53 protein-coding genes, 1 tRNA gene and 2 pseudogenes are annotated in these 55655 nt (G+C 62.7%); 35 read left to right on the forward strand and 21 right to left on the reverse strand.

Annotation, left to right across the window (positions count from 1 at the left end):
* Window positions 1-162: 162 nt before the first annotated feature.
* Window positions 163-630, reverse strand: a complete 468-nt coding sequence (locus AC0L30_RS01935) for a winged helix-turn-helix transcriptional regulator (RefSeq protein WP_473403699.1) — start codon at window positions 628-630, stop codon at window positions 163-165.
* Between the two features lie 121 nt (window positions 631-751).
* Here AC0L30_RS01935 and AC0L30_RS01940 point away from each other — a divergent pair, with 121 nt between their 5' ends.
* Both AC0L30_RS01940 and AC0L30_RS01945 read left to right on the forward strand, forming a co-directional pair.
* Window positions 752-1525 (forward strand): SDR family oxidoreductase, encoded by a 774-nt coding sequence (locus AC0L30_RS01940; protein ID WP_219684745.1) that lies wholly within the window; start codon window positions 752-754, stop codon window positions 1523-1525.
* 178 nt (window positions 1526-1703) lie between these two features.
* Complete coding sequence (locus tag AC0L30_RS01945) at window positions 1704-1886, forward strand: hypothetical protein (protein ID WP_007603307.1); 183 nt, start codon at window positions 1704-1706, stop codon at window positions 1884-1886.
* A gap of 72 nt (window positions 1887-1958) precedes the next feature.
* Here AC0L30_RS01945 and AC0L30_RS01950 read toward each other — a convergent pair whose 3' ends face one another.
* A complete protein-coding gene (locus AC0L30_RS01950; protein ID WP_473403700.1) occupies window positions 1959-2567 on the reverse strand; it encodes an FMN-dependent NADH-azoreductase in 609 nt (202 codons plus the stop codon).
* 83 nt (window positions 2568-2650) lie between these two features.
* Between AC0L30_RS01950 and AC0L30_RS01955 the strand changes: the two genes are divergently transcribed.
* A complete protein-coding gene (locus AC0L30_RS01955) occupies window positions 2651-3061 on the forward strand; it encodes a winged helix-turn-helix transcriptional regulator (RefSeq protein WP_007603309.1) in 411 nt (136 codons plus the stop codon).
* Here the strand turns inward: AC0L30_RS01955 and dprA are convergent.
* Window positions 3058-4200, reverse strand: coding sequence for a DNA-processing protein DprA (gene dprA / locus AC0L30_RS01960; protein ID WP_473403701.1), 1143 nt, complete (start codon window positions 4198-4200; stop codon window positions 3058-3060). The two genes, AC0L30_RS01955 and dprA, sit on opposite strands and share 4 nt — an antisense overlap.
* 89 nt (window positions 4201-4289) lie before the next feature.
* Here dprA and AC0L30_RS01965 point away from each other — a divergent pair, with 89 nt between their 5' ends.
* The gene (locus AC0L30_RS01965; protein ID WP_219684742.1) at window positions 4290-5534 is read left to right on the forward strand and encodes an amidase; all 1245 of its coding nucleotides are present in this window, start codon (window positions 4290-4292) and stop codon (window positions 5532-5534) included.
* Here the strand turns inward: AC0L30_RS01965 and AC0L30_RS01970 are convergent.
* From AC0L30_RS01970 to AC0L30_RS01985, 4 genes are all read right to left on the reverse strand, one after another.
* On the reverse strand, window positions 5531-6739 hold the full coding sequence (locus AC0L30_RS01970; RefSeq protein ID WP_473403702.1) for a patatin-like phospholipase family protein: 1209 nt from the start codon (window positions 6737-6739) through the stop codon (window positions 5531-5533). The two genes, AC0L30_RS01965 and AC0L30_RS01970, sit on opposite strands and share 4 nt — an antisense overlap.
* Before the next feature lie 146 nt (window positions 6740-6885).
* Complete coding sequence (gene plsY / locus AC0L30_RS01975) at window positions 6886-7482, reverse strand: glycerol-3-phosphate 1-O-acyltransferase PlsY (protein ID WP_219684748.1); 597 nt, start codon at window positions 7480-7482, stop codon at window positions 6886-6888.
* A gap of 47 nt (window positions 7483-7529) precedes the next feature.
* Entirely contained in the window at window positions 7530-8831 is a 1302-nt protein-coding gene (locus AC0L30_RS01980) for a dihydroorotase (RefSeq protein WP_473403765.1), read from the reverse strand.
* A gap of 5 nt (window positions 8832-8836) precedes the next feature.
* Window positions 8837-9784, reverse strand: coding sequence for an aspartate carbamoyltransferase catalytic subunit (locus AC0L30_RS01985; RefSeq protein ID WP_007603315.1), 948 nt, complete (start codon window positions 9782-9784; stop codon window positions 8837-8839).
* Between the two features lie 504 nt (window positions 9785-10288).
* On the opposite strand from AC0L30_RS01985, the gene AC0L30_RS01990 reads away from it, so the two are divergent.
* From AC0L30_RS01990 to AC0L30_RS02005, 4 genes are all read left to right on the forward strand, one after another.
* On the forward strand, window positions 10289-10534 hold the full coding sequence (locus AC0L30_RS01990; RefSeq protein ID WP_473403703.1) for a hypothetical protein: 246 nt from the start codon (window positions 10289-10291) through the stop codon (window positions 10532-10534).
* A gap of 143 nt (window positions 10535-10677) precedes the next feature.
* Entirely contained in the window at window positions 10678-11430 is a 753-nt protein-coding gene (locus AC0L30_RS01995; protein WP_473403704.1) for a M15 family metallopeptidase, read from the forward strand.
* A 20-nt stretch (window positions 11431-11450) separates the two neighbouring features.
* A complete protein-coding gene (locus AC0L30_RS02000) occupies window positions 11451-13094 on the forward strand; it encodes an acyl-CoA dehydrogenase family protein (protein WP_473403705.1) in 1644 nt (547 codons plus the stop codon).
* A 23-nt stretch (window positions 13095-13117) separates the two neighbouring features.
* Entirely contained in the window at window positions 13118-13879 is a 762-nt protein-coding gene (locus AC0L30_RS02005) for a lysostaphin resistance A-like protein (RefSeq protein WP_473403706.1), read from the forward strand.
* Here the strand turns inward: AC0L30_RS02005 and AC0L30_RS02010 are convergent.
* The 4 genes from AC0L30_RS02010 to AC0L30_RS02025 all read right to left on the reverse strand — a co-directional run bounded on the left by AC0L30_RS02010 (window position 13876) and on the right by AC0L30_RS02025 (window position 17287).
* Entirely contained in the window at window positions 13876-14799 is a 924-nt protein-coding gene (locus AC0L30_RS02010) for an AEC family transporter (protein WP_007603326.1), read from the reverse strand. The genes AC0L30_RS02005 and AC0L30_RS02010 overlap by 4 nt on opposite strands.
* 3 nt (window positions 14800-14802) lie before the next feature.
* Window positions 14803-15294 (reverse strand): Holliday junction resolvase RuvX, encoded by a 492-nt coding sequence (gene ruvX / locus AC0L30_RS02015; RefSeq protein ID WP_007603328.1) that lies wholly within the window; start codon window positions 15292-15294, stop codon window positions 14803-14805.
* A gap of 66 nt (window positions 15295-15360) precedes the next feature.
* The gene (locus AC0L30_RS02020) at window positions 15361-16167 is read right to left on the reverse strand and encodes a methyltransferase domain-containing protein (RefSeq protein ID WP_007603330.1); all 807 of its coding nucleotides are present in this window, start codon (window positions 16165-16167) and stop codon (window positions 15361-15363) included.
* A 229-nt stretch (window positions 16168-16396) separates the two neighbouring features.
* Window positions 16397-17287: a LysR family transcriptional regulator gene (locus tag AC0L30_RS02025; RefSeq protein ID WP_007603331.1), complete on the reverse strand. Its 891-nt coding sequence runs from the start codon at window positions 17285-17287 to the stop codon at window positions 16397-16399.
* Between the two features lie 95 nt (window positions 17288-17382).
* Between AC0L30_RS02025 and AC0L30_RS02030 the strand changes: the two genes are divergently transcribed.
* The 9 genes from AC0L30_RS02030 to AC0L30_RS02070 all read left to right on the forward strand — a co-directional run bounded on the left by AC0L30_RS02030 (window position 17383) and on the right by AC0L30_RS02070 (window position 26225).
* Complete coding sequence (locus tag AC0L30_RS02030; RefSeq protein ID WP_007603332.1) at window positions 17383-18357, forward strand: NAD(P)H-dependent flavin oxidoreductase; 975 nt, start codon at window positions 17383-17385, stop codon at window positions 18355-18357.
* A gap of 17 nt (window positions 18358-18374) precedes the next feature.
* Window positions 18375-19451, forward strand: coding sequence for an NAD(P)H-dependent flavin oxidoreductase (locus AC0L30_RS02035; RefSeq protein ID WP_473403707.1), 1077 nt, complete (start codon window positions 18375-18377; stop codon window positions 19449-19451).
* Window positions 19452-19528: 77 nt separating this feature from the next.
* Window positions 19529-19816 carry an Asp-tRNA(Asn)/Glu-tRNA(Gln) amidotransferase subunit GatC gene (gene gatC, locus AC0L30_RS02040; RefSeq protein WP_473255245.1) on the forward strand — a complete coding sequence of 96 codons (288 nt, stop codon included), beginning with the start codon at window positions 19529-19531 and terminating at the stop codon, window positions 19814-19816.
* Between the two features lie 83 nt (window positions 19817-19899).
* A complete protein-coding gene (locus AC0L30_RS02045) occupies window positions 19900-20112 on the forward strand; it encodes a hypothetical protein (RefSeq protein ID WP_007603337.1) in 213 nt (70 codons plus the stop codon).
* Window positions 20109-21584, forward strand: a complete 1476-nt coding sequence (gatA, locus tag AC0L30_RS02050; RefSeq protein ID WP_473255244.1) for an Asp-tRNA(Asn)/Glu-tRNA(Gln) amidotransferase subunit GatA — start codon at window positions 20109-20111, stop codon at window positions 21582-21584. Before AC0L30_RS02045 ends, gatA begins: the two co-directional genes overlap by 4 nt.
* Window positions 21575-21880 carry a hypothetical protein gene (locus AC0L30_RS02055; protein WP_473255243.1) on the forward strand — a complete coding sequence of 102 codons (306 nt, stop codon included), beginning with the start codon at window positions 21575-21577 and terminating at the stop codon, window positions 21878-21880. Before gatA ends, AC0L30_RS02055 begins: the two co-directional genes overlap by 10 nt.
* Window positions 21877-22773, forward strand: coding sequence for a class I SAM-dependent methyltransferase (locus AC0L30_RS02060; RefSeq protein ID WP_473255242.1), 897 nt, complete (start codon window positions 21877-21879; stop codon window positions 22771-22773). Before AC0L30_RS02055 ends, AC0L30_RS02060 begins: the two co-directional genes overlap by 4 nt.
* On the forward strand, window positions 22770-24254 hold the full coding sequence (gene gatB / locus AC0L30_RS02065) for an Asp-tRNA(Asn)/Glu-tRNA(Gln) amidotransferase subunit GatB (RefSeq protein WP_007603352.1): 1485 nt from the start codon (window positions 22770-22772) through the stop codon (window positions 24252-24254). Before AC0L30_RS02060 ends, gatB begins: the two co-directional genes overlap by 4 nt.
* A 1704-nt stretch (window positions 24255-25958) precedes the next feature.
* On the forward strand, window positions 25959-26225 hold the full coding sequence (locus AC0L30_RS02070; RefSeq protein WP_219684721.1) for a hypothetical protein: 267 nt from the start codon (window positions 25959-25961) through the stop codon (window positions 26223-26225).
* A gap of 154 nt (window positions 26226-26379) precedes the next feature.
* Here AC0L30_RS02070 and AC0L30_RS02075 read toward each other — a convergent pair.
* Window positions 26380-26472, reverse strand: a tRNA-Ser gene (locus tag AC0L30_RS02075).
* A 465-nt stretch (window positions 26473-26937) separates the two neighbouring features.
* On the opposite strand from AC0L30_RS02075, the gene AC0L30_RS02080 reads away from it, so the two are divergent.
* The 4 genes from AC0L30_RS02080 to AC0L30_RS02095 all read left to right on the forward strand — a co-directional run bounded on the left by AC0L30_RS02080 (window position 26938) and on the right by AC0L30_RS02095 (window position 31591).
* The gene (locus tag AC0L30_RS02080) at window positions 26938-27864 is read left to right on the forward strand and encodes a tetratricopeptide repeat protein (RefSeq protein ID WP_473403708.1); all 927 of its coding nucleotides are present in this window, start codon (window positions 26938-26940) and stop codon (window positions 27862-27864) included.
* On the forward strand, window positions 27818-29014 hold the full coding sequence (locus AC0L30_RS02085; RefSeq protein ID WP_473403709.1) for an O-linked N-acetylglucosamine transferase, SPINDLY family protein: 1197 nt from the start codon (window positions 27818-27820) through the stop codon (window positions 29012-29014). Before AC0L30_RS02080 ends, AC0L30_RS02085 begins: the two co-directional genes overlap by 47 nt.
* A complete protein-coding gene (locus AC0L30_RS02090; protein WP_473403766.1) occupies window positions 28945-29550 on the forward strand; it encodes an O-linked N-acetylglucosamine transferase family protein in 606 nt (201 codons plus the stop codon). Before AC0L30_RS02085 ends, AC0L30_RS02090 begins: the two co-directional genes overlap by 70 nt.
* A 475-nt stretch (window positions 29551-30025) precedes the next feature.
* The gene (locus tag AC0L30_RS02095) at window positions 30026-31591 is read left to right on the forward strand and encodes a porin (protein ID WP_473403710.1); all 1566 of its coding nucleotides are present in this window, start codon (window positions 30026-30028) and stop codon (window positions 31589-31591) included.
* A gap of 553 nt (window positions 31592-32144) precedes the next feature.
* On the opposite strand, the gene AC0L30_RS02100 is transcribed toward AC0L30_RS02095, so the two are convergent.
* The 3 genes from AC0L30_RS02100 to AC0L30_RS02110 are packed head-to-tail and all read right to left on the reverse strand — an operon-like array spanning window position 32145 to window position 34588.
* Window positions 32145-32936 (reverse strand): hypothetical protein, encoded by a 792-nt coding sequence (locus tag AC0L30_RS02100; RefSeq protein ID WP_473403711.1) that lies wholly within the window; start codon window positions 32934-32936, stop codon window positions 32145-32147.
* 9 nt (window positions 32937-32945) lie between these two features.
* The gene (locus AC0L30_RS02105) at window positions 32946-33719 is read right to left on the reverse strand and encodes a hypothetical protein (protein WP_473403712.1); all 774 of its coding nucleotides are present in this window, start codon (window positions 33717-33719) and stop codon (window positions 32946-32948) included.
* A gap of 50 nt (window positions 33720-33769) precedes the next feature.
* A complete protein-coding gene (locus AC0L30_RS02110; RefSeq protein WP_473403713.1) occupies window positions 33770-34588 on the reverse strand; it encodes a helix-turn-helix transcriptional regulator in 819 nt (272 codons plus the stop codon).
* A 140-nt stretch (window positions 34589-34728) separates the two neighbouring features.
* On the opposite strand from AC0L30_RS02110, the gene AC0L30_RS02115 reads away from it, so the two are divergent.
* Window positions 34729-35454 (forward strand): recombinase family protein, encoded by a 726-nt coding sequence (locus AC0L30_RS02115; RefSeq protein ID WP_473403714.1) that lies wholly within the window; start codon window positions 34729-34731, stop codon window positions 35452-35454.
* The gene (locus tag AC0L30_RS02120) at window positions 35451-35573 is read left to right on the forward strand and encodes a hypothetical protein (protein ID WP_473403715.1); all 123 of its coding nucleotides are present in this window, start codon (window positions 35451-35453) and stop codon (window positions 35571-35573) included. Before AC0L30_RS02115 ends, AC0L30_RS02120 begins: the two co-directional genes overlap by 4 nt.
* 481 nt (window positions 35574-36054) lie before the next feature.
* Here AC0L30_RS02120 and AC0L30_RS02125 read toward each other — a convergent pair whose 3' ends face one another.
* On the reverse strand, window positions 36055-36627 hold the full coding sequence (locus AC0L30_RS02125) for a transposase (RefSeq protein WP_473403716.1): 573 nt from the start codon (window positions 36625-36627) through the stop codon (window positions 36055-36057).
* Between the two features lie 872 nt (window positions 36628-37499).
* Between AC0L30_RS02125 and AC0L30_RS02130 the strand changes: the two genes are divergently transcribed.
* Window positions 37500-39449, forward strand: a complete 1950-nt coding sequence (locus AC0L30_RS02130; RefSeq protein WP_473403717.1) for a DEAD/DEAH box helicase family protein — start codon at window positions 37500-37502, stop codon at window positions 39447-39449.
* Between the two features lie 90 nt (window positions 39450-39539).
* Here the strand turns inward: AC0L30_RS02130 and AC0L30_RS02135 are convergent, their stop codons facing one another.
* On the reverse strand, window positions 39540-40796 hold the full coding sequence (locus tag AC0L30_RS02135; RefSeq protein ID WP_473403718.1) for a tyrosine-type recombinase/integrase: 1257 nt from the start codon (window positions 40794-40796) through the stop codon (window positions 39540-39542).
* Window positions 40797-41007: 211 nt separating this feature from the next.
* Between AC0L30_RS02135 and AC0L30_RS02140 the strand changes: the two are divergent.
* From AC0L30_RS02140 to AC0L30_RS02170, 7 genes and pseudogenes are all read left to right on the forward strand, one after another.
* Window positions 41008-41538: pseudogene (locus AC0L30_RS02140) on the forward strand (porin); the annotation flags it as partial.
* 415 nt (window positions 41539-41953) lie between these two features.
* Window positions 41954-42097: a hypothetical protein gene (locus tag AC0L30_RS02145; RefSeq protein ID WP_219684718.1), complete on the forward strand. Its 144-nt coding sequence runs from the start codon at window positions 41954-41956 to the stop codon at window positions 42095-42097.
* Between the two features lie 128 nt (window positions 42098-42225).
* Window positions 42226-42615, forward strand: a pseudogene (locus AC0L30_RS02150) (porin); the annotation flags it as partial.
* 264 nt (window positions 42616-42879) lie between these two features.
* Window positions 42880-43992, forward strand: coding sequence for a SphA family protein (locus AC0L30_RS02155; RefSeq protein ID WP_376707528.1), 1113 nt, complete (start codon window positions 42880-42882; stop codon window positions 43990-43992).
* 352 nt (window positions 43993-44344) lie between these two features.
* Window positions 44345-45373 carry an HAD family hydrolase gene (locus tag AC0L30_RS02160; protein WP_473403719.1) on the forward strand — a complete coding sequence of 343 codons (1029 nt, stop codon included), beginning with the start codon at window positions 44345-44347 and terminating at the stop codon, window positions 45371-45373.
* A gap of 60 nt (window positions 45374-45433) precedes the next feature.
* On the forward strand, window positions 45434-46420 hold the full coding sequence (locus tag AC0L30_RS02165; protein WP_219684716.1) for a formylglycine-generating enzyme family protein: 987 nt from the start codon (window positions 45434-45436) through the stop codon (window positions 46418-46420).
* 56 nt (window positions 46421-46476) lie between these two features.
* Window positions 46477-48132 carry an arylsulfatase gene (locus AC0L30_RS02170; protein ID WP_354164302.1) on the forward strand — a complete coding sequence of 552 codons (1656 nt, stop codon included), beginning with the start codon at window positions 46477-46479 and terminating at the stop codon, window positions 48130-48132.
* A gap of 138 nt (window positions 48133-48270) precedes the next feature.
* Here the strand turns inward: AC0L30_RS02170 and AC0L30_RS02175 are convergent, their stop codons facing one another.
* Both AC0L30_RS02175 and AC0L30_RS02180 read right to left on the reverse strand, forming a co-directional pair.
* A complete protein-coding gene (locus AC0L30_RS02175) occupies window positions 48271-49080 on the reverse strand; it encodes a YkgJ family cysteine cluster protein (protein ID WP_473403720.1) in 810 nt (269 codons plus the stop codon).
* Window positions 49081-49159: 79 nt separating this feature from the next.
* On the reverse strand, window positions 49160-51553 hold the full coding sequence (locus tag AC0L30_RS02180; RefSeq protein ID WP_473403767.1) for a lytic transglycosylase domain-containing protein: 2394 nt from the start codon (window positions 51551-51553) through the stop codon (window positions 49160-49162).
* A gap of 293 nt (window positions 51554-51846) precedes the next feature.
* Here AC0L30_RS02180 and dapA point away from each other — a divergent pair, with 293 nt between their 5' ends.
* Genes dapA through AC0L30_RS02200 form a run of 4 tightly spaced genes read left to right on the forward strand, consistent with a single transcriptional unit; the run spans window position 51847 to window position 54337 of the window.
* Complete coding sequence (dapA, locus tag AC0L30_RS02185) at window positions 51847-52737, forward strand: 4-hydroxy-tetrahydrodipicolinate synthase (RefSeq protein WP_007603384.1); 891 nt, start codon at window positions 51847-51849, stop codon at window positions 52735-52737.
* Window positions 52738-52762: 25 nt separating this feature from the next.
* Window positions 52763-53206 (forward strand): large conductance mechanosensitive channel protein MscL, encoded by a 444-nt coding sequence (gene mscL / locus AC0L30_RS02190; RefSeq protein WP_219684713.1) that lies wholly within the window; start codon window positions 52763-52765, stop codon window positions 53204-53206.
* 59 nt (window positions 53207-53265) lie between these two features.
* Complete coding sequence (gene smpB, locus AC0L30_RS02195; RefSeq protein ID WP_027567292.1) at window positions 53266-53739, forward strand: SsrA-binding protein SmpB; 474 nt, start codon at window positions 53266-53268, stop codon at window positions 53737-53739.
* 4 nt (window positions 53740-53743) lie between these two features.
* Window positions 53744-54337 (forward strand): peroxiredoxin, encoded by a 594-nt coding sequence (locus tag AC0L30_RS02200; protein WP_007603388.1) that lies wholly within the window; start codon window positions 53744-53746, stop codon window positions 54335-54337.
* Here the strand turns inward: AC0L30_RS02200 and AC0L30_RS02205 are convergent.
* Both AC0L30_RS02205 and AC0L30_RS02210 read right to left on the reverse strand, forming a co-directional pair.
* On the reverse strand, window positions 54334-55008 hold the full coding sequence (locus AC0L30_RS02205) for a uracil-DNA glycosylase (protein ID WP_007603389.1): 675 nt from the start codon (window positions 55006-55008) through the stop codon (window positions 54334-54336). The two genes, AC0L30_RS02200 and AC0L30_RS02205, sit on opposite strands and share 4 nt — an antisense overlap.
* Window positions 54989-55636 (reverse strand): LabA-like NYN domain-containing protein, encoded by a 648-nt coding sequence (locus AC0L30_RS02210; protein ID WP_007603390.1) that lies wholly within the window; start codon window positions 55634-55636, stop codon window positions 54989-54991. Before AC0L30_RS02210 ends, AC0L30_RS02205 begins: the two co-directional genes overlap by 20 nt.
* Window positions 55637-55655 lie beyond the last annotated feature (19 nt).

Here is a 55655-nt window from a genome sequence, read left to right on the forward strand (position 1 = left end):
GGTGTGCGGGGGCCCTAATCTTCCGCTGCCCGAAATCGGGCGCACTCGTCCCACATCCTCCGTCGTTGCGAGCGCAGCTAAGCAATCCAGAGTCTTTCCGCGGTGGCAGTCTGGATTGCTTCGCTGCGCTCGCAATGACGGGCTGGTGGCAGTTCGACGTTACTAGGCCGACCGCCGTCGCGGCGCGGGCCGCGGCTTCAGCGTGGTATCGGCTTGCCTAAGCAGCCGCCCGTCCTCGGCGCGCAACTCGAGCTTCTTCACCGGGCGGCCTCTCTCGCGATCGACCAGGATGGTCGCGATCTCCGACGGGCGATCGTCGAATTCCTCGCTCCATTGGCGCAGCGCTACCAACACCGGGAAGACGCCGCGGCCCTTCGGCGTCAGCACATATTCCTGATAGGCGCTGCCGTCGGACGCCGGGGCGGTTGCTAAAATGCCGTGGTCCACGAGTGAGCCCAGCCGGGCCGACAAGATGTTCTTGGCCATGCCTAGCTTACTCAGAAACTCGCCGAAGCGGCGCAGGCCGAACAGCGCCTCGCGGATGATCAGCAGGGACCACCGGTCGCCGATCGCTTCCAGCGAGCGTGCGATCGGGCAGGCGTCGCCCTCGAAGCTCGTTCGTTTCACCATGGTCGGGTCCTTTCGCGATCGCACGGTCCAGTCGCCGTTCACGCGCTCGTGTGGTTGCATATTAAAACCAGATAGCCTAGATGGCAATCATAGTTTTATGATGCAACCACTGGAGGCGAACGTGAGACTGAAGAACAAGACGGCCCTGATCACCGGCGGCAATAGCGGCATTGGACTGGCAACGGCAAAGCTGTTCGTGGCCGAGGGCGCCAAAGTGGTGATCACCGGGCGCAACAAGGAGACGCTCGAGGCGGCCGCGAACGAGCTCGGGCCGAACGCGCTCGCGCTGACCGCCGACGCCACCGACATTGCCGCGACCGAAGCTGCGATCAAGAAGGGCGCCGGAAAGTTCGGCAAGTTCGACGTCGTGTTCGCCAATGCGGGCATCGCCGGCGGTACGCCGCTGGGGTCGGCCACGCTGGAGGTCTTCGAGAAGGTCATCAGCACCAATCTGACCGGCGTGTTCTTCACCGTGCAGTCCGCGCTGCCTTATCTCAACGACAACGCTTCGATCATCCTCAGCGGGTCGGTGATCTCCGTGCTCGGCATTCCCGGCTATTCGGCGTATGGCGCCGCCAAGGCCGGCGTGCGGGCGATGGCGCGGATCATGGCATCAGAACTGTCGCCGCGCGGCATTCGCGTCAACGTGGTCGCGCCGGGTGCGATCCGCACACCGATCTGGGGACCTGCGACCGCAACACCGGAAGCCGAGAAGGCGTTCGAGAAGCGGATCGCGCTGACGACGCCGCTGGGGCGCATTGGTGAAACAGATCACGTCGCGAAGACCGTGCTGTTCCTCGCCTCCGACGATTCCGCCCATGTGCAGGGCGAGGAAATCTTCGTCGACGGCGGCGCGGTTGCCTCGCCGAGCGGCGCGCCGATCTATCGCGGCTGATCAATCTTGGTGCAAATTGAATCGGTCGGCGCAGCGGCGAGTGGTTGCGCCGGCCGGTTCCCACGTCTCGCGAGCTGTATTTTCTGAACCTTGCGTGAGGCGTTGAACCTTCGCTTGCGCTGCCAAGACACTTTTACGGGCAGGGGGTCACGAAGACTCATTTTCAAGGGAGCCCGATATGCCAAAGGCAGCTCGTATTACTTCCCCGATTTCAGCACCGCGTATTTACACCGAAAACTCCACCATTCCCGCCAAGCGTTCCGACACCTCCGAGTTCATCGGGGTCGCTCTTTTCTCAGGCATCGGCCTGTTCGTTTCCCTCGTCGCCGTCATCCTCGGCATTCAGGGCTCCTGGTTTTAGCTTCGCCGATCGCGCACCGGTCGATCAGCCGCCGCAGGCAATGTTGCGGCGGCTGATGATGTGGGCGTTGCCTCAGGCCGCGCGCAGGCTGGTTGCCGCCTCAAGCGCGCTTGCGAGCGACTTCTCGCGATGCTCCGGCCCGACCTGGATGCCGTCGGCGGTGATGAATTCGGGATGATGGATGCCCATGAAACCGAACACGCCGCGCAGATAGCTTTCGAGGTGCTCCAGCGATGCGGCGGGCGTGCCCGCGCCGTAATAGCCCCCGCGCGAGATCGCGAAGATCACGCGCTTGCCGCCGGCAAGGCCCTGTGGGCCATTGGCGCCGTAGCTGAACGTCTTCCCCGCCACCAGGACCCGGTCGATCCAGGCCTTGAGCTGGCTCGGAATGGTGAAATTGTACATGGGCGCGCCGATCACGACGATGTCCGCCGCAAGAAACTCGTCCAGCGCGGCCTTGCTGGCGGCGAGGTCGGGGCCGAGTTCCGCCGGCGCAGGCGCGCCTTGCGCGGCCGCCAGATGCGAGCCGGAGAGATGGGCGAGCGGGCTCTGCGTCAGGTCGCGATACACGAGGTCGAGCGATGACGTCGCCTGCCTGAGACGGTCGACGATGGCGGCGGAGACCTGCCGGGAAACGGAGTGGGGGCCGAGCACGCTGGAGTCGAGATGGAGGAGTTTCATTCGGGATCACCCTGGTATAAGTTTGTAACCAGAGCTACATGAGTGACTATCGAAATCCCCGCAAGAACGCACCTTTTTGAGCCATGGGCACATCTTTGAAACCTGCGCACATCGATTTGCCTGCCACGCCGATGCCGGATCGCGACCACGCCGACTGCCGTGGCGTCGCCTCGATCCTCGCGCGCGTCGGCGACAAATGGAGCGTGTTCGTGATCATGATGCTGAGTGACGGGCCCAAGCGCTTCAACGAGCTCAAGCGCATGATCAACGGCATTTCGCAGCGGATGCTGACCCTGACGCTGCGCGGGCTCGAACGTGACGGCCTGGTCACACGCACGATCTTCCCGACCATTCCGCCGCGGGTGGATTACGAGCTGACCGATCTCGGCCGCGGATTGCAACAGCCGGTGAGGGCACTTGGCGAATGGGCGATCGCGCATCAGCAGCAGATCGCCTCGGCGCGCACGCGCTTCGACGAGCGGAACTCTCCTTAAAGCAGCGAGACCAAGCCACCGCCGTGGCGTTCGAGCCGGCCGGCGAGCTCGAGCTCCAAGAGCACGGTGCGCACGATGGCAGGCGAGGCGCCGGACATCCGCACGAGATCGTCGATCGTGACAGGGGCAGGGCCGAGCAGGCCGGTGATCTGGTCGCGGTCGTGTCCTTGCGGATCGCTTTCGAACGGCTCGCTGTCGGGCTCGTTCGCGGTGCGCATCAGCGGCCGCTCCATGATCGGTGCGACGGCGTTGACGACGTCGGCGGCTTCGGTGACGAGCGTCGCGCCCTGCTTGATCAGATCATTGGTGCCGGCGGCGCGCGGATCGAGCGGCGAGCCGGGCACCGCGAACACTTCGCGGCCCTGTTCGGCGGCCATGCGCGCGGTGATCAGCGAGCCCGAGCGGTGCGCCGCCTCCACCACGACCACGCCGAGCGCGGCGCCCGAGATCAGCCGGTTGCGGCGGGGGAAGTCGCGGGCGCGCGGCTCATGGCCGAGCGGCATCTCGGAGATCGCAGCACCCTTGCGATCGAGGATCGCTGCGAGCAGATCGCCATGCTCGGGCGGATAGATGCAATCATGTCCGCCGGCGAGCACGGCGATGGTGCCGCTCTCGACACTGGCGCGGTGCGCGGCCTGGTCGACGCCGCGGGCAAGGCCGGAGATGACGACAAAGCCGGCCTCGCCGAGCTCGCGGGCGAGCTGACCGGCGAATTTCAAGCCTGCACCAGAGGCGTTGCGCGAGCCGACGATCGCGATCATCGGCCGCATCAGCGTGGCATTGTCGCCGCGCACGGCGAGCAGCGGCGGCGCATCGTCGAGCGTTGCCAGCCGCGCCGGATAGCCGTCCTCGCCGGGCGCGAGCCAGGCAATTCCGAACTTGCGGCTTGCCGCGAGCTCCGCCTTCGCCTCGTCAGCGCTGCAGATGCGCGCCGATTGCCGCGCACCACCGCGGCGTGCCAGATCCGGCAGCCGCTCCAGCGCCGCGCGCGCCGTGCCGAAATGATCGACCAGCGACCGGAAAGTGCGCGGCCCGACATTGTCGGACCGGATCAGCCGCAGGCGGTCGATCCTGTCAGCCTCGGTCAGCTCTACGCTGGGATTGATGGCGTCCACGGCAGCTCCTTGCAGGCGCAGCATGGAACAACCTGAGGGCGTGGGCAACAGCTGCGTACGCTTGCGCGACCTTGCCCCGATGCTAAAAGCGATCCCAATAAGAAGGTATTGCCATGATCTCACTTGCCGATCTCCAGCGCCGCATCGAAGCAGGCGAGCTTTCGCCTGAGGCCGCCATCGCGCAATCGCATGCGGCCATCGAGGCGCGGGAGAAGGACGTTCACGCCTTTGTCCGTCACGACAAATCCGCGAAGGCGCAAAGCGCCGGGCCGCTGCGCGGTATCGCGGTCGGGATCAAGGACATCATCGACACCGCCGATTTTCCGACCGAGATGGGATCATCGATCTATCGCGGCTGGCAGCCGCGCGCGGACGCGCCTGTGGTGATGATGCTGAAGCGGGCAGGCGCCACAATCATCGGCAAGACCACGACCACGGCGTTCGCCTCGCGCGATCCGACCCCGACGCTCAATCCGCACAATCTCGGGCATACGCCGGGCGGCTCGTCCTCGGGCTCGGCCGCGGCCGTCGGTGCCGGCATGATCCCGCTGGCGCTGGGCACCCAGACCGGCGGCTCGGTGATCCGGCCCGCCGCCTATTGCGGCACCGCCGCGATCAAGCCGTCGTTCCGGATGCTGCCGACGGTCGGCGTCAAATGCTATTCGTGGGCGCTCGACACGGTCGGCCTGTTCGGCGCGCGCGCGGAAGATCTCGCGCGCGGACTGCTGGCGATGACCGGCCGCACCGAATTCGCCGGCATCGTCCCGGCGAAGGCGCCGCGCATCGGCGTTATCAGGCAGGAGTTCGCTGGCGACGTGGAGCCGGCCGCCGAGGAGGGGCTGCAAGCCGCGATCAAGGCGGCGACGCGGGCCGGCGCCAGCGTGCAGACTATCGATCTGCCGGAAGCGGTGCAGGAGGCCTGGCGCATCCATCCGATTATTCAGGACTTCGAGGCGCATCGCGCGCTCGCCTGGGAATTTTCCGAACGGCACGACGAGATCGCGCCGATGCTGCGCGCCAGTCTCGATGCGACGGTCGGTCTCACACCCAAGGACTATGACGACGCACGCCGGGTCAGCCGCCGCGGTCGCCGCGAGCTTGGCGAGTTGTTCGAGGGGTTCGACGTGCTGCTGACCTATTCGGCGCCGGGCACGCCGCCGGCCAAGGAGCTCGCGAGCACCGGCGACCCCCGCTACAACCGGCTCTGGACGCTGATGGGCAACCCTTGCGTCAACGTGCCGGTGCTCAAGGCCAATGGCCTGCCGATCGGCGTGCAGGTGATCGCGCGCTTCGGCAACGACGCGCATGCGCTGGCGACGGCGTGGTTCCTGGAGCAGGCGCTGGCGAGATCAGGCTAGGCAGGTTCGAGGGCAACGATGCGCTGGCCGGATGCGGCCGGCGCTGCGCTGTGGTCGGTACCTTGCTTGAGCCAGCGCCCGGCGGCCTCGCGGCCGCTGCGGTGAAGCGCGCGAATGAAACCGCGGCCGAGATCGGTGGACGAGCGCTGCGCCAGGCCGTCGACGAAATCTTCCGCGGCCAGCCTGGAGAGCCGCAGCGACGATGCGGCCTGCGATTGCGCCCATTCGATCGCCGCGATCTCGGCATTGAGGGCGGCGTTGGCCGCGATCTGATCCAGCCTGCGGTCGATCGCCGCGAGCGTGATCGGCACGTAGCTGTCGCGCGCCGGCGTGACCTGGACCAGCAGGATTTCGGCGCTCGTCGTGTCCTGCACGAGCCGCAGCAGGGGCGGATTGCCGCCGAGGCCGCCGTCCCAATAAGCCTCGCCGTCGATCTCCACCGCGCAATGAACCAAGGGTGGGCAGGTCGAGGCCAGCGCGACGTCGGCCGTGATGGCGTCATTGCGGAAGATCTGCTGCTGCCCGTCGCGGATCCGGGTCGCCGCGATCAGAAGCTTAGGGCAGCGGGGGTCGCGCAAGGCGGAAAAGTTGATGTCGCGCGACAGCGCCTGCCGCAGCGGATCCAGATCGAACGGATCGAACTGGCCGGAGCGTAGCGTCGGGCCGAACGCGACCGAGCTTCCCGCCGGCGAGAAACCGCCGATCAGCATCAGCGATCGGAACGAGGCCTCGTGCATCAGCCGGATCCAGAACCGGTTCAGCCGCGCGCGCGCGCCTTCGCGGCCGCCCTCGGCGAAACCGGAAGCGAGCAGCAGCGCGTTGATCGCGCCGGCACTGGCGCCGCTGATGGTGTCGATCGCGATCGATGGCTCTTCCAGCAGCCGCTCCAGCACGCCCCAGGTGAAAGCGGCGAAGGTGCCGCCGCCCTGGAGCGCCAGCGACAATTTTTGCGGCGGCCATGGGTTGGCGCGGGGCCGCGCGGACGCAACTGGCGCCGCGGCGGTCACGGCCTCGACAGTCAGAGGAGCTTGCGCGATGCGAGCAGGCTGCGGCGTCGGTGGCGAAACGGGCACAGGCTTGGGAGCAGGAACCGGCGAGGGCGCACTAGACCAGATATCCGTCGTCGAGAGCAGCCGGCTTGCCGCGGTGCAGGTAGCACCTCGCAAATCGCCATCCTCTTGCGCGCCGGCAATCTTCTCGCTCATTCTGAGCAACCGCGTAGAGCCATGCCCACGATCAGGGCCAAGGCCTGGAACCCGTTCGTCCATACAGCCGTGATTCGGCTGCAAGTTGCGAACACCATTTGCGATATAATGCAGAAGGGGTGCCGCGGTATCCGTGGTTTCCCGGCTTATGCCTTCTCGCCGATCCGGCTTTCCTTGCCCGATTGCAGCCGCTTGATATTCTCGCGATGAGCGTAGAACAGCAGCAGCGTCAGCACCGCCGCCAGTGCGGCGAGTGCGGGCTGGCCGAACCATAACAGGAACAGCGGGGTGATGAACGAGGCCACCAGGGCCGAGAGCGAGGAATAGCGGGCGGTAAAGGCGGTCGCCAACCAGAGCAGGCAGAACACCAGTGCGGCCGGCCAGAACAGCCCGAGCATGATGCCGATATAGACGGCGACACCCTTGCCGCCGCGGAATTTGAGCCAGACCGGGAAGAGATGGCCGAGGAAGGCACCGAGCCCGGCCAGCATCGCGGCATTGGGACCGGCGATGTAGCCGGCGATTACCACCGCCACGGTGCCCTTGAGCGCATCGAACAGCAGGGTCGCGGCGGCAAGGCCCTTGCGCCCCGTGCGCAGCACGTTGGTGGCGCCGATGCTGCCGGAGCCGATCGAGCGGATATCCTGTGTGCCGGCGAGTTTCGTCAGGATCAGCCCGAACGGAATCGAGCCGAGCAGGTAGCCGATGACGAAAGCCACCGGCAGAAACAATTCAAGCGCCATGTCTGCAAATTCCATGTCTGCAAATTCCCTGGCTGCAGCTCCGCACGTCAGACATGTTCGTACACCGTCCGTCCGCCGACAATGGTGCGCACCACGCGGCCTGTAAAGCGGGCCTCGTCGAAAGGCGTGTTCTTGCAGGGCGATTTGAGATCGGCGGGATCGACCACCCAGGGCACATCGGGGTCGATCACGATGACGTCGGCGGGGCTGCCTGTGCGCAGGGTTCCGCCAGGCAATCCCAAAATCTCGGCCGGCCGGGTCGACATCGCCCGGATCAGCGTCTTGAGGTCCAACTCGTCATTGTGCACGAGGCGCAGGCCCGCCGGGAGCATGGTCTCGAGCCCGATGGCGCCGGGGGCTGCTTCCGCGAAGGGCAGGCGCTTGACCTCGACGTCCTGCGGATTGTGGTCGGACATGATGACGTCGACGAGGCCGGAGGCGACGGCGGCGACCAGCGCGCGGCGGTCGTCCTCGGTGCGCAGCGGCGGCGACAGCTTCAGGAACGAACGGTAAGGGCCGATGTCGTTCTCGTTCAGCGCAAGGTGGTTGATCGAGGCCGAGGCGGTCACGGCGAGGCCGGCGTCGCGGGCGCGCCGGAGGATTTCGAGCGACTCGATGCAGGTCAGCGACGCCGCGTGATAGCGGCCGCCTGTGAGCGCGACCAGGCGCATGTCGCGCTCCAGCATCACGGCCTCCGCCGCGTTCGGGATGCCCATCAGGCCGAGCTTCGAGGCGAATTCGCCCTCGTTCATCACGCCTTCGCCGACGAGATCGCGATCCTCGGTGTAGTGCACGATCAGCGCGTCGAAATCGCGCGCGTAGGTCAAGGCGCGGCGCATCACCTGCGCATTGATCACGCTTTTGTCGCAGTCGCTGAAGGCGATCGCGCCGGCTGCCTTGAGGAGGCCGAACTCGGTCATCTCCTCGCCGTGCATGCCTTTGGTGAGCGCCGCCATCGGCTGGATGTTGACGATCGCGGTGTCACGGGCGCGACGCATCACGAAGTCGACGGTCGCCGAGTTGTCGATCACCGGCAAGGTATCGGGCTGGCAGATGATGGTGGTGATGCCGCCGGTCGCAGCCGCCTGGCTCGCGGATGCAAAGGTCTCGCGATGGCTGAAGCCGGGCTCGCCGACGAAGGCGCGCATGTCGATCAGGCCGGGTGCGACGATCTTGCCGGCGCAGTTGACGACGTCGGTGCCCTCGGGGACGCCGGCAGCGCCAATGCCGCGGCGGGTCTCCCGGATGATGCCGTCGGCGATCAGGACATCGCCGGGGCCATCGAAATCCCGGGAGGGATCGACGACGCGGGCGTTGGCAAGCAGGATGGGTCGGCGGTCGGTCAACATGAGCATCACGCGTTCGGCAGGTTGCGGGCGAGCGCTTCCAGCACCGCCATGCGCACGGCCACGCCCATTTCCACCTGTTCGCGGATCAGGGACTGTGCGCCGTCAGCAACCGCAGTGTCGATCTCGACGCCGCGGTTCATGGGGCCGGGATGCATGACGAGGGCGTCTGGCTTGGCGTAGGCGAGCTTCTTCTGGTCCAGCCCGAAATAATGGAAATACTCGGAGGTCGACGGCACGAAGGAGCCGTTCATGCGCTCGCGCTGGAGCCGCAGCATCATGACGATGTCGGCGCCGTTGAGCCCCTCGCGCATGTCGCGCGCGACCTCGACGCCCATCCGCTCGATGCCGGGCGGCAGCAGCGTGGAGGGGCCGACGACGCGGACGCGGGCGCCCATCGCGTTGAGCAGGATGATGTTGGAGCGGGCGACGCGCGAATGCAGCACGTCGCCGCAGATCGCGACCACGAGGCCCTCGAGCCGGCCCTTGTTGCGGCGGATGGTCAGCGCGTCGAGCAGGGCTTGTGTCGGATGCTCATGCGCGCCGTCGCCGGCATTGATCACGGAACCGTCGACCTTGCGGGCCAGCAGTTCCACCGCGCCGGAGGCGTGATGGCGCACCACCAGGATATCCGGGTGCATGGCGTTGAGCGTCATGGCGGTGTCGACCAGCGTCTCGCCCTTTTTGATGGACGAGGAGGACACCGACATGTTCATGACGTCGGCGCCCAGCCGTTTGCCGGCGAGCTCGAACGAGGATTGGGTCCGGGTGGAAGCCTCGAAGAAGAGGTTTACCTGCGTCCGTCCACGCAGGACGGTGCGCTTCTTGTCAACCTGGCGGTTGAGCTCGACATATTCTTCGGACAGGTCGAGGAGGCCGGTGATGTCGGCCGCGGAAAGGCCCTCGATGCCCAGCAAATGCCGGTGACCGAGGACGAAGGTCGATTTCGATGTCATTAAAGCGAGAGCTATAGGCGGGGATGGCCGGGGGGGCAAGGGCCAATGCCGGGGCGGGGAGTTATCCCCCGATCTGTACCTCGTCGTCCGTCCAAGGCGAGGCGAAGCAAGAGCAGCGCAATCGGCAAATCCGGAGTGCCATCGCACGCCGGTGACCTGCCGAGGCAGTTATGGCCCAAGCAGGATGGCCCTGTATTTCGATCCTGAGGCCCTACATCTTTTGGGTTTCTCGGATATGTTCAGCAATCCAAAAGCGAGCTGGATACGCAATCAATGACGTCCGACGATATCCCGCAACGAACACCTCAAGCTCATTGCCAACTGGCTCAATACATTGGCTGCAGCCATCATGACGGCCGGAACCTTCGTGCCCGCGGCTCAGTTCATCTTCAACATTCTGCCGCCAGGCACGGACAACGGTCTATTGATTGGGATCGGTGCGGTTTGCGTCGTGTTCGGTTTCGCCGTACACTTGGCTGGACACGTTTTCCTGGGAGGTCTCCGATGACCACCAACCAAGTGATCGCCTTGCTTTTCCCGGTAGGGGTCACGGTAGGTGCCGTGCTTACGGGATGGCTGGCGAAGAAACTCTGGGTGGATCGCAAGCCGGAGATCGTCGGTTCAACCCACGTTGACGAGGACATTCTCTCGGCCCTGGACGAGGCGGAGCGTGCGATCCAGAAAGCCGAGAAAGGCATGCGGGTAAAGGCTTCAGAACCTCTACCGAGGCATCTCTCGCCGCAGCCGTAGGCCAGATCGAGCGAAACGCAGCGTGGTTCGCCGAATTGGTCAAGTTTCATCGGTTCAATGACGCCAGCGTTCGCGCGATCGAGCCACGTGACTTCGAGTTCGCTCTTGTGCTCGCGTCCGAGACTGGGGGAGTTCGAACGCTTTTGGCCAAATCGATTCTGACTGCGCTTGTTGCAATTCTGTCGACCTCATACGTTCACGCCCAATCGCTCCCGGGCGGTTTCGTCTATTTGCACGACATCGATCCCAGCATCATCCAGGACATCCGCTACGCCACCTCGAACAATTTCGTCGGCCGTCCGCTCGCCGGCTACGGGGCCCGCGAATGCGTGGTGAAGCGGGAGGTTGGCCTGCGGCTGAAGGCGGTGCAGCAGGAACTAGCGGCGCAAAATCTCTCCCTGAAGATGTTCGACTGCTACCGGCCGGCGCGGGCCTCGCTCGACATGGTCAGGTGGTCGCAGAACGGCGACGAGACGGCCACTGAGCGGCGCTACAATCCCAAAATTCCCAAGACCGAGCTGTTCCGCCTCGGCTACATCGCAAGCCGCTCGCAGCATTCGACGGGGGCGGCGCTCGATCTCACGCTGGTCGATCTCAAGGCGGACAATTCAGGCAAATACGACCCGTCAAAGGCCTACGCTGATTGCACGGCGCCGGTCGAGGCGCGACTGCCGGAGGGCAGCGTCGACATGGGCACCGGCTATGACTGCACCGACGTGAAAGGGCACACCGCCGGACCGACGATCAGTCCGGATCAGCGCGCCTGGCGCAAGCGGCTGGTGGCTGCGATGGCGAGGCAAGGCTTTGTGAACTATGCGAAGGAGTGGTGGCACTTTTCACTGCCGGGGGCGGGAGGGGCGGCCTATGATTTCCCGATCCAGCCGCGGCGGAACTGATTCCGCGCCGAGGACACGAGATGACCCAGCCCAGCTTCGCGACCCACGAGGTCTTCAACCAGTCACCGCCGTTCGAGGACGTCGATCTGTTCGCCGCGGACCAGCCGCTGGTCGCGGCGGTCAGGACCAATGGCGGTGCGGCCGCGGAACGGGAGCTCTCGGAGTTCGGCAAGCATTGGGGCTCGGCAGCGATGGCCGATCGGGGGCGCGTCGCGAACGAGAACACGCCGAAGCTGCGCACCTTCGATGCCAAGGGCAATCGGCGCGACCAGGTCGAGTTTCATCCGGCCTATCATGAACTGATGGCCCACAGCGCCCGTGCCGGCGTGCACAATTCGACTTGGACCGCGGATGGAAGACCCGCGGGCGATGCCGCGGAGGTCATCCGCGCGGCAAAATTCTACATGGCCGCGCAGGTCGAGACCGGCCATCTCTGCCCGATCACGATGACGCGCGCCTCCGTGGCGGCGCTGGCGATGCAGCCTGATCTGCTCGCCAGGGTGATGCCGGTGCTGTCGACGAAAAGCTACGATCCCAGCTTTGCGCCGTGGTGGGAAAAGCGCGGTATGACGCTCGGCATGGGCATGACCGAGAAGCAAGGCGGCACCGACGTGCGCGCCAACATGACGCGCGCGGTGCGCGACGGAGGCGCCTACCGCATCACCGGCCACAAATGGTTCATGTCGGCGCCGATGTGCGACGCCTTCCTGGTGCTGGCCCAGGCAGACCAGGGACTGACCTGTTTCTTCATGCCGCGCTTCGCGCCGGATGGGTCGGTGAACGCGATCCAGTTCCAGCGGCTGAAGGACAAGCTCGGCAACCGCTCCAATGCGTCGTCCGAAGTCGAGTTCGTCGGTGCCTATGCGGAAGCCGTCGGCGACGAGGGCAAGGGCATCCGCACCATCATCCAGATGGTGCAACTGACGCGGCAGGATTGCGCGATCGCCTCGGTCGGCTTGATGCGCTCGGGGCTCGCCCACGCGTTGCATCACGCCCGGCACCGCAGCGTGTTCCAGAAACGTCTCGCCGATCAGCCGCTGATGCAAGCGGTACTCTCGGACATGGCGCTGCATGTGGAGGCGAGCACGGCGGTGGTGATGCGGCTCTGTCGCGCCTTCGATCGGACGCCGTACGATCCGGCGGAGGCCGCCTACATGCGGCTGCTGACGCCTGCGATCAAATACTGGACCTGCAAGAGCGCGCCGCCGTTCCTCTACGAAGCCATGGAATGCCTCGGCGGCAACGGCTATGTCGAGGACGGCATTCTGGCGCGCCACTACCGGGAGGCTCCCGTCAACGCCATCTGGGAGGGCTCGGGCAACGTGATGTGCCTCGACGTGCTGCGCGCGCTGTCGCGCGAGCCGGAGGCGGCGATGGCGGTGCTGCAAGCGCTTGCTGCCGAAACGAACGGTCTGCCAGGGGCAGGTGATGCCGTCTCGTTCATCGGCAAGACCTTCCGGCGCGCGGACGGCGAGCGCGTTGCCCGCCTTGCGGTCGAGAAGCTGGCGCTGCTTGCGGCCGCCGCCGCGCTCAACGGCGTGTCACCGCGTCAAGCCGGACTGTTCGCCGCCACGCGCCTCGCCACGAACCACGCCAGCATGTACGGCGCGGTCGAGCTCGAGAGCGGCGATGTGCGCGCGCTGCTGGAGCGGGCGGTGCCGTGAGCCTCTCAAACGAAAGCGCTTTAATGGACTCCCTCAATCCCGATCATCCTCCGCTCACCGAGACGCCGGCGCCGCGGGTCTGGAAATTCTGGGGCACGGCGCTGTGGGGCATCGCTATCTTCGCAGCCATGTTCGTCGGGCAGATCGGGGCCATCGTCTATCTGGTCTGGGTCGCCCGCGACCCTATCGACCTCGCATCACTGCAGCACGTCGGTGGCGAGCCGGCGTCGCTCGCGTTTTCGGTCACGATGGGCCTGCCGGCGACGCTGGCCGCCGTGTGGCTGGCCATCCGCATCAAGAAGGCGTCCTTCGTCGACTATCTCGCGTTGTATTGGCCGTCATGGAAGCAACTCCTGTTCGGCGCCGTCGGGCTGATTCTGATCGTGGTGGCCTGGGAGACGATGTCGCGGAGTCTCGGCCGCGAGGCGACGCCGGGCTTCATGACCGATCTGTTGAAATCCGGCCGTGACAAGGGCGCCGCCGTGATGCTGCTGTTCGCCTTCAGCGTGGCGGCGCCGATGTCCGAAGAGGTTTTGGCGCGCGGCTTCCTCTACCGCGGCTGGTCGGCGAGCTTCCTGCGCGTCCCCGGCGCGATCATCCTGTCGTCGCTGCTGTGGACCGTCGTGCACCTGCAATACGACCTGTACTTCCTCGCCGAGGTCTTCTCCATCGGCCTCTGGTTCGGCTACATGCGCTATCGCAGCAACTCACTGTGGCTCACGATCGTGCTGCATGCGCTGAACAATCTGACGGCGGTGGTGCTGACGATGTGGTTGGGGAGTTAGGCCACCAGCGCGATCGCGATCGGCATCGTGATCGCCGCCAAAATCGTCTGCAGCGTGATGATCTGCGCCAGTAGCGGGGCATCGCCGCCCATCTGGCGGGCCAGCACATAGGCGCTGGTCGAGGTCGGCACTGCGGCGCAGATCGCGACGATCGCGAGACTGTCGCCGGACAGTCCGAACCAGACGGCGAGCCCCAGCGCGATCACGGGCATCAGCACCAGCTTGAACACCACGCCGATAGCGGCGCCCGTGCTGGGGCGGAGCAGGCCTTCAAGATGCAGGCCGGCGCCGGTGACGAGCAGGCCGATGGCGAGCGAGGAGCGGCCAAGTGCATCTGCCACCTCATGCCAGATCTTCGGCAACGGCAGATGGACGACGTTGATGACGAGACCGATCACGCAGGCCCAGATCAGGGGATTGCGGACAACCGTCATGACAACGGTGCGCGCGGATTGCTTCTTCGGCGCTGCGTAGTGGGCGAGCACCGCGACGCTGAGGACGTTGACCAGCGGAATGATCGCCACCATCGCGACGGAGGCGAGCGCCAGCCCGACCTCGCCGAACATATTGGCGGAGACGGACAGCGCCACATAGGTCTGCCAGCGGATCGCGCCCTGGAAGATCGAGGTGAAGGCGGGGCCGTCGATATCGAGCCGCGACAGGGCCGGGCGGAGCGCGAGGCAGAGCAGCGACATCGCGAGCGCCGAGAGCAGCAGCGCGCCGCCGACGCCTGCGACCGGGACCTTGGACAGGTCGGCCTTCACCAGCGTCTGGATCAGCAGCATCGGAAACAGCACGAAATAGGTCAGCCGCTCCAGCCCGTTCCATTGCGTATCGAGCCGCATCAGCGTGCGCTTTAGCACCACGCCGAGCACGATCAGGATAAAGACGGGGAGGAGCGCCGCGATCACGACGGCCATGGATCAGTCAGGCCCCGGGGCTGCGCGCAGATTGGCGAGGCGGTCGAGCGCGCCTTGCAGGATGAAGATCGCGGCGTGCTCGTCGATCACTTCGGCGCGCTTGGCGCGGCTGACGTCCATGCCGATCAATTCGCGCTCGACCGCGGCAGTCGATAGACGCTCATCCCAGAGGCCGATGGGCAGCGCGGTCAGGCCGGCGAGGTTGCGGGCAAACGCCCGGGTCGATTGCGCGCGCGGGCCCTCGCTGCCGTCCATGTTGATGGGCAGGCCGAGCACGAAGCCGACGGCCTTGCGTTCACTGGCAATCGCGAGCAGCCGGGCGGCGTCCTGCTTGAACGCCTTGCGCTGGATCGTCTCGACGCCGGTCGCCAACCGGCGGTCCGGATTGGACACAGCAACGCCAATGGTCTTGGTACCTAGATCAAGGCCGACCAACCCGCCGCGTTCGGGCCAGTGGGTTGCGGCATCGACGAGAGGCAGGATGAGAGCCGGCATGGGACTAGCGCATATCACGCGTCGCGCTGCGGTGCTATAACATGGAAAAGCCGCACGAAAGGCGGCTCAGACGGCGACGATGCGCCCCTTAATTGCGAATAGATCGGGCGGCTCATAGCGCCTGAATTGCTCTGCAACCTCCAAGCCCGGCGGCGGCTCACCAATCACCGAGCTCTCTTCCCGTATCTGGAATCCTGCCTCGCGGAATAGTCGCAAGTAGTCGCTGTGGCGCAGCCGATTGACGTACTGCTTGCCACTGTTGAACGGTCGCCACTGTTCATCCGAATAGCGGAGGAAGTTCAGTCTCGAAACTGACTTGTCCGACCTGGCATAATGGTCGCTATAGTCGATTGAATGCGTCGTGAGGCCATTGGTGACGGCGCGCAATCCCTTGAGAAGGGTTACAAGCTGGTCTGCCGGCACGTGCTCCAGAACCTCGTTCGAGCAGGAGCAATCCACTTTCGTTCCGTCATCGTTCACATAGTAAGGGGCCCGATACTCAATCCCCGACCGCGCAAGGTCATCCCAAGTCTCGAACTTGCCGCCGAGCCTGCTTCCTGCATGCCGGATCAGATCTAGCTTCGCCAGCCGCTCGACGTCGCATGCGATGATCTTCGGCACGCCAAGCGCCCTGAGGGCGATAGGAACGGCCAGATCGCGTCCGGCGCCGATTTCCAAGACCGATCCAGGAAGCGCATCGCTCACGGCACTGTAGTCCGCTACAACGCGCCGGGCGATTCCGGCAAGAGCATCAAGCGTAGCATCTCGGCGAGGCCAGTTCCGCGTGACGTGGCGCTGCAAGAAGTAGTGCGCCTGAGCCCCGCCGGGGAGATCGAGCGCACGGAACGCAAGTGCTTTAAGCCGCCAATCCATGGCCTTGCCCTACTATGGGTCGAACGAATTGTCGAGGAGACCGAGTTGCGGGGGCTGCCGGGATCGCATGTTCGCCGTGACGGCGATGCTGGTCCCTGGAACACCGCAGCCAATGGTTCGTGGTGCTGTTCGCCATGTCCTGCGTGCCCGGTTCGGCTTAAGGCTTCCTGCAAGGGGCCTAGCCGTTCGACGTGGTCGAGGCGATCTGGGCCACTGCGGCGCTGGGGTCTCAGGCCGCGATGAATTCGTCGTCCTGCTTCAGGCAGGCGGAAAACCCGTTCAGCGCGCTGGTTTGATGTCCGGCACGACGCTGGATGAAGAGCGTCTCGACCTGCGCGTGCGAATGGCTCAGCGCGTGCATCGACACGCTGCCATTGATCGCGCTGCGTTCGACCACGGCGCGCGGCAGCAGCGTCACACCCATATCGGCGGCGACACAGCCGATCATGCCGTCGAGCGTGCCGAGCTCGAAGCGTGCGGCTGACGGCCAGCCGAACTCGACAAAGATCTGTTCCAGCCGCTGCCGGTAGGTGCAGCCAGTGCGGAACGTCAGCGCGGTCGGGCCGGATTCCGGCGTGCCGGCACGCAGGTCGGCGAGCGTGGCCCAGCGCCGCGCACTGACCAGCACCAGCTCTTCGCGGAACGCGCTCGTCGCGGTGAGATCGGCATGCGCGATCGGACCTGCGACGAAGGCGCCGTCGAGCGTGCCTTCGAGCACGCAAGCGACGAGGTCGGCGGTGGGCGCGGTGCGCAGGCTCAGCCGGACGGCGGGAAAGCGGCGATGAAAATCGGCCAGCAGCGGCGGCAGCCGCACCGCCGCGGTCGTTTCCATCGATCCAATCGCGAGCGGTCCCTTGGGCTCGCCGTCGTCGCAGGCCGCGAGCACGGCCTCGCGCGCGAGTGCGGACATCCGTTGCGCGTAAGGCAACAGCCTTTTGCCCGCGCCGGTCAGGGTCATGCCGCGGCTATGGCGTTCGAACAGCGGTGTACCGATCTCCGCCTCCAGCGCCTTCACGCGCTGGGTCACGTTCGACTGCACCGTGTTGAGCTCTTCGGCCGCGCGGGTGATGCCGCCGGTGCGGGCGACGGCAGCGAAGGTCTGGATGTCGCTGAGTTCCATAATATCGTTTCTCTTTTGAGATGGTAGCGTTCGTTAGAATTCAATTTTAGAGAATGGTATTCTGGACTAATGTTCGTGTCGAGAGCGGAGGAGCCATGCCGATCATCACGCCGGTGACCCAGCTCCTGGGGATCAAACATCCGATCCTGCTGGCTCCAATGGACACGGTCGCCGGCAGCCGGCTGACGCGGGCGGTCAGCGAGGCCGGCGGCTTCGGGATCCTGGGTGGTGGCTACGGCGATCAGGAGCGGCTCGAGGCCGAGACCAGGCAACTGAGCGGCTTTGCTTCGTTCGGTATCGGCTTCATCACCTGGAGCCTCGCAAAAAAACCAAGACTTCTCGACATCGCACTCGACGCCAATCCGCAAGCGATCATGCTGTCATTCGGCGATCCCGCGCCATTTGCAGCGCGCATCAGGACGTGCGGGGTGCGCTTGATCTGCCAGGTGCAGAGCGAGGACATGGCGAAGCAGGCGCTCGACGCCGGTGCGGACATCCTGATCGCGCAGGGTACCGAGGCCGGCGGCCACGGCGCATCGCGCACCACCGTCGATATCGTACCTGCGATCGTCGATCTCGCGGCCGGGCGGGTGCCGGTGGTTGCCGCCGGCGGAATTGCCGATGGTCGCGGGCTGGCCGCAATGATGATGCTGGGCGCCTCCGGCGTGCTGATCGGCACGCGCTTCTATGCCAGCGTGGAGGCCAATGGCGCGGAGGAAGCCAAGCAGCGCATTCGCGACGCTGATCCCAATGACACGGTGCGCGGCGTCATCGTCGACTGGTCGCGCAGCCTGTTCTGGCCGGCCCCGTTCACCGCGCGAACGCTGGTCAACGATCATATCAGGCGCTGGACGGGCCGCGAGATCGAGCTGATGCAGCGCGCCGCCGAGGTGACCGTCGAATATGCCGCGGCAAAGGCCGCGGGCAATTTCGAGGTCGCCGCGGTCTTTGCCGGCGAGGCTGTCGGCCTGATCCATGATATTCCGTCCGCCGCCGAAATCGTCGAACGGATTGCGACCGAGGCCGAGCAACTGCTAACCGGCCGGCGAAATTCCAGCGTGTCCGCCTAAACTGCGAGAGAACAACCATGTGGCCGAACCGTCGACTGATCGATCTCTTCAAGACCGAATTCCCGATCGTGCTGGCGCCGATGGCTGGCGTGATGGACGCGGAGCTGGTGATCGCCGTTGCGCAAGGCGGGGGGCTCGGCTCGCTACCGAGCGCGATGCTGTCGCCCGAGAAGGCGCGCGAGCAGGTCAACATCATCCGCCAGCGCGTCTCCGCGCCGGTGAACATGAATTTCTTCTGCCACACACCGGTCGAGCTCACGGCCGAGGCCGAGGAGCGCTGGAAGCAGCGCCTCGCGGGCTACTACCGCGAGCAAGGCCTCGATCCCGCCGCACCCATCAATGCCGCAAACCGCGCGCCGTTCGACGCCGGCTTCTGCGAGGTCGTGGAGGAGCTGAAGCCCGAGATCGTCAGCTTCCACTTCGGCCTGCCGGAGGCCGAGCTGCTCAAGCGGGTCAAGGCGGCCGGATGTCTCGTCATCTCCTCGGCGACCACGGTGAGGGAAGCGGTCTGGCTCGAGCAGCACGGCGCTGACGCGGTGATTGCACAAGGCGCGGAGGCCGGCGGTCATCGTGGCATGTTCCTGACCGACAAGATCTCGGAACAGCCCGGCACCTTCGCGCTGGTGCCGCAGGTGGTCGACGCGGTGAAGGTCCCGGTGATTGCGGCCGGCGGCGTTGCGGATGGCCGCGGCATTGCAGCCGCCTTCGCGCTCGGCGCGGCCGGCGTGCAGATCGGGAGTGCCTATCTGCGCTGTCCGGAATCCAAAGTCAGTGCAGCGGCACGCGCGGCGCTCGCCGAGGGGCGGGATGATTCCACCGTTATCACCAATGTCATGACGGGGCGGCCGGCGCGCGGCGTCCAGAACCGCCTGATGCGCGAGGCCGGCCCGATTTCGCCGGACGCGCCGCCATTTCCCCATGCCGCAACGGCGCTGGGACCGCTGAAGGCGGCTGCCGAAAAGCAGGGCAGGGTAGATTTCACCAATCTCTGGGCCGGACAGGCGATCGCCCTCGGCCGCGAGGTCCCGGCAGCCGAATTGACCCGGGATCTCGCCAAAACGGCCCTGGCTCGCCTGAAAGCTCTCGCCGGATAGGTCCCCGCCGCCGGTTGCGGCGCAAAAGCGGCCTCTGCTATACGGCACTTAGGTTTTGCCGTGAGAGGCCTTATATAATGTCCGTCGACGCCGTTACCGTCCGCCGCATCGCGCATCTGGCGCGCATTGCGGTTTCCGAGGGCGAGGTTCCGCATCTGCAGGGCGAGCTCAACGCCATGCTCGCCTTTGTCGAGCAGCTCTCGGAGGTCAATGTCGAGGGTGTGGAGCCCATGACCTCGGTCACCCCGATGCAGATGAAGAAGCGGCAGGATTTGGTCAATGACGGCGAGATCGCCGACGATATCGTTGCCAACGCGCCCGCGACCGAAGGTCACTTCTTTCTGGTGCCGAAGGTCGTCGAGTAACTTGCATAGCGTTTTCGAGCGAAGTGGAAGCCGGTTCGCGTAAAGAAAACGCGTCAAACTAAAGAGTCTTAGGACGTGGTCCGATGTGCATGCTTTGCGACGACGAGAAGGCCTATCAGGCCTATATGAACTATCTCGACAAGATGGAGCGGCAGGGCAAGGCCGCCGACCCCAATGTCGCCGTCAATGCCGTGCTCGACGAGATCGAGGCGGCGGCCAAAGCGTCCGCCAAAAAAGACGACCCGGCCAACGACAAGTCCCTGTCTCCGTTCTTCTGCAGCCCGATCAATAAATGACCGATTTGACATCGCTGACGCTCGCCGAGGCCCGCAAGGGCCTTGCGGCCAAGACTTTCACGTCCCTCGAGCTGACCGACGCGCATCTGAACGCGATCGAAGCCGCGCGTGTGCTCAATGCTTTCGTCATGGAGACGCCGGACCAGGCGCGGACCATGGCGCGCGAGGCGGACGCCAGGATCGGGAAGGGCGACGCGGGGCCGCTCGCCGGCATTCCGCTCGGCATCAAGGACCTGTTCGCGACGAAGGGCGTGCGCACCACGGCGTGCTCGAAAATCCTCGGCAATTTCGTGCCGACTTACGAGTCCACCATCACCTCGCAGCTGTGGCGCGACGGCGCGGTGATGCTGGGCAAGCTCAACAATGACGAGTTCGCGATGGGCTCGTCGAACGAGACCTCGTGCTTCGGCCCGGTCGGCAATCCCTGGCGGCGCGACGGAAGCAACGCGACGCTGGTGCCGGGCGGCTCGTCTGGCGGCTCGGCCTCCGCCGTGGCCGCGTTGCTCTGCATGGGCGCCACCGCGACCGACACCGGCGGTTCGATCCGCCAGCCGGCGGCGTTCACCGCAACGGTCGGCATCAAGCCGACCTATGGCCGCTGCTCGCGCTGGGGCATCGTCGCCTTTGCCTCCTCGCTCGACCAGGCCGGTCCGATCGCGCGCAGCACGCGGGATGCCGCGATGCTGCTGCGCTCGATGGCCGGCCACGATCCGAAGGACACGACCTCGGTCGACATGGCTGTGCCGGACTACGAGGCCGCGATCGGCAAGTCCGTGAAGGGCATGAAGATCGGCATTCCCAAGGAATACCGGCTCGACGGCATGCCGGCCGAGATCGAAAAGCTTTGGGAGGCAGGCGCGGCCTGGCTGAAAGCGGCAGGCGCCGAACTAGTCGAAGTGTCGCTGCCACACACCAAATACGCGTTGCCGGCTTATTACATCGTGGCGCCGGCGGAGGCGTCCTCCAACCTCGCGCGCTACGACGGCGTGCGCTACGGCCTGCGCGAGCAGGGCCGCAACATCAACGAGCTCTACGAGAACACCCGCGCCGAAGGTTTTGGCGCCGAGGTGAAGCGCCGCGTCATGATCGGCACCTATGTGCTCTCGGCCGGCTATTACGACGCTTACTATTTGCGCGCCCAGAAGGTGCGCACGCTGATCAAGAAGGACTTTGAGGATTGCTTCGCCAAGGGCGTCGACGCGATCCTGACGCCGGCGACGCCGTCTGCGGCCTTCGGCATCGGCGAGAAGGGCGGGGCGGACCCCGTCGAGATGTACCTCAACGACATCTTCACGGTGACCGTGAACATGGCGGGCCTGCCGGGCATCGCCGTGCCCGCCGGCAAGGACGCGCAGGGCCTGCCGCTCGGCCTGCAGCTGATCGGCCGTCCCTTCGACGAGGAGACGCTGTTCTCGCTCGGCGAGGTGATCGAGCAGGCCGCCGGCCGCTTCACGCCGGCGAAATGGTGGTGAACATGGCGGCGTATATCGCCAGCCTCGACGGCGTCGCGCCGCCGCCGGATCTCAGCGCGCCGCTCGCCGCACTGTGGTGGGCCGCCAAAGGCGACTGGGACCAGGCGCACAGAATCGTCCAGGACGAGAGCAGCCGCGAGGCCGCCTGGGTGCACGCCTATCTGCACCGGGTCGAGGGCGACCTCGGCAATGCCGGCTATTGGTACCGCCAGGCTGGCCAGCCCGTGGCCACGGATTCGCTTGAAGCAGAATGGCAGCGCATCGCCGATACGCTGGGTGGGAGTGCATCCGCATGAGCGAGCCTGGTTTCACGGGTCCGAAAGCGAAGCCGGAGGATTTATTCGGCCGTTTTCGCGAGATCGTTTCCGATCCGCTCAACCTCCTGATCGAACGCGTCCCGATGGCAGGCCTCGTCGAAGGCGACCAGGTCTATCTGCATAACGGCCTGAAGGTTCCGGGCATCGGGCCCGGAGCCTATTACGGACCTTTCAGCAGTGTGCTCATCATCAATCGCGGCGTCCACGAGCCGCTGGAAGAATATGTCTTCCAGGAATTGCTGAAGCGGCTGGGCGAGGCGCCCTCGATGATCGAGCTCGGCGCCTATTGGGGCCACTATTCGATGTGGCTCAAGAAGGCGCGGCCCAAGGCAGAGGTCATCCTGGTCGAGCCGGATCCCGCTTGCCTGAAGACCGGTCAGGACAATTTCGCGCGCAACGGACTGCGGGCCGAATTCGTCAAGGCCTTCGTTGGCAAGGGTAAATTCGAGGTCGATGCCTTCTTCAGGGACAGGAAGATTAAGCATCTCGACATCTTGCATGCCGATATCCAGGCCTTCGAGGTCGAGATGCTGCAAGGCGCGGAGAGCGTGCTCGCCAAGCGCCGCGTCGATTATCTCTTCATCGCAACCCATTTGCAGGCCCTCCATGACGAGGTCGTCGATCGTCTCAAGGCGCACGGCTACCGCGTTGAGATCTCCAGCGATTTCGAGGAGCAGAGCACGTCGTTCGACGGCTTCGTGTTCGCCTCCTCGCCGGAGGTCGACGCGCTGTTCGGAGAGATTGAGGTGATGGGCCGCCGCGAGATCGCGTTGCGCCAGCCGGTCGATGTGCTTCGGTCGCTCAACGGGCTTCTCGAAGCCGGTGAAGCGCGAGCGGTCAAGGGACCAATAAAGGAACCAGTCAAGCCATGAACGCACCTGCCGCACCCCACAAGCTTCTCAAGGGCTCAACCGGTGACTGGGAGATGGTCATCGGCCTGGAGGTCCACGCTCAGGTGACGTCGAACGCGAAGCTGTTCTCCGGCGCCTCCACCGCGTTCGGCGGCGAACCGAACTCGCATGTGTCGCTGGTCGACGCGGCGATGCCGGGCATGCTGCCCGTCATCAACGAGGAATGCGTCAGACAGGCTGTCCGGACCGGCCTCGGGCTGAACGCGCAGATCAATCTGCGCTCGGTGTTCGACCGCAAGAACTATTTCTATCCGGACTCGCCGCAGGGCTACCAGATCAGCCAGTACAAGTCGCCGATCGTCGGCGAAGGCGAGGTCGTGGTCGAACTGGACGGAGGCAAGACCGCCACGATCGGCATCGAGCGGCTGCATCTGGAGCAGGACGCCGGCAAATTGCTGCACGATCAGTCGCCGACCATGTCCTATGTCGATCTCAACCGCTGCGGCGTGGCGCTGATGGAGATCGTCTCGAAGCCCGACATCCGCGACGCCGAGCAGGCCAAGGCCTATGTGACCAAGCTGCGCTCGATCCTGCGCTATCTCGGCACCTGCGACGGCGACATGGAGAAGGGATCCTTGCGCGCCGACGTCAACGTCTCCGTGCGCAAGCCGGGCGCGCCGCTCGGCACCCGCTGCGAGATCAAGAACATGAACTCGATCACCTTCATCGGCCAGGCGATCGAGTACGAGGCCAGGCGCCAGATCGAAATCCTCGAGGACGGCGGCGCGATCGACCAGGAGACCCGGCTCTACGACCCCAACAAGGGCGAGACGCGGTCGATGCGGTCCAAGGAAGAGGCGCACGACTATCGCTACTTCCCCGATCCCGACCTGCTGCCGCTGGAGTTTTCGCAAAGCTTCGTCGACGAGCTGAAGGCTGAGCTGCCCGAGCTGCCAGACCAGAAGAAGACGCGCTTCGTCGCGGATCTCGGCCTGTCGGCCTACGACGCCAGCGTGCTGGTCGCCGAGCGCGAGAGCGCGGTGTTCTACGAGACCGTGCTGGAGAAGCTCGCCAACCGCGCGCGCGATGGCAAGGTCGCCGCGAACTGGGTGATCAACGAGCTGTTCGGTCGTCTCAACAAGGAAGGCCGGGATATTACGGACTCTCCGGTCGATGCCGCACAGCTCTCCGGGATCATCGACCTGATCGGCGAGGGCACGATCTCCGGCAAGATCGCCAAGGATCTGTTCGAGATCGTCTGGCAGGAGGGCGGCGATCCCCGCGCGCTGGTCGAAAGCCGCGGCATGAAGCAGGTCACGGATCTTTCGGCGATCGAAAAGGTTGTCGACGACATCATCGCGGCCAATCCCGACAAGGCGGCGCAGGTCAAGGACAAGCCGCAGTCACTCGGCTGGTTCGTCGGCCAGGTGATGAAGGCATCCGGCGGCAAGGCCAACCCGCAGAGCGTCAACGAGCTGCTCAAGTCCAAGCTCGGCATCTGACCTCGCGCGTTCGAACGAGGTGACGGACGGGCGTCGTCACCTCGCTTCGGTTCGCGATGCGACGCTCGCGCGCATCCTCGGCGACGAACTTCATCCCGATCGAACGCGATACGCCGACCGAATCGCCGTCACGCGATTCGCGCAAAACGGCGACTTGCACGCGCTCTGACGAGCGTTCGCGCCGTTAATCATGAAAATATTTTCGTTGCCAAAAGGCGCGACTCAGAGTCCGCGAAACGCCTTCGCGAGGCGCTCGCGCGATCGGCAGGATGCATCATTGCAACGATCGCGCGCGATGCGCGCGCGCAAAAAAATACTTTCTGCATAGCGTTTTTCTGCAATCGCATCTCTCGCAAAGGTCGATGCTGCGGGCACTCTCCGCGATCGCAAGCACACGTCATGCAGACCGCTTGCATCGCGTTCGCCAAGCGCAGGCGCGTTGCGTCGTCAACACTTCTTTAAGCGAGACGCTGTTTTTTTCGTTGTGTTGGTGTATTCGGGATGAGTGTGCACTCGATCCCCGACTGCATGCAGCGATTAAGCCATCTCACACATCGGAGGGCAACATGGCCAAGAAAGCTAAGAAGGCAAAGAAGGCGAAGAAGGCGAAGAGCGCAGTGAAGAAGACTGCGAAGAAGACCCGCAAGGTCGCCAAGAAGAAGTAACTTCGCTTTTTGAAGTTGTCGGCTCCTAGAGAGCCGGCACGTCATCAGCGCCTCTCAAAAGGTTCTGGTCGACGATAGAGGGTGTCGGCGAGACATCAGGTCAACGGTCGGATCGTTCTCTTTCGCGGGTTCGCTCGCCAAAGGCCGGTCCGGCAGAAGAAACAAGTTTTCTTCGTTCGTGCGGTTCTCCGTAAGGGGCTCCGCAATTTCACAAGTGGCCTTCGGGCCAACGTGGAAGCTGGTCCTGACGTGTTCGCCGACGCCCTCGTTCTGATGAGGCCGGGGTATTGCCGGCATTCCCATATCCCGACATTGTTGATCTGACCGCGGCGTGGCCGTTCTGCCCTTGAGCAGGCGGGTTCGCATATGAGGTCTCAGCGGCGCCTGAGCGAGCGCCTCGTCCTTCGAGACGACCGCTTCGCGGTCTCCTCAGGATGAGGCTCAGCTGCACCCATCTGCGTTGCTGCTGCCGCATCCTCATCCCTCATCCTGAGGGTCCGCCGCAGGCGGGCGTCTCGAAGGATGGCCGCAGTCGAGCTTCCAGCCATATGTTTCTTCATATGCGCGCCCTGCTCGAGCAGGGAGGCTGCGGCGCAATTGCTCGCTGTTCGCGCGCCGCTGGTCCATTCGCGGCGTCATCGCCCGGCTCCGATCGGGCGATCCAGGACGCCGCAGCTTCCCGTGGGACCATTGCTATCTCTGGAATAGGGTGACGACAGCGGGCGGGGACGCCGCAGAACCGACGTCACCGTGTGCAATGGTTATCGTTCTCCCAAAATCCCAAGGTAAACCGAATCTGACGAATTGCAGAAGTGCCTGCAAAACAGGGACTTCTTGCATTTGTCGCACGCGCCTGGGGCGGACGCGTTTACGTCTGCTTCATCGCGATGTTTAAACTGCCATTCAAATTTGCCCGCCATCATTACCTCCAACAAGCCGGCAAACGGCACGGGCAAGAAGCCTCGGGGATGAGTTGAACAGTTGATTGGACGGGAGCCGCGCTCGGGGGACGGGACGGCACAAAAAAAGGGGATGCGTTATGTTTCAGGGTACTTTCGATCTGGAGACCGCGACGCCGATCGACGCAGACGCGCTGTCGGACGTGCTGTTCGAGCGCGGCCTCTATTGGGCGAGCGGACGCTCCGGTCTCGTCGATCTCGTCGCCGCGCACAAATGGTTCAACCTCGCCGCGCTCAAGGGTCGCAAGGACGCCGTGACGCTGCGCCGGGAAGTCGCCGGGCAGATGTCGGACGCCGATATCTCGGCCGCCCAGCGCGAGGCGAGGGCATGGGTTTCCGCCCACTGAGCGGAGATCACGTCCTGGCCGTCGTTTCGCAGGTGAAAGCTGATTTTCGCTGAATCAGGTTCCCTCGTGCTCCGCCAACCGGATTCGGGGCGGCATGAGGCCACCGTCGCGTGTCAGGTGAAGGAACGCACAGATCTCGGATTCTGCTGCGGGGTGGCGGAGAGGGAGGGATTCGAACCCTCGATACAGCTTGAGACCGTATGACGCTTTAGCAAAGCGTTGCCTTCAGCCACTCGGCCACCTCTCCGGTGCGAGCCTTATGCATCTAATTACTCGGGCTGGTCAATTTGGAAGCGTGTGTTTTTGCTCGAATATTCCCAGCGAATTGCGAAACCAAGCGGCGGGTGGGCTTGAGAGGGGGACAACTGCCTTTGTCACCGACCGCTTCTCTCAAGTGATCGACCTGCAAGCAGTTGATTTGGTTGAATCTTTCCGCGATTCGCCCCAAGCTATGGAGCGGTGATCGCTCTCCGATTGGCGGACGGGGTCCCGTGTCAGGCTGCGGGACAGGCGCTCTTATTAGTTTAGTCGGGATAACTCGCTCGCCGGCCCAGGAGCCGCTCCGCCGCGCCAGGCGTCGCCGTAATCAGCGAAGGCTGCCGGGCTGAAACGCTCGCTCGTCCCTCGACGGCCGCGCGACGCCGCTACGGTCTCATCTTGCAATGTCGGGACCGATGGTATGATTGACCGACGTCCCGAGGGAGGAATGGACTTGGCGGGTGAACTGCAGACCAAATTTCGACGTGCTGTCGAAGCCTTTCACGCCCATGATTTGGTCAAAGCGGAAAGAATACTGCAGCAGATCGCAAAATCCTCCAGGAACATCTTCGAAGTCGAACATCTCCTGGGCGTGGTGAAGCTCGTACAAGGCCGGTTTGCCCAGGCCGAGATCCATCTCAGGGCGGCCGTGGCCCTGAACGGAAGCAGCGACGAGGCCCTCAGCAATTATGGATATGCGCTCAAAGCGCTGAATCGGCCTCAGGAAGCTCTGGCCTATTTCACGCGCGCATTGGCGGTGAATCCGCGCAATCCCCTTTCGTATCACAACAGAGGCACGATCCTTGCCGAGTTCGCGCGAAGCTATGGCGAAGCGATCGAGCAATTCGACAAGGCGACATTCTACAATCCGAACTTTGCCGATGCCTACGCAAGCAAGGGCGGCTGCCTTGAAAAGCTCAGGCGCTACGAGGATGCGCTCGTGGCCTACGACAAGGCGTTGTCGATCAGGCCTGACATGGAGACTGCATGGCTTGGTCGAGGCAATGCACTCCGGAATCTCAGGCGGTACGACGACGCATTTGCCACGTACGAGAAGGCGCTGTCGGCCAGGCCGGACGTCCCGAGTGCATGGGTTGGCCGAGGTGAAGTTTTCACCGATCTCAAGCGCCACGACGAGGCGCTTGCCGCGTACGACAAGGCGATCTCGATCAAGCCTGATCTCGAGAGCGCATGGGTTGCCCGAGGCCATCTTTTCTGGAGCCTGAGGCGTTACGACGAAGCCTCGGCAGCCTATGACAAGGCGCTCTCGATCAAGCCCGACCTGGAGAACGCGTGGCTTGGTCGGGGCAACGTGTCCTTCGATCTCAAACGCCTTGACGAGGCGTTGGCTGCCTATGACAGGGCGGTCGATCCGGCCTGATCTGGCGGAAGCCTGGCTTGGCCGCGGCAATGTTCTCACCGAGCTCAAGCGCCGTGACGATGCACTCGCTGCGTACGACCGAGCGCTGTCGATCAAGCCTGATCTCGCCGAGGCGTGGCTCGGTCGCGGCAATGTGGCGTGGGGGCTGAAGCGTTACGAGGAGGCTCTTGCCGCGTATGACAAGGCGCTCGCGATCAAGGCCGACATAGAGGGGGCCTGGATCGGCCGTGGCAACGTCTTTACCGAGCTCGGGCGCCATGACGAAGCCTTCATCGCCTTCGACAAGGCGGTGTCGATCAGGCCCGACCTCGAGGGTATCGAGGGTTTGCGTCTTCTTGCGAAGATGAACCTGTGCAATTGGGACAATCTGGACGAAGAGATCGGCCGGTTGACGGCAGCAATACGGCTCGGGAAGGCCAATAGCTCTCCCTTTGCTTTGCTGTCCCTGACGGATTCTCCCGATGATCAGCTCGGCTGCGCCAGGACCTGGGTCAGGGCAAAGCTCCCGCATGTCTCCAAAACGAGGTCAGGGGGTGAAGTCCGTCGCCACGACAAGATCCGGGTCGGATATGTTTCACCTGATTTTCGCAAGCATCCGGTCGGGTATCTCACTGCCGAGATCTTCGAGAATCACGATGCCGACCGCTTCGAGACCTACGCGTTTTCAATCGGTCCTGACGATAACAGTGATCTGCGCAGGCGGCTCGAAAAGTCATTTCATCGCTTTGTCGATTGCGAGCACAAGCTCGACCGTGAAGTCCTGAAAGCGATCGACGATGCGCAGATCGATATTCTTGTCGATCTTGCTGGCCATACGCATAATGCCAGGCTGTCGTTGTTTGCGTCCAGCCCGGCTCCGATCGTCGTCAACTATCTTGGCTTCGCGGGAACGCTGGGAGCAGGGAGCTCTTCCACTACATCATTGCCGATCCAATCGTGCTGCCAGATCAAAACAGCCAGTTCTTCGACGAGAAGGTCGTTCGTCTGCCCGGCAGCTTCATGCCGCGTGATAATCACGTCGCAACGATCGACGATGCTGCGCCCAATCGGGCCGATCACGATTTGCGGCAGGAATGGACGGTGTTTTGCTGCTTCAACAATGCCTACAAGATCAATCCGGCTGTCTTTGGCTCCTGGATGGAGATCTTGAAGAGCGTGGATCAGTCGGTCTTGTGGCTGTCCGACGTGGGCGAGATCGCAAAATCGAATCTGCGGAAGGAAGCCAAGGGCCGGGGCGTCGACCCGGATCGACTGGTGTTTGCAAGGCGCGTTGCGTCTTCATCCGAACATCTGGCGCGCCATCGCCTCGCAGACCTCTTCCTCGACACGCTGCCCTACAACGCACATACGACGGCCAGCGATGCGTTGTGGGCCGGTCTGCCGGTGGTGACCCATATCGGGAATAGTTTCGCCGGCCGCGTGGCCGCGAGCTTGCTGAGCGCTGTCGGTCTGCCCGAGCTGATCACGCGAACGCGTGCGGATTATGAAGCACTCGCGATCGAGCTAGCGCTCGATAAACAGAAGCTGGCGGATATTCGCGGACGGCTGCAAGGGAACCGCCTGACCGCATCACTCTTTGATGCGGCGCTCTACGCCAGGCGGCTCGAGACGGCTTACGAGGCTATGTATCTACGACATCAGGCCGGCTTGCCGCCGGATCATATCGACATTCAAGCGCGCGGATGAGGACGGCCGTCGCGGCCGCCTACTAATCAGGGCAGCCAGTTCCCGAGGGTTTGGTCCGTGCCGGGTCCTTGGTTGATTCCACGATTCGGACGCCTCTGCCCCACAACAGAGCATCTCCGCTCATGTGGGGCCCGTGCCGGAACTTTCGGACGGCAAATGAAACCCGTCGAAAAAACGCCGCAGATTCAAGGTGTTACAAAGTCGTTCTGATCACATCTGCGTGTTATTTGTGCAACACCCGTCGGAAAACACGCTCCATCGGCCGCTTCTGAAGCGTTCTGTTGTTGTGTGTGCAAGGGCGTTCGGTAATTGTGACTGAGCGACGGAGGGGGGCATCCCGAGGTCGTCCCGTCTTAGGTGGTTCGCTTAAGTAGACCATCGATACGAGGATGCGTTGATTTCCAACGTCTTTTCGCGGGTAGCTCAAACGGCTTTGTACGAAAATTTGTACGGAGCTTCAACTTGGAGGTTTAACATGAAGTTCAAGGGCCTTTTGCTCGGTTCCGCGGCAGCTCTGCTGGCCGTTGGTGGAGCACAAGCGGCTGATCTTCCCGTAAAGGCCAAGGCGGTCGAATACGTGAGGATCTGCTCGCTCTACGGCGCGGGTTTCTACTACATCCCCGGCACCGACACCTGCATCAAGCTGGGTGGTTATCTGCGCGCTGAAGTCGCGCTGAACACGAACAGCGACATCAACTGGCAGACCACCGGTAACAACGGCGCGCGTAACCGCCTGACGAACTACTACACCGCTCGCGCTCGTGAAGACCTCAACATCGACACCCGCACCGCGACTGAATACGGCGTTGTCCGTACCTTCTTCGACGGCGTCTTCTCGTGGACGACCGGCAACTACAACGGCACCGGTAGCGCGACCGGCACGACCGCTTACAGCAGCACGCTGGCCCTCAACACCTCGGGTGCGGCCCCCGCGCTGGTTGGTTCGACCATCAACCCGACCGACGGTGGTACCTCGGGTGGTTCGCTCGGCGTGTACTACGCCTTCATCCAGTTCGCTGGCTTCACGATGGGTAAGGCCGTGTCGCAGTTCGACGCGCCCTGGACCAACTATCCCGGCAACAACTTCGACGGTCTCGCCGGCGGTAGCGGCACGGTCACCGGTATCAACCAGTTCAGCTACACTGCTGACTTCGGCCAAGGCGTGACGGCGGCGTTCTCGGCGGAAGATGCGACGGCTTACATGCAGGCCGGCAACCTCAACTTGAGCGGTGCGGCGGGCCTCGCCGGCGTGACTGGCGCCGCTTATGGTTCGAATGCCATCGGTGGCTCGCGTTCGCCGAACCTCGTGGGTATGGTCCGTGTCGACCAGGCTTGGGGTCTCTTCCAGGCGTCGGTGGCTGCGCATGACAACCACGTTGCCTACTACGGCGCGACCGAACCCACCGGTCATCCCGATGACAAGTGGGGTTGGGCGGTTCAGCTCGCTCTGTCGATCAAGAACATCCCGACCGGTGCGGGTGACGTGATCAACATCCAGGGCGTCTACACCGACGGTGCCACCCGCTACAACTTCCAGAACCTCGCGGGTAGCTCGTTCGCGCTTTACGGTAGCTCAAACGTTGCCTACGCCAGCGTGGGCGCGGCGAATGCTCCGGACACCGTGTTCGTCACGGGCGGTCAGCAGGAAACCATCAAGACTTGGGGCTTCCGTGGTGCGTACACCCATAACTGGGATGCGTACTGGAACACGGCGATCTACGGTTCGTACGCTCAGGCTCAGTTCGGCAGCGGTGCGAAGACCTTCCTCTGCGGACCCGCGGGCATCATCTCGGGTGTTGCCGGCGTGACGTCCTGCAATCCGGACTTTGCGCTTGGCACGGTGGGTCTCATCACCCGCTGGACGCCCGTCAAGAACCTGACGTTCTCGGCGGACGTCTCCTGGACCCGCCTTGACCAGAAGTATGCTGGCGTCGTGACCACCACGGCTATCAACGGCGTCGCGGCCAAGCCAATCGCGACCTATGAGCTGAGGGACCAAGACTCGGTCGTTATGCTCCTGCGCGCTCAGCGCAACTGGTAAGTTCGGTCTAACGACCTAACCTCCAAGAGCCCTCGGCAGGAAACTGCCGGGGGTTTTTTGCATTTGGCGCCTCAGGAGCAATAGCGGTCCGAGAGCTCGACAGCGGATCGTATGGGCCTACGCTTGTGAGACAAGGGGCCGAGGCACAAACACCGTCTCAATAGGGCCGGACTTTCGTTTCGGGACAACCGTTTTTCGAGTTCTAAACCCTAACAAGCCAGTGGCGTGCATCGTCGTCGCCCTCGGCATTGCCCAGAGACCCGAAGGGCCGCTCTGGACTGAGAACGCTTTATCTTGCGCGCGAGGAGACCGCGTTTCCTTGCAACACAGCACTCGCATCCGAGGCCGAGGCGATAGGGACCAAGCGACGCCGGCTCGCAGGGCTCAAACCACAGACCGATTTAGGTTGCGGTACAGTTGGGTGGGTACCGCCGACGGCCAGCTTACAAGCTGATAAATCTACGTTTTTTGCGCCTGTCAGAGACCGTTTTGTACAGGAGTTTTGTATTTCGTAAAGCCTTCAAAGCGAGCGGCTAATTATGCCGCCTCCTGTTCACCTGCCGCGCCGTCGCCTCCGCTTAGTCTGCACTCCCTCCGGCTTCGGGCTGGTGTTGATTAGATGGTGAAGATGCTGCTCGCCGGGGCCGGTGATGTGATAGAGACCGTCACGCGCTTTATGCACGTATCGAGCATCGTGGAGCCTCGTCAGCGTTCTGGTGACAGTTGGCGGTAACTGCTTGGCTACTTGGCCGAGCGCTGTCCTATCAAGACCTTGCGGAGCAGCGCGGGCCAGCAAAAGAAGAAGTTCGCAGTCCGCCGAGACATTGCGCGTAACGACGAACTCTTCCCCAAACTGCTCAATGAAGGGAATGTGAGGGCGCATTAGGCTCTGCAGCGCGAGATTTACAGTTGCCTCGTCGTCGGAGTGAAACTGACGAAGCAGTTCTGCCACCACCCAGGAAGCCGCTTGCACGCTGAGTGCCACGTCAATCCCCCGCGGGTCGACTTCCTTGACGTGAATGGCTCCGCGCTTGCTGCGAACATCGTAGATCATGGAGTGCGCGATCCGCGGGATGAGCAACCGAAGGCCCTCCGAGAGCTTGGGGTCCTTTTCAATATCCTTCACGGTCTGCTGCGCAGACTTTATCTCAGGCGGAGCGGTTCCGGTCCGAATGAACTCAACAACACGCAGGGTGTGTTCCACGAACTTGCCGCTTGCAACAAGGGCTGCATCAACGTCCCCTTTTTGGGCACGGGCCACGAGGTTCTCGTAACTGGTAAGCAAATCCGAGAGCAGGTGTGGCTCAATGGCTGTCGCCAGATTTCGGAGGATCAGGTCTTTCATGGACCTGCCTCACTTGGGTCGCGTGTAGACCCACACGCTCTTCCCGTTGACGTCAGCCTCGGCGCGGGACAAGCGTTCGTCCCTCACCGCCTTCAGCAGCAGGGACGGGATACTCGTCCGTGGAACGATGATGCCGCTCTGTCGAAATTTCTTTTGCACGTCGGCGAGAGTGCGCGGTTCCTCGAAGAAGCCCGCGGTGATCCAGCCGTCGAACTTCGCAGACTGGCTTCCACTCTTGGTACCTCCACCCGAGCGCGGGCGATCACCATTGCGAACGACTTTGGCATCCGGCGACTGCTGCTTCCCTGCCTTCTTGGTCTTCGTTGACTTGGCGGTACCTTGGCCGTCTAACTCCGCCTTGACCGAATGAAGGTTCGCCGAGCGCACCGAGTAGCGCCCATCCTTCACCGCAATCAAGTTCCTGTCGCGCAAGTCCATAAGCATCGGGCGCGCGGTGCCGCCGGGTATCCCGAGTTGGTCCGCAAGCTCAGAGGGCGAGGCATCCGTGGACACTTCGGCTGCAATAAACGGCCAGCCCTGCAGCGCCACCAGATAAATCAGCACTTTCTTGCGCGCGGGCAGTGCATTGCCGCTCGGCGTGAAGACAATCTCGTTGTGGTCTTCATCGTACCTCACGAACTCTGCGACAATTTCCTCGATGTCAGCTTCCTTCAGGGAGGCTTTGGAAGCCACTAAGTCTCTCAATGCCATAGATGAAATCTCCATAAACGAATAAACACATACAAGAATATGATGCACCCCGTTGGTGTCAAGGGTGCTCACCGTGCATCCACAGGTGGCGGAGACAATCGGTGGACGTGGGGCCTACGCGCTCAACCATCTTGGTCGCCCTCTGTCTCGTCGTCCTCCTCATCGGAAACGTTGGGCTCGATGAGCCAAAGAGGCACCGAGAACATGCTGACATCGTCCGACCGGAAAAACGCTCTTTCACCATCCAAGTCGACGAAACTCATACGACGTCGATCCGCGCCCATCTCTGCGTAGTAAAAGAGGTCCTGAAGCTGGACGGACAGAGGCTCAGGGTCCTCCTCTCGTTCGAGCAAGCTGGTATCTGGCTCAACTTCGAACCGCAGGGGTTCAGCATTGTCTGTCAGATAGAAGTGGACTTCGAAGCTCTTTTCGCGAGTTGCGTCGTCTTCAATAGACGGGCGGTCGAACAGCAACTGGCAAAAGGTCAGATGCTTTAGATTTATCGCATACTGCCGATCAACGGACGGCAGAACAACGAAGCTGCTCTCGGCATCGTCGTGGAGGATTGCGTTCAACCGGTGCATGTCAGGACCAGAAATGGGGAAATTCCCCTCTGCGCCGCCGCGCAGCTTGTATTTCACCGTCCAGACATCCGGCTCTATGTCGAGACCAGCCGCCTCAAGCTCCTGACTGGCCTTCTGGTGATCGAGACCGGCAGTGCGGCTCTTCATGCGCGCCAGTGGGACTTCGGCAGATGGAAACACCTTGCTGATCGGCTGACCAAGGGCCGCCGAAATTCTTGTCGCCAGATCAAACCGCGCAAGCTGATTGCCCGCTTCCATACGCTGAACTTGCTGCTGGCTCGTTCCTGCGGCGTCCGCGAGCTGTCTTTGAGTTAGGCCTCTCGCCTTTCGGAGTTCTTTGATCCGATTTTCAAACATGTCCCATATCCACACGCTTTAGTGTACACATACACGTATATGTGTAACACGTTTCCGTGTCAAGTCGCCTTAGCCATTGTCCGCAACGCCAAATTCGTATCTAATTCTCAGGAATAAGATACTTCAATTCGAGGTAAGCCATGGCAAAGCCTTCAAAATCAACCAAGGCATTCGCTTATTTGAGGACCTCCTCGGCAGCTAACATTGGCGAGGACAAGGACAGCGGCCGAAGGCAGCTACAGGCCATCGAGGGTTTTGCGAAGCGCGCCGGCATCGAGCTGGTGGGCACCTATTACGATGAGGCTGTGAAGGGCTCCGACCCAATAGACACCCGGCCCGGGTTTGCGGAGATGCTGGAGGCGTTGGAGGCGAACGGCACAAAGACCATCGTAGTTGAGACGGCTAATCGCTTCGCGCGGGACCTTATGGTTCAAGAGGTAGGATTCGCGATGCTCAAAGCGCGCGGCTTTGATCTGATTGCTGCCGATAGCCCCACATCTTTCTTGGACGACACCCCAACCGCCCGCCTCATCAGGCAGGTGCTTGGTGCCGTCTCGGAGTTCGAAAAGGCCATGCTCGTGGCGAAGCTGAAGGGCGCTCGGGATCGCAAGCGACGCGCGGGGGTGAAAGTGGAGGGTCGGAAGTCTATCGCCGAGGAGCGGCCCGAGACGGTTGAGTTGGCCCGCAAGCTGGCCCGCGCGAGGCCCAAAGGCGGCAAGCGGTCTCTGAGGGACATCTCCGCTGCCCTTGCCGAAGCAGGACACATTACGAAGACGGGCAAGCCGTACGCGCCCACAGCGGTCAAGCTGATGCTCGCGAGGCCTTCTCCCCTGGCGATCCTCTCGGCCACACGAGGGGCGCAATGATGTCACTGCTTGGAACACTGTTGGTGCTGCTCTCGACACTCCTCACTGCGCTCCAGGCTCCCAAGGGCCCAGGCGTGCTCCTCATCGTCGGCCTGTGGCTGATCTACCGCAGCGGTTGAGACCTGCCGGCCCGCACGAGAGACCACGCGAAAACGACGGGTCCCCTTTCCGGTAAGGGATCCTAATTTGGCGTCGAGGTCCCACCCGACTTCGAGCTTCCTTGGCTTGAAGGGCGGCGGCGGCGGAGCTTACGGCTGCGGTGTGTTCGAAGCCGGTGCGCAGGTTTAGGAGGAAAGCAACCAGTTGATCAGGCGCCAACCGGCCCATGCAATGGCCCCAGCCCAAGCCAGCGTGGCCCCCAACGGCTCGGTGTTCAGCGCTGAATTTTTCTCTCGCAGTACCATGAGCCTCCGCCGCACCAGCTCCATGGTTTCGTTGGACATGTCCTAAGGGGCCACGTCCTAAGGGGGCCACGCACTTCGCGGTCCACTCGACCCTGCGCTGGGCGTCTGGGGACGTTTCGTTAAGTGAACACAAAACACCCTGTTTTCGAGTACCTTTGATTGCCGCGTCAACGACTTACGGGCCAAGCACCCGCACCTATACCAGAGAACGCCGGCGCTTCTTCCGCGGTGTCACCTTCGGAGACGCGAGGAGCAGCCGCAGCAGTCGCTCGGTGCGGTTCGCTTCACCCGACTTGAGGGCCGGGAGCGCTTTTTTCAGGACGGTGGCCTGTATCGTCTTCTCACCACTCTCTCGCTTGTGTTGCATCAGTTCCTGAGGCCACGCGCCAAACACGTATTTATGCCCGCGGTAGAAACGTGCGGCACGGGCGATGACATCCCGCATGCGCAGCACGGTCCTATAGGCCACCCCCAGTTCAGATTGGATCTGCAAGAGCGTCGGCTTGCCATCGGAGAAGGCGCGGGCGGCGCGAACCCAGGTGCTCAATGGTATTCGCAGGCGCTCGAAGGGAGTGCCCACGGTGACACTGAAACCCTTACGGCACCGCTTGCACTGATAGAGCCCTTCGCGGTGGCTGTGCTTCTCACCGCCGATCAGGAACACCTCGGGATCCTGAGCGCCACAGCGGGGGCATTGGGGACCGTGGGGCCACCTTAGCCGCTCCAAGAGAGCACGGGCTGCGGTGTCGTTTTCAAATGGAGAGTGCATAAGTGGAGAGCGGGTCGGGCGTGATCTGCCGGCCGCCTCTATACGCCGTTTCGCCAGCTACACACAATATGCCGGTCGTTGGGAGTGTTTGGACGGTGGATCAAGAGGTTGGATGCCGACGTCCCGGCGTTAGAGACCAGAGGGTGGCCCATTTGATCCCGCCGTTTCGTTAGGTGTACACAGAACCCCACCTTTTTGGATACGTTTGGCCACGATGCCAAGCACTTAGCGGCAAGTCACCCCCACCTACAGAGGAAAGCGCATCCGCAGGTCCCCTGATGGACTATACAGGATGCGCTCACCCCCTCCAACACGGTCGACGGTGGAAGCCTGATGCCGCTCAGCAGAGAGCTGTTGGAGGAGCCTACTACTTGACGGCTACCGACCTCCCCTCGGCCCCTTGCGTCATCGACAGCCGTGAGAAGCCCAGGGGGTGCACACGTCCGAAGACGAGAGCCCGAAGAGACAGGAGCCCGCGGTCCCCCGCAAAAACCGGTGACACATTACGTAATGCACAGGAGGCCGCAGGCACCAATGCCTCTCAAGCGGCCACGGGAATCCATGAGGCGTCTTTAAAGGAGGTCGCTCAGGAAGAGACCCTTACAGACTGAAACGAATCCTCGGGCTTCCCTGTCGATCCTGTAGGGCACCTGATGAGGTTGCTCAGGAACGGTAACACCCACCACCTTCGTAATTATAACTGTGCTCGAAATTGAGCACTTTGAGCTGCATCTACACAACAGATGCACAGAGTAGTCGGCACGGTCACCCTGTGGCCCTATGTGCCTTCCTTCCCGTAATGGGGGGCCAACCTCTAAAGAACTATCCTTTAGGGATCGCACCCCCATTGATGCACGGAATAATTCCAAACCATGAAAGCCCATATCGGCCAACACGAGCAATACGCTCTCGTGTCGCCGCAGATGTTCGTTGACAGGTTCACCACTCGGTGGACCGAAGAGTTCAACATGCCGGCCAGTGAGCCCCTAAGAAAACTCTGGCGCATTATGGCCAACACCTACAGTCAATCAATTATAGCTACCGCTCAAGATCAACCTTGCAGGTGGCGTGTATTGAATCCGCCCACAGGCTCAGGGAAGACCATGGGCGCCGTGGTGTACTGCGGTGTCCAAGCCGAGCTCAATGCGGCTCTCACTGACGGTATCAAACCAGTCGGTGTTATGATTGTAACTCGCCTCAAGGCTCAGGCTGATGAGGTGGTGTCACAAATCAATTCCTACGTAGGGCGCGACGTTGCCATAGCGGATCACACGGACCACAGGGCTACCCCTGAGCGACTGACGGACAGCGACATCGTGGTCATCACACACGAAGCCTATACCAGGGCCAAGGAGACCTTGTCCGGTGTCAACGCTGATAGGTGGCATCGACTGACAGAATGGCGTGGCGGGCGACGTCTCCTCACCATCGTTGATGAGGCCTTAGCCAACGTCGTGAAGCACAGTCAGGTGAAGCTGGATGAGCTGAGCCGGGTGGTCGGCCACATCACGCACGAGATGCGGCTCAGTTACCCCACTGAGGTGGAAGCCCTGGAGACCCTACGCGAGGAGATGTTGTTCCACGCCGGTGTCAATGATGGTTTTCGGATTGGCACCGCGTTGGCGTGGGAGGCTGGCGACAGTCCGGCCGTGGTCGACCTCTCCCCCCTCCGCGCTGAAATGCGCAAGCTACCTTACGACCGGATCATTGGAAGGGATGATGAGAAGGAGCGCGACCGTTTAGCGAAGCGGTACGATAAGACGCTTGCCGCCGCTGAAGAGCTGCTCGATCAACACGCCTTTATGGCCTTGAGGGGAAACGAGCACACGCTGAACTCGTCGGCGCTCGCCGTCCCCTTGGAGCTACCTGGGCCCGTGGTGCTCGACGCTACCGCTGGCGTGGATCTGATGTACGACCTGATGGAGGATCGCGCTGACATCATTCCCACGCCTCGGGGGGTTCGGGACTACAGCAACGTGACCCTGCACGTGGCCCGCACAGAGAGGATCGGTAAGACCGCGATGGAGGAACTGGCTACATCTCGGTTTGCGGCTCTGCAAGAGAACCTTGCCCAGCGCCTTACTCCCGAAAAACAGGTCCTGTTCGTTGTTCACAAGCGCGTGGAGCACCTCGTGCCAACTGCGGGTGACCTCTCGGTGAAAGCCGCCGCAGCAACGCATTGGGGTGCAGTAGACGGCAGCAATGAGTTCAAGGATTACGACACCGCTGTGATCATGGGCCTCCCGTTCAGGGACCACGTTTGGGGCACCAATGTCTTCTTTGCATTCCAAGGTGTGCAAGCTGACGACTGGCACGACAATCCCTCATGGAAGGGCCACGTGAACGTCCGGGAGCTTCTCCAGCAGCGTCACCTCGCTGCGTCCATCGTGCAGGCAATCGGACGCGTTCGGCTCCGCAAGGTCATCGACGTGCAAGGCCGCTGCGCTCCTACGGACGTGTTCATTGTGCTGCCGACTGGCGAGCGTGGTTCGGAGATACTGCGCTACATCCGGCAGGAACTGCCCAACGTCGCCGTACAAGACTGGTCGTTCGAGCCAGATGGCCCGAAGGTCCGTTTGAAGCGCTCAGGACTACCTCACGAGCGGCTGGTGACCTACATGGCGCACCGCAATCCCGGCCGCACCTTCATGAACGTGATCGGCCGCGAGTTCAGCTTGAAGCCTCAGCAGCGCAAAGACTTGCAAAGGCTGCTTCGCGACGAGAACCATCAAACCACGCTGGCCCTACGGTCCATTGGGGTGACGTATGGTTCGGAAGGTAAAGGGAGGGGAGCGAAGAGCTTCCTCGTGAAGGCCGCCTGATCAGAGCACCGGCCGCATCAAGGTTTCCATTTGGAGCCTCTGGTGCGGCCTTTACTTTGGCACCGCGCGTTTGCCTCGGGGCGAACACTATCAATCCAGCTTGTATCGAGGGAACTTCTTGATTGCTTCCGCGAGATCCTCGGGCGTCGGTGTGGTGTACTTCCTCCCCGTCGTTGGAGGTACATGCCCGGTAATGGCGTCGCTGTACCGCTCATCAATGCCGACGCGAGCTGCTATCGTTTTGAAAGTGTGGCGCCACGCATGATTTGGGCTGATCTCTGGGTCATTTACGCCCAAAGACCGCACCCACATGCCCACTTGTGATCTCATTCGCTCCGCTTGATTCTGTCGGGGTCGATTTTCCACTCGCTTCTCGGACCGCTCGTTGGGCTCATAGAACAGGGGAGCCCCATTTGCTCTGCGCACGAACTCAATGAAACCTTGTTCAATGAGGTGCTCATGGACCGGGATCGTGCGAGCCTTGCGCGTCTTCATCTTGCCCGCCGACGGCGTCAATCTTGCGAACCAAAAACCATCTCGCTGCTGTATGTCGGCGGCTCGCAATTGCGTGATTTCGCCTGCACGCGCACCTGAATAGGCGCAAATCCATGGCACCCAGCGGCGGGCTCGCTCGCTGTAGGATTTGGTGTCAGACGCGAGGAGGGCGGCTGATAGGATCGTCTTGATCTCCGCTCTCTCGAACGCTTTGCCCTCTCGCTCAACATTTTTTCGAGGAACGCTGATGTGGACCTCGGTAAAAGGATTGCTCTCGATCAATCTCTCTTTCAGGCCCCAAGTGAACACCGTTTTCAGCGCTGTCCGCCACGCACCCGCAACCGTTCCTGCTGAGCGTTCTACATTGATAAGACCTGTCATCCAGGCCTTTGCGCTTTCATAGGTAATACATCGTACGTCGGGGAAGTGGCGATTGGCCTCCTTGAACACTGTAGCCCAGCGGTAAACCGTGCCTTCAGCCGGCTGGACCGCTTTCCTCCAAGCGTCGAAAAGCTCCAGCGCCTTAACTGGCGTAACGGCGCTCACCTCTTTCAGCGCAGGAAAGACGGACGGATGCTTATCGGGGCTAAAGTCGCCCCGCGCGAGCGCCTCCAACCGCTGGAATGCCGGCAGAAGGTTGTCACTCACGGCGTCAACAAAGAGTGCGTCTGCATCTGGTGTGAGCTTTAGACCTTGTTCAAGCAAGAACGCTGCTGTTTCGGCCTCAAGCGCGATGGCGGGGCGTATTTCCTCCTTTACCTCGGGCGAGAACTGCCAATCACAGTCGGGGTCGTTTGCCGGCCGCTCTTCGTATTCCTCCGGGGCGTGAGGTCGAATGACTTCCCAGACCAAGGTTTCCCCCAGGGCTCGCCAATGTCCGGGCGTCCTTAGGTCTCGTTCGTGCTTCGATAGAAACCAGGAATACCATTGGCCAGCCAGGGCATAGGCTTGCTGCCGTGTAAGCGGCTGCGGTCCTTTTGCCTTTGCGGCCTTCAGGCTCGCAATGCGTATCTCAATCTCTGCCAGCCACTCGCCGAATCGCGCGCGGGCCTCGTGATCCGCCGATGGTGCGACCCGCTACAACTTCCAGAACCTCGCGGGTAGCTCGTTCGCGCTTTACGGTAGCTCAAACGTTGCCTACGCCAGCGTGGGCGCGGCGAATGCTCCGGACACCGTGTTCGTCACGGGCGGTCAGCAGGAAACCATCAAGACCTGGGGCTTCCGCGGTGCGTACACCCATAACTGGGATGCGTATTGGAACACGGCGATCTACGGTTCGTACGCTCAGGCTCAGTTCGGCAGCGGTGCGAAGGGCTTCCTCTGCGGACCCGCGGGCATCATCTCGGGTGTTGCCGGCGTGACGTCCTGCAATCCGGACTTCGCGCTTGGCACGGTGGGTCTCATCACCCGCTGGACCCCGGTCAAGAACCTGACGTTCTCGGCGGACGTCTCCTGGACCCGTCTTGACCAGAAGTATGCTGGCGTCGTGACCACCACGGCTATCAACGGCCCCGCGGCCAAGCCGGCCGCGACCTATGAGCTGAGGGACCAAGACTCGGTCGTTATGCTCCTCCGCGCTCAGCGCAACTGGTAAGTTCGGTCTAACGACCTGACAGAGGGCCCCGGCGGGAAACCGCCGGGGCTTTTTTTTTGCTGGCCTTGTCCCTCGCGGTCGAAGAGCAAGCGATGGTCGGTCAAGCGCGATGAGATTGGGATCAATCGTCATCGCGCCTCTGAGGCGCAGAGGCGGTCTCGGTGCCGGGCTCTTGGTACGAAAAAGGCCGCCAACAGAGGCGGTCTCCTGGAGTCCAAACAGAAACCGTCGTTATTTCACGTCGAGGGTTCGGCAGTAGTTGGAGCTCTCAATGCTGGTCCAGCCCCTCTCCATCCTGTTGGCTTGGCACTCGTAGAAAGTTTTGAAGTTGAGAACGTTTCTGCAATTGTGACCCACACCACTGGACAGGGAGCATTGGACCCTAGCGCCATTGCTGGTTTCGGCTGCGACTTTGATGGGCTCTGCATTCACCGGCGTAATCGACATGGCGACAAGAGCAAAAGCGGACATGGCCAACGTCTTCATGGCTTTCCTCGTTTTTGTTGATCTGGGACAGCAGATGCCTGTTCCCGGACAGATGCTACCACAACTGGCGTAGAGCGTCTCACTCAATCCACGCCATCGTGGTAATCGAGGCGGAGGGTTTCGCTTCTGAAGAAGCCACCGCTATTCCACGCTGCCGGCACCGCGGCGCTTCCGTGACCGGTCGCACGCTACGCTTCAGCCGAGGCCGTTGCAGAAGAGGCGGACTGGGATCCCTACTGGAACACGGCGATCTACGGTGCCTACGCTCAGGCGCAGTTCGGCACCTTGGCTAAGACCACGCTCTGCGGCGCCGGTGGTGCTGGTGGTGGTGTGATCGGTCTTGGGTTTGCGGGCGTGACCTCGTGCAACCCGGACCTCGCCGTCGGCCAGGTGGGTGTCATCACCCGCTGGACCCCGGTCAAGAACCTGACGTTCTCGGCTGACGTTGCCTGGACCCACCTCGACCAGAAGTACGCTGGCATCGTGACCCCGGCCGCTGTCGTGGCGATCCCCGCCAAGCCGGTCGCGACCTACGAGCTCAAGGATCAGGACTCGGTCGTTCTGCTCCTCCGCGCTCAGCGCAACTGGTAAGTACGGTCTAACGAACTAACGGAAAGCCCCGGCGGGAAACCGCCGGGGCTTTTGTTTGAGATGATCCTTGGCTGGGTGGTGCGCGGGAGCTAGCCGTCTGTCACAGGGCCGCACGCGGACTCTGCCATATCCAATTTGCGCTGTGGCTTCCCTCAATCCATTCATCTATTTTCGGCCATCGGGTCATGGCTGAACTTGCTACTTGCCTAAGCCGCACAATGGCGTACAGTTCTACTCTCAGGCGACCAGTTTTGGAGCCACAATGTGACGGTGAGAGCCGCGCTTGCTGCTGCGAAAAGCGAGCGCTCAGTCCCAGCACATCGACGCAGAGTTATTTCTGCAGCCCTCCTGACGTCCACTCTGTTGCTTTTTGCGCAGTCTGCCGTCGCCGACGAAAACGGCATCAGTTTCTGGATCCCCGGCCTCTTCGGAAGCCTCGCGGCCACGCCGCAGCAGCCGGGCTGGTCCTTGGCGACCATCTACTACCACACCTCCGTATCCGCCGGCGCCGACGTCGCGCGGGCGCGTGAATTTACGCTCGGCAGGGTCCCGGCCAACTTTGCCGTGAACGCAAATCTGAATCTGAATGTGAACGCCACCGGCGATCTCGGCCTTGTGCTTCCGAGCTATGTATTTGCAACGCCGGTGCTCGGCGGCCAGGCGTCAGTTTCGCTCCTCGCAGCCTATGGAGTCGTCGGCACCAGCTTGGCGGGGACCTTGTCCGGCGTGATCACGACGCCGTTCGGTAATGTTCCCTTCGCGCGGTCCGACACGATCAGCGACACGACGTGGGGCTTTGGGGATCTGGCGCCGCAATTCGCATTGCGCTGGAACGCCGGCGTCCACAACTACATGACCTATATCACCGGTGACATCCCTGTCGGCGCTTACCAATCCGATCGTTTGTCGAACCTGGGCATCGGACACGGAGCGATCGACGCCGGCGGCGGCTACACCTATTTCAATCCGCAGACCGGTCACGAATTTTCCGGGGTGCTCGGCTTCACCTACAACTTCAAGAATACGGCGACGCAGTATCAGAATGGTGTCGACATGCACTTCGACTGGGGTGCATCGCAGTTCTTGTCGAAGCAGGTCATGGTCGGCCTCGTGGGCTATGTCTACAAGGGACTGGGCTGCGATAGCGGTGCAGGTGACCGCGTCGGTTGCTTCCAGTCCCAGGTAGCTGGTGTCGGTCCCCAGATCGGTTTTCTGTTTCCGGTCGGCGACATGCAGGGCTATCTCAATCTGAAGGCTTACGGAGAGTTCGCCGCGGAAAATCGGCCATCCGGCTGGAACACTTGGGTCACCTTCTCAATCTCGCCGCCCGCGCCTGGAACGCCTGCGACGACAAAGCCCATCGTTAGAAAATACTAAGACCAGCTAACCGCCGGATTACCGGCTCTCGAACATCGATCGCCTCCAAAAGCTTTAGCAAGGGCGCGCGAGAGACGCCTCTCGATATTCCGCCGTGCGCGACTGGGATCATGATCCTGCACCTTCGCCTACAGCGACTATCGCTTGATCTAGATCAACCCCGAAGTGCGCCGCTCCGTTTCTGTAAGCCTTACTTGCCCTCAAAAGACCTACTACCGGAAAATAGCTGACGGAGACGAGATCGTCGTCTGACCACAGAAAATCGTTCGAGCATCCTTCAACACTACGAGATGCTGCCCGCGGCGAATGATCGCATGTTGCGCCCCCTTTTGCAGAGCAATTGGAGATGGGTATGACGCCAATCATTGAATCTCTGGATCGGCGCGCTCTTCTTTCTTCCCTGGCGGTGCTTCCGCTGCTTTCAGCCTCGCTTTACTCCAGGTCGGCGCTGGCACAATCCCAGCGCGATCCGTTGCCTTCCTGGAATGACGGTTCGGCGAAGACATCTATCGTCGACTTCGTTAGGCGCGTCACGGACCAGGGCGGCCCATATTTCGTGCCGCCCCAACAGCGGATCGCAACCTTCGACAATGACGGCACGCTGTGGATCGAACAACCCATGTATGTGCAGCTTGCCTTTGTGCTCGATCGCGTGAAGGGCATGGCTCCGATGCACCCGGAATGGAAGGGCAAACAGCCCTTCGCGGCGGTGCTGGACGGCGAGATGAACGCGCTCGCAGCTTCCGGCGAAAAGGGCGTTGCCGAACTGGTCGCGGTCACCCACGCCGGTATGACGACGGCAGAGTTTGAGACGATCGTCGCGGACTGGCTTGCGACGGCGCGCGACAGACGCTTCAAACGACCCTACACCGAGTTGGTGTACCAACCGATGTTGGAATTGCTCGCCTACCTTAGGGCGAACGGTTTCAAGACTGTCATCGTTTCAGGCGGCGGTGTTGAGTTCATGCGGCCGTGGACGGATGCCATCTACGGCGTCCCTCCAGAGCAGGTGGTCGGATCCTCGATCAAGACCCGGTTTGAGATGCGCGACAGCACCCCGGTCCTGTTCCGGTTGCCCGAGGTCAATTTCATCGATGACAAGGGCGGTAAGCCAATCGGAATCAATGAACATATCGGCCGCCGCCCCATCGCGGCGTTTGGCAACTCGGATGGAGACCTTGAAATGCTCCAATGGGCGACGCTCGCCCCCGGCGCGCGGTTCGGTTTGCTCGTCCACCATACTGACGCCGAGCGCGAATATGCCTACGACCGCCAATCCCACTTCGGGAAATTGGAGAAGGCCCTGGACGCCGCAGCGGTGAATCGATGGACGGTGGTCGACATGAAGAATGACTGGAAGCGGATATTCGCCTTCGAGTGAGAACGCGAACCATCGGATGTCCGTGACACCGCCATAAGGTTAGTTGAGGGGCAAGATGAAATGAATTTCACCGGTGGGGAATGTTTTTCCGGGCCAGCGGTTGAGGGGCAAGCAAACCAGGAGATGGTTTATATCCCCGGCGGAACTTTTCGGATGGGTTCCGAGACTCACTATCCTGAGGAGGCGCCGGTCCACCGGGTCACTGTGGACGGATTTTGGATAGACCGAACGCCTGTCACCAATCGCCAATTTCGCGATTTTATCAACGCGACTGGCTACGTCACCCTCGCTGAACTGACACCCCATGCGAAGGACTATCCTGGCGCATTGCCGCGCATGCTCAAAGCCGGCTCTCTCGTCTTCACACCCCCGCAGCAAGCGGTGGACGTGCACCATTGGAGCGAATGGTGGACGTTCAAGTTCGGAGCCAATTGGCGTCGTCCTTACGGGCCGCACAGTAACTTGCGCGGGCTCGAGAACCATCCCGTCGTGCACGTCGCCTACCGAGATGTCGAAGCCTATGCCAAATGGGCCGGCAAGGAATTACCGACCGAGGCTGAATGGGAGTTCGCTGCACGCGGCGGACGAGACGGTGCCGAATTCGCATGGGGTAACGAGCTGTTACCCGGCGGCCAACATATGGCGAACATTTGGCAGGGTAATTTCCCCCACGAGAATCTGGCGACCGATGGCTTCGAGCGCACCTCGCCGGTCACAGCGTTCCCGGCCAACGGTTACGGGCTGCATGACATGATCGGCAATGTCTGGGAATGGACGGCCGATTGGTATTCGCCGGTGCACGAAGCCGATTCGCCGAAGGCGTGTTGCATTCCGCAAAATCCGCGGGGTGGGCCCGAAAATGCGAGCTACGACGCCCGAAATCCGAAGATAAGAATTCCGCGCAAGGTGCTTAAGGGCGGCTCGCATCTTTGCGCGCCTAACTATTGCCGCCGCTATCGTCCGGCAGCGCGTCATGCCGAGCCGATCGACACCTCAGCAAGCCATGTCGGCTTCAGGTGCATCACCAGGAAGAGGATCGCGTCATGAGTAACGATAGGATTCCGGAAAAGCCTGAGATGAGCGCGGGACCAAACGGCGGCGGAATGAAACGCCGCGATCTCTTGTTAAGTGGTAGTTCTCTCGCCGCCGCTTCGGCGCTTTCGGCCATCGGATTGACGAGCCCTGCACAAGCGCAGCAACCAGCCGCGGCGCCGGCGCCCGCTGCGCCCGGGCAACGGCCGAACATCGTCGTCATCATGGGTGACGACATCGGCATCTGGAATATCGGCGCCTACCACCGCGGGATGATGGCCGGGCGGACGCCAAACCTCGACAAGATCGCCGCCGAAGGCATGCTGTTCACCGATTACTATGCCGAGGCGAGTTGCACGGCGGGCCGCGCCAACTTCATCACCGGCGAGCTGCCGATCCGCACCGGCATGACCACAGTCGGCCAGGCCGGCGCTCCCACCGGCTTGCCGGCGGAGGCCGTGACCATTGCTGCGGCGCTGAAAGGTATGGGCTACGCCACCGGCCAGTTCGGCAAGAACCACCTTGGCGACAAAAACGAGTTTCTACCGACGGTGCATGGCTTCGACGAGTTCTTTGGCTACCTGTATCACCTCGACGCGATGGAAGATCCGGCCCACCCCGCTTATCCGCAGGAGCTGTTGAACACAGTCGGTCCGCGCAACATGGTCCACTCGTGGGCGACCAATGTGGACGACGCCACCGTGGATCCGCGCTGGGGCAAGGTCGGCAAGCAGAGGATCGAGGACGCCGGAACGCTCTATCCCAAGCGGATGGAAACCGTGGATGATGAAATCCGCGACCTCGCGCTCAATTTCATCGACAGGGCCAAGGCCGACAACAAGCCATTCTTCCTGTGGCTCAATCCGACCCGCATGCACATCGTTACGCACCTGTCGCCGAAGTACCAGGCGATGCGCAACTCCAAGAATGGTTGGTCCATCCATGAAGCCGGCATGGCGCAGCTCGACGACGACGTTGGCATCGTGATGCAGAAGCTGAAGGATATGGGCGTCGATGACAACACCATCGTGGTATTCACGACCGACAACGGCACCGAGGTCTTCACCTGGCCCGATGGCGGACAGACGCCATTCGCGCAGAGCAAAGGCACGATCATGGAGGGCGGCTTCCGCGCGCCGGCGATGATCCGCTGGCCGGGCAAGGTGCCGGCCGGCAAGGTCGAGAACGGCATCATGTCCGGACTGGACTGGTTCCCGACCTTCCTGGCCGCTGCAGGCAATCCCAACATCGTCGACGAGCTCAAAAAGGGTAAACACATCGGTGACCGCACCTACAAGTGCCATCTGGATGGCTACAATCAGCTGGACATGATCACTGGCAAGGGGCCGTCAAATCGGCATGAAATCTTTTATTTCGGCGAAAGCGAGCTGGGGGCCGTGCGCATCGACGACTACAAGTATCGTTTCATCGACCAGCCCGGAGGCTGGCTGGGTGATAAAAGCAAGGTTGACGTGCCCTATTTGACCAACCTTCGCCTCGATCCTTTCGAGCGCACGGGCTGGCCCGATAGCGGGACCAAATACGGGGCCCAGCAATACTTCGACTGGTTCAAATACGAATTCTGGCGCTTTGTCTTTGTCCAGCAGCAGGTTGAGAAGCTGGCGATGACGGCGATCGAATTTCCGCCCATGCAGAAGGGCGCGAGCTTCAATCTCGATGCCGTGAAGGCGAAGATCGCAGCCGCGCAAGCTGCAATCGCCAAGTAGCGTAGCTTCCAGCCTCAAGACGTCGTCCCGAACTCCCGGGGCGGCGTCTTTCGCGCGTGCCCGCCGCCACGTTTCGATCGCGACCGGCGCGCATCGAGCGGCATACGGCGAATTACTCCGCGTGCACCGCGTGGGAGTTCAGGCGTGATTCGACCAGCGCAGAAGAGCCGACCGATAGGGCGGGTAGGGGTCGTCATCCAGTTCGTCGGGAATCGCGCAGGAGCCGAATTCCTGTCTGATCCGCTCGATCTCGGCGATGCGCTCGTGCAGCCGCTGCAAATGCTCCTGCGATTTCGCCCGCCAGAACCGGAAAGTGTCGGCCGTAAGCGGCAGGAACGCTGTTCCGAACAGCGTCGGTTCGGGAACGATGGTCCGTCCCAGCAGCAGGAACTTATCGGCACCGGACACAACGAGGGTCGCGTAACCGCGGTTTCCGATTCTCTTGATGCCGTTCAGCGACCATTCGGCGAGCTTGCTGAAATAAGGCTCCTCGCGCCAGCGATCGGGGCAATGGTCATCGACGGTGACGTTGACCGCATCCTGGCTGAAATGCACGATGATGCCCGATTTCGCTGGAAACCAGTCGTCGTCGAGGTGACCTTGCAACCAGGCGCAGACAAAGGACCGGCACATCTGCGGACGGCGGTCGTAGATGGTGCATCCCGTGCCCGTCTGCCAATGCCTGCACAGCTGGTTCACGGGCTTGTCGACGGCGGCCACCTCGAGGATATCGCAGCAGGCATTGCACGATCCGCACTGCCGGGCTGCCTTCGGCAGACTGGTCGACCTAAACCCCTGGCCGTCTCGAGCCAGGAGCTGCTGCTTCTCTAGGGCATTCAACGCACGTTCGATTTTGAGACGAGATAGTCCGGTGGCGTCGATCACGCCCTTCATCGTCGTCGCGCCTGCCTGTACCGCACGGACGACGCTCAACATTGTCTGATCCATTTTCGTCTCTTATTATTGCGCGCCCTATCTGCGCTGCATGCGTGGATGCTTTGTCATCGGAGTCGTTAGGGGCACGCAGTTACTCCACGCTGCCGGCGCCGCGGCGCAAATCGGCCTCGATCTGCAACCGCGTGCCGCCGCCGAAGCGGGCGCGGTAGACCTGAAGGTTCTCCATGATCCGCTGCACGTAGTTGCGCGTCTCGGAGAACGGGATCAGCTCGACCCAATCGACCGCATCGACCTTGGGGTCGCGCGGATCGCCGTAGCGATCGATCCACTTCTTCACACTGCCGCGGCCGGCATTGTAGGCGGCAAAAGTCATGATGTAGGAGCCGCGATAGTCCTCGAGCAGCCCACCGAGCTCGGCCGAGCCGAGCGTGGCGTTGTAGGCCGAATCGTTCTTCAGACGTCCCAGATCGTAGGTCCCGCCGTGCCGCTTGCAGACATAGCGCGCGGCGTCCGGCGTCACCTGCATCAGCCCATAGGCCTGCGCCGGCGAGACGACCGAGGGGTTGAAGGCGCTCTCCTGCCGCGCGATGGCGTAGATGATGCTGCGCTCGACCTCGGGGCCGATCGGCGTGAACTGCGGAATGCCGTTGACGGGATAGGCGTAGAAATCGAACGGCAGCCCGCGATTGAGCGCGGCCTTGCCAAGCAGCAGCATGCCGCGGGCGTCGCTGTGGCGCTGGGTGAGCTCGCCAAGGCCGGCTAGCGCTTCAGGATCGCCGTTCTCACCCATGTCGGCGAGCATCGGTATCGCCATCTCGCGCTCGTCGAGCTCGTAGAGCAGCTGCGCGGCGCGCACGATCTCCAGCCGTTCGGCACCGCGGCTGCGCGGCTGAGCGTTGAGCTCGATCTGCGGCAGGCCGAGCTTGGCACGTGCGAGCTGGCCGTAATAGCTGGTGGATTGCTCGGCGGCCCGCGCGTAGGCGTTGCGCGCCTCCTGCTGGCGGCCTGCAGCTTCGGCGGCGCGGCCCTGCCAATAGCCGGCGCGCGCCAGCGTGGTCGGATTGACGCTGCCGATCCCGATGCGGGCAAAATGCTGGGTCGCGGCCGCGGGATCGTTGAGGAAGCGCAGCGCGATCCAGCCGGCGGTGAACTCCTGCTCGGTCTTGTAGATGTCGCGCGAGGGCAGGGCGGCATCGCGCGCGATCAGATAGGCGCTGCGGAATTCCTCGGTGTCGATCATCTTGCGCGCCAGGAGGCGCCGCTCGATCCACCATTCGTCGAGATTGTAGAGACGGCCCGGATCCTTCGGTGCCGACAGCATGAGCTGGGCGGCTTCCGCAAATTTCTCCTCGCGGCGCAGCAGCTGGATCTTGCTGAAGATGAAGCCGGGATCGCCGTGCAGCTCGCGCGGCACGGCTTCGAGCAACGCACGTGCGTTCGGGGCTTTCTTGAGGGAGGCGATTCGGGCCTTGGCGAGTGCGACATAGCCGGCCCCGAGGCGCTTCGCGGCACGCAATGCAGCCTCGTTCTCGCTGCCATAGAGCAGCGTGTCCATCCGCGCCTTTTGATCGCCGGGCGTCAGCAGCGCGCCGAACTGGTCGAGTGCGTTGTTCTCGGTCTCTTCCGACATCGGGTCGCTGCGCCAGGCGTCGCGCACCAGACGTTCGGCGTTGGCGCGGTCGCCGCGCGCCAGCATCGCCTTGGCGAGCGTGAAGCGGCCCTTGGCGGACACGGGGGATTCGTTCTCGAACCACGACCACGCAACCTGGTCGTCGCGCCTGTCGTCCCACATCGCGGCCTCCAGGCGCCGGCGCAGGAAGGTCTGCGACGGCCAGCTCGGATTGGCGGAGAGGAAGGCGCGGTAGCGCTCGACAGTCGCGCCATTGTCCTCGCTGCGAAGGATGATCCATTCCGCGAGCTTTCGCGCCACGGGATCTGAGATCGTGCCCGCGGCATTGGTGGCGTCGCCCGCCTTGCGCTTGCGCACGAGCTCGATCACGGCCTCCAGCGTGTCCTTGTCGGCTTGCGACGTCGAGGAGGTCGCGGCAACCGCAGCCGGTGTGACCGGCTTGCGCGGGGCGGCATGCTGGCGGGTCGCCGGAGCCAGGACAGGAGCCGCGACGGGCTTGGCGGGGGCCGGAGCGGTGGGTCTGACGGTGGCCGTCGCAGCCGGCGCGGGTGCGGTTTTCGGGACAGAGGCGCCAGCGGTCGGCGTTGACTTTGGCGCGGCAGCCGCAGGCTTCAGCTTGTCCTTCGCAGGTTCCTTGTCTGCGTTCTTGCCAGCATCCCTGCCAGGCTTCTTCGCGGCATCCTTGGCGGGGGGACTGGTCGCGCCCTTGCTTGCGCCCTTACTTGCCCCCTTGGCGGCGTCCTTCGAAGGTTCCTTACCGGTTCCCTTGGACGCTCCCTTCGAAGTGTCCTTGGCGGCTGGCTTGGCGGCGGGCTTCCCGGTTTCCTTGGCGGTCTCCGCGGTCGTCTCATTGGATTTGGCCCAGGCGGCGCAGCCGGCCGACAGCCCTGCCATCAGGCACACGATCAGACCGGTGGATCGCCATGCGGCGCGCGGAAAGGAGATCACGGCGTTTCGTCGCCCCGAATCAGTCAATTGGCTCAAGACCCAGCTGTACAAGATCTGGCTGTATTTGATTGAATATGCGGACAAAATACCAACAGCCGCTTACCTTCGCCGGGTTTGCACCACCACCGCGGCAAAATCGCGGCCTAAACGGTGCGTCACGCCGAGGCGGGTCTTTTACCGGCGGGATAGACCCGATATGAATGCGGCTCGCTCGAGATCGCCGCGTACGGAGGAAGTCCATGGCAGCCAAGACGAAATTCCGGGGATCGTTCACCGCCTTGGTCACGCCGTTCAAGAACGGCTCGCTGGACGAGGCGGCGTTCCGCTCCCTGGTCAACTGGCAGATTTCAGAGGGCACCAACGGCCTGGTCCCGGTCGGCACCACCGGCGAGAGCCCGACGCTGAGCCATGACGAGCACAAGAAGGTCGTTGAATGGTGCATCGAGGAAGCAAAAGGCCGCGTGCCCGTGGTCGCCGGCGCCGGGTCCAACTCGACAAAAGAGGCGATCGAGCTCGCCCAGCACGCCGAGAAGGCGGGGGCGAACGCGGTTCTGGTCGTGACGCCCTACTATAACAAGCCGACCCAGGAAGGAATGTACCAGCACTTCAAGGCGATCAACGACGCGATCGGGATTCCGATCATTATCTACAACATCCCGCCGCGCTCGGTGATCGACATGTCGGTCGACACCATGGCGCGGCTGTGGGAGCTGAAGAACATCGCCGGCGTCAAGGACGCCACCGCCAGCATGGTCCGCGTCTCACAGCAGCGCGCGGCGATGGGCGAGGACTTCAACCAGCTCTCGGGCGAGGATGCGACCATCCTCGGTTACATGGCCCATGGCGGCCATGGCTGCATCTCGGTGACCTCGAACGTCGCGCCGCGGCTTTGCTCGGAGTTCCAGGCCGCCTGGGCGAAGGGCGACCATGCCACCGCACTGAAGCTGCACGACAAGCTGATGCCGCTGCACAACAACCTCTTCATCGAGAGCAATCCGGCGCCGATCAAGTACGCGCTGTCGCTGCTCGGCAAGCTGGACGAGACGCTGCGGCTGCCGATGGTGCCGGTCACCGAGCCGACCCGCGTTGCGGTGCGCAGCGCGATGGTTCATGCCGGCCTCATCAACTGACGCGCTAGCCGATCGGGGAGCTTTCATGGCGATCGACGAAAGAGGCACGCGGATGCTCAGGGAGTTCCGCGAGTTCGCCATGAAGGGCAACGTCGTCGATCTCGCGGTCGGCGTCATCATCGGCGCGGCCTTCGGCGCCATCGTCACATCGCTGGTCGGCGACGTGATCATGCCGATCATCGGTGCGGCCACCGGCGGCCTCGACTTCTCGAACTACTTCACGCCGCTTTCGAGCAAGGTCACCGCCGCAAATCTCGCGGACGCGAAAAAGCAGGGCGCCGTCTTGGCTTGGGGCAACTTCCTCACGCTGACGATCAACTTCATCATCATTGCCTTCGTGCTGTTCCTGGTGATCCGTGCCATGAACAAGTTGAAGCGCAAGGACGAGGCGCAGCCTGCCGCTCCACCAAAGCCGTCGGCCGAGGTCGAGCTGCTGACCGAGATCCGCGATCTCCTCAAGAAGTCTTGACGCGCTCGCTTCATCCAAACTGTTAGCGTCCTCGCGCATCTCGATCAGGTTTGTCTCGCATGGCCGACAAGAACGAACGTCCGATCAAGGTCATGGCGGAAAACCGCAAGGCCCGCTTCAACTATGCGATCGAGGATACGATCGAGGTCGGCATTGCGTTGACCGGCACCGAGGTCAAGTCGATCCGCAGCGGCAAGAGCACGATCGCGGAATCCTACGCCGATTCCAAGGACGGCGAGATCTGGCTGATCAACGCCACCATTCCGGAATATCTCCAGGGCAACCGCTTCAATCACGAGCCCAAGCGGCCGCGAAAACTGCTGCTGCATCGCAAGCAGATCAACAAGCTGATGGGTGCGGTCGACCGCGAAGGCATGACGCTGATCCCGCTCAAGCTTTACTTCAACGAGCGGGGTCGTGCCAAATTGCAGCTCGCGGTTGCAAAGGGCAAGAAGCTGCACGACAAGCGCGAGTCCGAGAAGAAGCGCGACTGGAGCCGGGAGAAGGGCCGCCTGATGCGGGCGAGGGGATAGCGGGATGACTCAGAGAAACCTGCTCGAGGTCGATTGGACCCGGATTCCCGCCCCGGCGGATGACGGCGGCGCCGCGCACCTGCAAGGCATGACGCTGCCGCCGGTCAGTCTGCTCGCCACTGACGACACGTCAGTCGCGCTGTCGGCGCTGCGTGGCCGGACCGTGGTGTTCGCCTATCCGCGCACCGGCGAGCCCGGCAAGATCGCGCTGGTCGACGATTGGGACATGATCCCGGGCGCGCGCGGCTGCACGCCGCAGACCTGCGCGTTTCGCGATCTGTTCGCCGAGCTGAAGGCCGCCGGTGCCGCGCAGGTGTACGGTCTCTCGACGCAAAGCAACGCGTACCAGACCGAGATGGCCTCGCGGCTGCATCTGCCGTTCCCGGTGCTCTCGGACGACAAGCTGGCGCTTACGCGCGCCCTGAATTTGCCGACCATGGAGGTCGCGGGCCTGACGCTGATCAAGCGCCTTGCGCTGATCGTCGACGACGCCAGGATCACGCATGTGTTCTATCCGGTGTTTCCGCCCGACCGGAACGCCGGCGATGTCCTGGACTGGCTGAAGGCCAACCCGGCCAAGGGCTCGTCTAAGGATTAATCGAGGTCGCTCTTCACCTTCGCGAACACGGAGCGGAACATGTCCGGCGTCAGCACGCGGGTGTTCGTATTGTAGCGGGAGCAGTGATAGCTGTCGTAGAGCCTGAAAGCGCCAGCCTGATGCACGGCGCCGTGGCCGAAGGGGGCTTGCGATCCCTTCAGGTTCAGCGGCTTGAGCACGGTGTCGTGCGCAATACGCCCGAGGGCGACGATCGCGCGCAGGTTCGGCATCGTTGCGAGATTAGCCGCGAGGAACTGCCGGCAGGTGTTGATCTCGACCGGCAGCGGCTTGTTCTGCGGCGGCACGCAATGCACCGCATTGGCGATCCGACAGTCGACCAGCTTCAGGCCGTCGTCGGGACGCGCCTGATATTGGCCCTTGGCGAAGCCGTATTCGAGCAGCGTGGCGTAGAGCAGATCGCCGGCATAATCGCCGGTGAAGGGACGGCCGGTGCGGTTGGCGCCCTGCATCCCCGGCGCGAGGCCGACGATCAGCAGGCGCGCCTTGATGTCGCCGAAAGGCGCAACCGGTGCATTGTGCCACAATGGCTCGCGCGCGCGGTTCGCCTCGCGAAAGGCGACCAGGCGCGGACAGAGCGGACAGTCACGGTCGGGGACGAGGCTGAGAGGCTGGCGGCTTGACCGGGCCGCCTCACTCCTCGAAGTCGTCATCGCCCCTCGCCGGCGCCATCGTGGTTGCGCGCTGGAGGAACTGCGGAGCGTGGTGGCGCGCCTCGCGGTCGCCGCGGTCACGCGGTGCGGGGCGTTCGGACGGGTCGCGGCCGAGCTTGGACTGCAGCTCGACGAGGTCGGTGAAGACGTCCGCCTGGCGGCGCAGCTCGTCGGCGATCATCGGCGGCTGGCTGGCGATCGTGGAAATCACGGTGACCCGCACGCCGCGGCGCTGAACGGCCTCGACCAGGGAGCGGAAGTCGCCGTCGCCCGAGAACAGCACCATCTGGTCGATGTGCTCGGCGAGCTCCATGGCGTTCACGGCGAGCTCGATGTCCATGTTGCCCTTGACCTTGCGGCGGCCGGAGGCGTCGATGAACTCCTTGGTCGCCTTGGTGACGACCGTGTAGCCGTTGTAGTCGAGCCAGTCGATCAGCGGCCGGATCGAGGAGTACTCCTGATCCTCGATGATCGCGGTGTAGTAGAACGCCCTAAGCAGCGTCCCGCGGCTCTGAAACTCCTTCAGCAGGCGCTTGTAATCGATGTCGAAGCCCAGAGTTTTCGCCGTCGCGTAGAGATTGGCTCCATCGATGAAGAGCGCGATCTTGTCGGTAGAGGAAGGTGACATTCAGTTTGCTCGCGTAGAG

The organism is Bradyrhizobium sp. MI1.11, from assembly GCF_055811255.1.

Coding starts and splice junctions, on each gene's coding strand:
- AC0L30_RS01935 (WP_473403699.1), bottom strand. CDS start 630: ATGGTGAAACGAACGAGCTTCGAGGGCGACGCCTGCCCGATCGCACGC.
- AC0L30_RS01945 (WP_007603307.1), top strand. CDS start 1,704: ATGCCAAAGGCAGCTCGTATTACTTCCCCGATTTCAGCACCGCGTATT.
- AC0L30_RS01950 (WP_473403700.1), bottom strand. CDS start 2,567: ATGAAACTCCTCCATCTCGACTCCAGCGTGCTCGGCCCCCACTCCGTT.
- AC0L30_RS01955 (WP_007603309.1), top strand. CDS start 2,651: ATGGGCACATCTTTGAAACCTGCGCACATCGATTTGCCTGCCACGCCG.
- dprA (WP_473403701.1), bottom strand. CDS start 4,200: ATGCTGCGCCTGCAAGGAGCTGCCGTGGACGCCATCAATCCCAGCGTA.
- AC0L30_RS01965 (WP_219684742.1), top strand. CDS start 4,290: ATGATCTCACTTGCCGATCTCCAGCGCCGCATCGAAGCAGGCGAGCTT.
- AC0L30_RS01970 (WP_473403702.1), bottom strand. CDS start 6,739: ATGAGCGAGAAGATTGCCGGCGCGCAAGAGGATGGCGATTTGCGAGGT.
- plsY (WP_219684748.1), bottom strand. CDS start 7,482: ATGGCGCTTGAATTGTTTCTGCCGGTGGCTTTCGTCATCGGCTACCTG.
- AC0L30_RS01980 (WP_473403765.1), bottom strand. CDS start 8,831: ATGTTGACCGACCGCCGACCCATCCTGCTTGCCAACGCCCGCGTCGTC.
- AC0L30_RS01985 (WP_007603315.1), bottom strand. CDS start 9,784: ATGACATCGAAATCGACCTTCGTCCTCGGTCACCGGCATTTGCTGGGC.
- AC0L30_RS01990 (WP_473403703.1), top strand. CDS start 10,289: ATGACCACCAACCAAGTGATCGCCTTGCTTTTCCCGGTAGGGGTCACG.
- AC0L30_RS02000 (WP_473403705.1), top strand. CDS start 11,451: ATGACCCAGCCCAGCTTCGCGACCCACGAGGTCTTCAACCAGTCACCG.
- AC0L30_RS02005 (WP_473403706.1), top strand. CDS start 13,118: ATGGACTCCCTCAATCCCGATCATCCTCCGCTCACCGAGACGCCGGCG.
- AC0L30_RS02010 (WP_007603326.1), bottom strand. CDS start 14,799: ATGGCCGTCGTGATCGCGGCGCTCCTCCCCGTCTTTATCCTGATCGTG.
- ruvX (WP_007603328.1), bottom strand. CDS start 15,294: ATGCCGGCTCTCATCCTGCCTCTCGTCGATGCCGCAACCCACTGGCCC.
- AC0L30_RS02020 (WP_007603330.1), bottom strand. CDS start 16,167: ATGGATTGGCGGCTTAAAGCACTTGCGTTCCGTGCGCTCGATCTCCCC.
- AC0L30_RS02025 (WP_007603331.1), bottom strand. CDS start 17,287: ATGGAACTCAGCGACATCCAGACCTTCGCTGCCGTCGCCCGCACCGGC.
- AC0L30_RS02030 (WP_007603332.1), top strand. CDS start 17,383: ATGCCGATCATCACGCCGGTGACCCAGCTCCTGGGGATCAAACATCCG.
- AC0L30_RS02035 (WP_473403707.1), top strand. CDS start 18,375: ATGTGGCCGAACCGTCGACTGATCGATCTCTTCAAGACCGAATTCCCG.
- gatC (WP_473255245.1), top strand. CDS start 19,529: ATGTCCGTCGACGCCGTTACCGTCCGCCGCATCGCGCATCTGGCGCGC.
- AC0L30_RS02045 (WP_007603337.1), top strand. CDS start 19,900: ATGTGCATGCTTTGCGACGACGAGAAGGCCTATCAGGCCTATATGAAC.
- gatA (WP_473255244.1), top strand. CDS start 20,109: ATGACCGATTTGACATCGCTGACGCTCGCCGAGGCCCGCAAGGGCCTT.
- AC0L30_RS02055 (WP_473255243.1), top strand. CDS start 21,575: ATGGTGGTGAACATGGCGGCGTATATCGCCAGCCTCGACGGCGTCGCG.
- AC0L30_RS02060 (WP_473255242.1), top strand. CDS start 21,877: ATGAGCGAGCCTGGTTTCACGGGTCCGAAAGCGAAGCCGGAGGATTTA.
- gatB (WP_007603352.1), top strand. CDS start 22,770: ATGAACGCACCTGCCGCACCCCACAAGCTTCTCAAGGGCTCAACCGGT.
- AC0L30_RS02070 (WP_219684721.1), top strand. CDS start 25,959: ATGTTTCAGGGTACTTTCGATCTGGAGACCGCGACGCCGATCGACGCA.
- AC0L30_RS02095 (WP_473403710.1), top strand. CDS start 30,026: ATGAAGTTCAAGGGCCTTTTGCTCGGTTCCGCGGCAGCTCTGCTGGCC.
- AC0L30_RS02100 (WP_473403711.1), bottom strand. CDS start 32,936: ATGAAAGACCTGATCCTCCGAAATCTGGCGACAGCCATTGAGCCACAC.
- AC0L30_RS02110 (WP_473403713.1), bottom strand. CDS start 34,588: ATGTTTGAAAATCGGATCAAAGAACTCCGAAAGGCGAGAGGCCTAACT.
- AC0L30_RS02115 (WP_473403714.1), top strand. CDS start 34,729: ATGGCAAAGCCTTCAAAATCAACCAAGGCATTCGCTTATTTGAGGACC.
- AC0L30_RS02120 (WP_473403715.1), top strand. CDS start 35,451: ATGATGTCACTGCTTGGAACACTGTTGGTGCTGCTCTCGACACTCCTC.
- AC0L30_RS02125 (WP_473403716.1), bottom strand. CDS start 36,627: ATGCACTCTCCATTTGAAAACGACACCGCAGCCCGTGCTCTCTTGGAG.
- AC0L30_RS02130 (WP_473403717.1), top strand. CDS start 37,500: ATGAAAGCCCATATCGGCCAACACGAGCAATACGCTCTCGTGTCGCCG.
- AC0L30_RS02145 (WP_219684718.1), top strand. CDS start 41,954: ATGGGCTCTGCATTCACCGGCGTAATCGACATGGCGACAAGAGCAAAA.
- AC0L30_RS02160 (WP_473403719.1), top strand. CDS start 44,345: ATGACGCCAATCATTGAATCTCTGGATCGGCGCGCTCTTCTTTCTTCC.
- AC0L30_RS02165 (WP_219684716.1), top strand. CDS start 45,434: ATGAATTTCACCGGTGGGGAATGTTTTTCCGGGCCAGCGGTTGAGGGG.
- AC0L30_RS02170 (WP_354164302.1), top strand. CDS start 46,477: ATGAAACGCCGCGATCTCTTGTTAAGTGGTAGTTCTCTCGCCGCCGCT.
- AC0L30_RS02175 (WP_473403720.1), bottom strand. CDS start 49,080: ATGGATCAGACAATGTTGAGCGTCGTCCGTGCGGTACAGGCAGGCGCG.
- AC0L30_RS02180 (WP_473403767.1), bottom strand. CDS start 51,553: ATGGCAGGGCTGTCGGCCGGCTGCGCCGCCTGGGCCAAATCCAATGAG.
- dapA (WP_007603384.1), top strand. CDS start 51,847: ATGGCAGCCAAGACGAAATTCCGGGGATCGTTCACCGCCTTGGTCACG.
- mscL (WP_219684713.1), top strand. CDS start 52,763: ATGGCGATCGACGAAAGAGGCACGCGGATGCTCAGGGAGTTCCGCGAG.
- smpB (WP_027567292.1), top strand. CDS start 53,266: ATGGCCGACAAGAACGAACGTCCGATCAAGGTCATGGCGGAAAACCGC.
- AC0L30_RS02200 (WP_007603388.1), top strand. CDS start 53,744: ATGACTCAGAGAAACCTGCTCGAGGTCGATTGGACCCGGATTCCCGCC.
- AC0L30_RS02205 (WP_007603389.1), bottom strand. CDS start 55,008: ATGACGACTTCGAGGAGTGAGGCGGCCCGGTCAAGCCGCCAGCCTCTC.
- AC0L30_RS02210 (WP_007603390.1), bottom strand. CDS start 55,636: ATGTCACCTTCCTCTACCGACAAGATCGCGCTCTTCATCGATGGAGCC.